Source organism: Sphingomonas arabinosi, assembly GCF_036663715.1.
GTDB lineage: Bacteria > Pseudomonadota > Alphaproteobacteria > Sphingomonadales > Sphingomonadaceae > Sphingomonas.
The window spans coordinates 508581-564741 of record NZ_JAXOJN010000001.1; the positions used below are offsets into that span (position 1 = coordinate 508581).

At 66.8% G+C, this 56161-nt stretch carries 58 protein-coding genes (2 of these 58 only partly in view); 27 read left to right on the plus strand and 31 right to left on the minus strand.

From position 1 onward, the window contains the following. On the minus strand, positions 1 to 483 hold the 5' portion of the coding sequence (locus U1708_RS02310; protein ID WP_332742304.1) for an EI24 domain-containing protein. It extends 207 nt beyond the left edge of the window; the window shows 483 of its 690 coding nt (coding positions 1-483); its start codon is at positions 481 to 483; its stop codon lies off the left edge, out of view. 562 nt (positions 484 to 1045) lie between these two features. On the opposite strand from U1708_RS02310, the gene U1708_RS02315 reads away from it, so the two are divergent. Then, a complete protein-coding gene (locus U1708_RS02315; RefSeq protein ID WP_332742306.1) occupies positions 1046 to 2044 on the plus strand; it encodes an adenosine kinase in 999 nt (332 codons plus the stop codon). A gap of 134 nt (positions 2045 to 2178) precedes the next feature. On the opposite strand, the gene U1708_RS02320 is transcribed toward U1708_RS02315, so the two are convergent. The 7 genes from U1708_RS02320 to hisB form a co-directional block, all read right to left on the minus strand. Further along, the gene (locus U1708_RS02320; RefSeq protein ID WP_332742308.1) at positions 2179 to 3732 is read right to left on the minus strand and encodes an amino acid permease; all 1554 of its coding nucleotides are present in this window, start codon (positions 3730 to 3732) and stop codon (positions 2179 to 2181) included. Between the two features lie 111 nt (positions 3733 to 3843). Beyond that, entirely contained in the window at positions 3844 to 4221 is a 378-nt protein-coding gene (locus tag U1708_RS02325) for an HIT domain-containing protein (RefSeq protein ID WP_332742310.1), read from the minus strand. Positions 4222 to 4364: 143 nt separating this feature from the next. Further along, entirely contained in the window at positions 4365 to 4685 is a 321-nt protein-coding gene (locus U1708_RS02330) for a phosphoribosyl-ATP diphosphatase (protein WP_332742312.1), read from the minus strand. Between the two features lie 212 nt (positions 4686 to 4897). Continuing rightward, a complete protein-coding gene (gene hisF, locus U1708_RS02335) occupies positions 4898 to 5686 on the minus strand; it encodes an imidazole glycerol phosphate synthase subunit HisF (protein ID WP_332742314.1) in 789 nt (262 codons plus the stop codon). 238 nt (positions 5687 to 5924) lie between these two features. After that, positions 5925 to 6662 (minus strand): 1-(5-phosphoribosyl)-5-[(5-phosphoribosylamino)methylideneamino]imidazole-4-carboxamide isomerase, encoded by a 738-nt coding sequence (hisA, locus tag U1708_RS02340; protein WP_332742316.1) that lies wholly within the window; start codon positions 6660 to 6662, stop codon positions 5925 to 5927. Beyond that, on the minus strand, positions 6659 to 7261 hold the full coding sequence (gene hisH / locus U1708_RS02345) for an imidazole glycerol phosphate synthase subunit HisH (protein ID WP_332742318.1): 603 nt from the start codon (positions 7259 to 7261) through the stop codon (positions 6659 to 6661). The genes hisA and hisH overlap by 4 nt, the downstream gene beginning before the upstream one ends. A 112-nt stretch (positions 7262 to 7373) precedes the next feature. Further along, entirely contained in the window at positions 7374 to 7961 is a 588-nt protein-coding gene (gene hisB, locus U1708_RS02350) for an imidazoleglycerol-phosphate dehydratase HisB (RefSeq protein ID WP_307086999.1), read from the minus strand. A 71-nt stretch (positions 7962 to 8032) separates the two neighbouring features. On the opposite strand from hisB, the gene U1708_RS02355 reads away from it, so the two are divergent. From U1708_RS02355 to gmk, 5 genes are all read left to right on the plus strand, one after another. Further along, entirely contained in the window at positions 8033 to 8518 is a 486-nt protein-coding gene (locus U1708_RS02355) for an SspB family protein (protein ID WP_307086998.1), read from the plus strand. A gap of 187 nt (positions 8519 to 8705) precedes the next feature. Further along, positions 8706 to 10112, plus strand: a complete 1407-nt coding sequence (gene fumC / locus U1708_RS02360) for a class II fumarate hydratase (protein ID WP_332742324.1) — start codon at positions 8706 to 8708, stop codon at positions 10110 to 10112. Between the two features lie 177 nt (positions 10113 to 10289). Beyond that, a complete protein-coding gene (locus U1708_RS02365; RefSeq protein WP_248522625.1) occupies positions 10290 to 10502 on the plus strand; it encodes a hypothetical protein in 213 nt (70 codons plus the stop codon). Beyond that, positions 10499 to 10699 carry a hypothetical protein gene (locus U1708_RS02370; protein WP_307086996.1) on the plus strand — a complete coding sequence of 67 codons (201 nt, stop codon included), beginning with the start codon at positions 10499 to 10501 and terminating at the stop codon, positions 10697 to 10699. Before U1708_RS02365 ends, U1708_RS02370 begins: the two co-directional genes overlap by 4 nt. 72 nt (positions 10700 to 10771) lie before the next feature. Next, positions 10772 to 11422: a guanylate kinase gene (gene gmk / locus U1708_RS02375; RefSeq protein ID WP_248522626.1), complete on the plus strand. Its 651-nt coding sequence runs from the start codon at positions 10772 to 10774 to the stop codon at positions 11420 to 11422. 116 nt (positions 11423 to 11538) lie between these two features. On the opposite strand, the gene U1708_RS02380 is transcribed toward gmk, so the two are convergent. From U1708_RS02380 to U1708_RS02390, 3 genes are read right to left on the minus strand one after another with little or no spacing between them, the layout of a single operon-like run. Next, the gene (locus U1708_RS02380; RefSeq protein ID WP_332742330.1) at positions 11539 to 12219 is read right to left on the minus strand and encodes an ATP12 family chaperone protein; all 681 of its coding nucleotides are present in this window, start codon (positions 12217 to 12219) and stop codon (positions 11539 to 11541) included. A gap of 13 nt (positions 12220 to 12232) precedes the next feature. Further along, complete coding sequence (locus U1708_RS02385; protein WP_332742332.1) at positions 12233 to 12448, minus strand: hypothetical protein; 216 nt, start codon at positions 12446 to 12448, stop codon at positions 12233 to 12235. Then, positions 12445 to 13104 carry an HAD-IA family hydrolase gene (locus tag U1708_RS02390; protein ID WP_332742334.1) on the minus strand — a complete coding sequence of 220 codons (660 nt, stop codon included), beginning with the start codon at positions 13102 to 13104 and terminating at the stop codon, positions 12445 to 12447. The genes U1708_RS02385 and U1708_RS02390 overlap by 4 nt, the downstream gene beginning before the upstream one ends. Before the next feature lie 113 nt (positions 13105 to 13217). Here U1708_RS02390 and U1708_RS02395 point away from each other — a divergent pair, with 113 nt between their 5' ends. After that, entirely contained in the window at positions 13218 to 13712 is a 495-nt protein-coding gene (locus U1708_RS02395; protein ID WP_332742336.1) for a DUF1440 domain-containing protein, read from the plus strand. 354 nt (positions 13713 to 14066) lie between these two features. On the opposite strand, the gene U1708_RS02400 is transcribed toward U1708_RS02395, so the two are convergent. From U1708_RS02400 to U1708_RS02410, 3 genes are all read right to left on the minus strand, one after another. Further along, complete coding sequence (locus U1708_RS02400) at positions 14067 to 15368, minus strand: RluA family pseudouridine synthase (protein ID WP_332742338.1); 1302 nt, start codon at positions 15366 to 15368, stop codon at positions 14067 to 14069. Continuing rightward, a complete protein-coding gene (crcB, locus tag U1708_RS02405) occupies positions 15365 to 15739 on the minus strand; it encodes a fluoride efflux transporter CrcB (RefSeq protein WP_332742340.1) in 375 nt (124 codons plus the stop codon). The genes U1708_RS02400 and crcB overlap by 4 nt, the downstream gene beginning before the upstream one ends. Before the next feature lie 244 nt (positions 15740 to 15983). Continuing rightward, on the minus strand, positions 15984 to 16214 hold the full coding sequence (locus tag U1708_RS02410) for a hypothetical protein (RefSeq protein WP_332742342.1): 231 nt from the start codon (positions 16212 to 16214) through the stop codon (positions 15984 to 15986). Between the two features lie 230 nt (positions 16215 to 16444). On the opposite strand from U1708_RS02410, the gene U1708_RS02415 reads away from it, so the two are divergent. Then, on the plus strand, positions 16445 to 16666 hold the full coding sequence (locus U1708_RS02415; protein ID WP_307086988.1) for a hypothetical protein: 222 nt from the start codon (positions 16445 to 16447) through the stop codon (positions 16664 to 16666). 55 nt (positions 16667 to 16721) lie between these two features. On the opposite strand, the gene U1708_RS02420 is transcribed toward U1708_RS02415, so the two are convergent. From U1708_RS02420 to U1708_RS02430, 3 genes are all read right to left on the minus strand, one after another. Then, the gene (locus U1708_RS02420) at positions 16722 to 17240 is read right to left on the minus strand and encodes a glycine zipper 2TM domain-containing protein (protein ID WP_332742345.1); all 519 of its coding nucleotides are present in this window, start codon (positions 17238 to 17240) and stop codon (positions 16722 to 16724) included. Between the two features lie 84 nt (positions 17241 to 17324). Then, the gene (locus tag U1708_RS02425) at positions 17325 to 17753 is read right to left on the minus strand and encodes an OsmC family protein (protein ID WP_056065668.1); all 429 of its coding nucleotides are present in this window, start codon (positions 17751 to 17753) and stop codon (positions 17325 to 17327) included. A gap of 94 nt (positions 17754 to 17847) precedes the next feature. Beyond that, on the minus strand, positions 17848 to 18153 hold the full coding sequence (locus U1708_RS02430) for a glycine zipper 2TM domain-containing protein (protein WP_131583811.1): 306 nt from the start codon (positions 18151 to 18153) through the stop codon (positions 17848 to 17850). 192 nt (positions 18154 to 18345) lie between these two features. Between U1708_RS02430 and U1708_RS02435 the strand changes: the two genes are divergently transcribed. Beyond that, on the plus strand, positions 18346 to 18984 hold the full coding sequence (locus tag U1708_RS02435; RefSeq protein WP_307086984.1) for a trimeric intracellular cation channel family protein: 639 nt from the start codon (positions 18346 to 18348) through the stop codon (positions 18982 to 18984). A gap of 746 nt (positions 18985 to 19730) precedes the next feature. Here the strand turns inward: U1708_RS02435 and U1708_RS02440 are convergent. Together U1708_RS02440 and sppA are read right to left on the minus strand one after the other, a co-directional pair. Next, the gene (locus U1708_RS02440; RefSeq protein ID WP_332742351.1) at positions 19731 to 20327 is read right to left on the minus strand and encodes a GNAT family N-acetyltransferase; all 597 of its coding nucleotides are present in this window, start codon (positions 20325 to 20327) and stop codon (positions 19731 to 19733) included. Continuing rightward, positions 20327 to 22279, minus strand: coding sequence for a signal peptide peptidase SppA (gene sppA, locus U1708_RS02445; RefSeq protein WP_332742353.1), 1953 nt, complete (start codon positions 22277 to 22279; stop codon positions 20327 to 20329). Before sppA ends, U1708_RS02440 begins: the two co-directional genes overlap by 1 nt. A gap of 492 nt (positions 22280 to 22771) precedes the next feature. Between sppA and groES the strand changes: the two genes are divergently transcribed. From groES to mdoH, 17 genes are all read left to right on the plus strand, one after another. Continuing rightward, the gene (groES, locus tag U1708_RS02450; protein WP_056052039.1) at positions 22772 to 23059 is read left to right on the plus strand and encodes a co-chaperone GroES; all 288 of its coding nucleotides are present in this window, start codon (positions 22772 to 22774) and stop codon (positions 23057 to 23059) included. Positions 23060 to 23156: 97 nt separating this feature from the next. Then, a complete protein-coding gene (groL, locus tag U1708_RS02455; RefSeq protein WP_056052034.1) occupies positions 23157 to 24800 on the plus strand; it encodes a chaperonin GroEL in 1644 nt (547 codons plus the stop codon). 198 nt (positions 24801 to 24998) lie between these two features. After that, complete coding sequence (locus U1708_RS02460) at positions 24999 to 25562, plus strand: Uma2 family endonuclease (RefSeq protein ID WP_332742359.1); 564 nt, start codon at positions 24999 to 25001, stop codon at positions 25560 to 25562. 199 nt (positions 25563 to 25761) lie between these two features. Then, positions 25762 to 26823: a sigma factor-like helix-turn-helix DNA-binding protein gene (locus U1708_RS02465; protein ID WP_332742361.1), complete on the plus strand. Its 1062-nt coding sequence runs from the start codon at positions 25762 to 25764 to the stop codon at positions 26821 to 26823. Between the two features lie 31 nt (positions 26824 to 26854). Then, positions 26855 to 27313, plus strand: coding sequence for a hypothetical protein (locus U1708_RS02470; protein WP_332742363.1), 459 nt, complete (start codon positions 26855 to 26857; stop codon positions 27311 to 27313). A 19-nt stretch (positions 27314 to 27332) separates the two neighbouring features. Beyond that, the gene (locus U1708_RS02475) at positions 27333 to 27734 is read left to right on the plus strand and encodes a transcriptional regulator (RefSeq protein WP_332742365.1); all 402 of its coding nucleotides are present in this window, start codon (positions 27333 to 27335) and stop codon (positions 27732 to 27734) included. A gap of 203 nt (positions 27735 to 27937) precedes the next feature. After that, complete coding sequence (locus U1708_RS02480) at positions 27938 to 29440, plus strand: FAD/NAD(P)-binding protein (RefSeq protein ID WP_332742610.1); 1503 nt, start codon at positions 27938 to 27940, stop codon at positions 29438 to 29440. 162 nt (positions 29441 to 29602) lie between these two features. Further along, a complete protein-coding gene (locus U1708_RS02485; protein ID WP_332742367.1) occupies positions 29603 to 30451 on the plus strand; it encodes a TorF family putative porin in 849 nt (282 codons plus the stop codon). A 122-nt stretch (positions 30452 to 30573) separates the two neighbouring features. Then, a complete protein-coding gene (gene kdpF, locus U1708_RS02490) occupies positions 30574 to 30663 on the plus strand; it encodes a K(+)-transporting ATPase subunit F (protein ID WP_055875324.1) in 90 nt (29 codons plus the stop codon). Positions 30664 to 30675: 12 nt separating this feature from the next. Further along, positions 30676 to 32379 carry a potassium-transporting ATPase subunit KdpA gene (gene kdpA, locus U1708_RS02495; protein WP_332742370.1) on the plus strand — a complete coding sequence of 568 codons (1704 nt, stop codon included), beginning with the start codon at positions 30676 to 30678 and terminating at the stop codon, positions 32377 to 32379. Positions 32380 to 32393: 14 nt separating this feature from the next. After that, complete coding sequence (kdpB, locus tag U1708_RS02500; RefSeq protein WP_332742372.1) at positions 32394 to 34424, plus strand: potassium-transporting ATPase subunit KdpB; 2031 nt, start codon at positions 32394 to 32396, stop codon at positions 34422 to 34424. A 304-nt stretch (positions 34425 to 34728) separates the two neighbouring features. Further along, positions 34729 to 35310, plus strand: a complete 582-nt coding sequence (gene kdpC, locus U1708_RS02505; RefSeq protein ID WP_332742375.1) for a potassium-transporting ATPase subunit KdpC — start codon at positions 34729 to 34731, stop codon at positions 35308 to 35310. Beyond that, positions 35307 to 37967 (plus strand): DUF4118 domain-containing protein, encoded by a 2661-nt coding sequence (locus U1708_RS02510; protein ID WP_332742377.1) that lies wholly within the window; start codon positions 35307 to 35309, stop codon positions 37965 to 37967. The genes kdpC and U1708_RS02510 overlap by 4 nt, the downstream gene beginning before the upstream one ends. Continuing rightward, positions 37964 to 38653, plus strand: a complete 690-nt coding sequence (locus tag U1708_RS02515) for a response regulator transcription factor (RefSeq protein ID WP_332742378.1) — start codon at positions 37964 to 37966, stop codon at positions 38651 to 38653. Before U1708_RS02510 ends, U1708_RS02515 begins: the two co-directional genes overlap by 4 nt. A 299-nt stretch (positions 38654 to 38952) precedes the next feature. Continuing rightward, positions 38953 to 39198 carry a hypothetical protein gene (locus tag U1708_RS02520; protein ID WP_332742379.1) on the plus strand — a complete coding sequence of 82 codons (246 nt, stop codon included), beginning with the start codon at positions 38953 to 38955 and terminating at the stop codon, positions 39196 to 39198. Positions 39199 to 39285: 87 nt separating this feature from the next. Further along, the gene (locus U1708_RS02525) at positions 39286 to 40779 is read left to right on the plus strand and encodes an OpgD/OpgG family glucan biosynthesis protein (protein ID WP_332742380.1); all 1494 of its coding nucleotides are present in this window, start codon (positions 39286 to 39288) and stop codon (positions 40777 to 40779) included. Beyond that, the gene (gene mdoH / locus U1708_RS02530; protein ID WP_332742381.1) at positions 40779 to 42587 is read left to right on the plus strand and encodes a glucans biosynthesis glucosyltransferase MdoH; all 1809 of its coding nucleotides are present in this window, start codon (positions 40779 to 40781) and stop codon (positions 42585 to 42587) included. The genes U1708_RS02525 and mdoH overlap by 1 nt, the downstream gene beginning before the upstream one ends. 137 nt (positions 42588 to 42724) lie before the next feature. Here the strand turns inward: mdoH and U1708_RS02535 are convergent, their stop codons facing one another. The 11 genes from U1708_RS02535 to U1708_RS02585 all read right to left on the minus strand — a co-directional run bounded on the left by U1708_RS02535 (position 42725) and on the right by U1708_RS02585 (position 54460). Further along, the gene (locus U1708_RS02535; RefSeq protein ID WP_332742383.1) at positions 42725 to 44080 is read right to left on the minus strand and encodes an MFS transporter; all 1356 of its coding nucleotides are present in this window, start codon (positions 44078 to 44080) and stop codon (positions 42725 to 42727) included. Further along, positions 44077 to 45519: an efflux transporter outer membrane subunit gene (locus U1708_RS02540; RefSeq protein WP_332742385.1), complete on the minus strand. Its 1443-nt coding sequence runs from the start codon at positions 45517 to 45519 to the stop codon at positions 44077 to 44079. Before U1708_RS02540 ends, U1708_RS02535 begins: the two co-directional genes overlap by 4 nt. Positions 45520 to 45623: 104 nt before the next feature. Beyond that, a complete protein-coding gene (locus U1708_RS02545) occupies positions 45624 to 46523 on the minus strand; it encodes an efflux RND transporter periplasmic adaptor subunit (RefSeq protein WP_332742387.1) in 900 nt (299 codons plus the stop codon). After that, positions 46520 to 46726, minus strand: coding sequence for a DUF1656 domain-containing protein (locus U1708_RS02550; protein WP_332742389.1), 207 nt, complete (start codon positions 46724 to 46726; stop codon positions 46520 to 46522). Before U1708_RS02550 ends, U1708_RS02545 begins: the two co-directional genes overlap by 4 nt. After that, positions 46723 to 48780 carry an FUSC family protein gene (locus tag U1708_RS02555; RefSeq protein ID WP_332742390.1) on the minus strand — a complete coding sequence of 686 codons (2058 nt, stop codon included), beginning with the start codon at positions 48778 to 48780 and terminating at the stop codon, positions 46723 to 46725. Before U1708_RS02555 ends, U1708_RS02550 begins: the two co-directional genes overlap by 4 nt. 10 nt (positions 48781 to 48790) lie before the next feature. Further along, positions 48791 to 49243: a MarR family winged helix-turn-helix transcriptional regulator gene (locus tag U1708_RS02560; RefSeq protein ID WP_332742391.1), complete on the minus strand. Its 453-nt coding sequence runs from the start codon at positions 49241 to 49243 to the stop codon at positions 48791 to 48793. A gap of 202 nt (positions 49244 to 49445) precedes the next feature. After that, positions 49446 to 50105: a dTMP kinase gene (locus U1708_RS02565; protein WP_332742393.1), complete on the minus strand. Its 660-nt coding sequence runs from the start codon at positions 50103 to 50105 to the stop codon at positions 49446 to 49448. Between the two features lie 19 nt (positions 50106 to 50124). Continuing rightward, positions 50125 to 52734 (minus strand): bifunctional lysylphosphatidylglycerol flippase/synthetase MprF, encoded by a 2610-nt coding sequence (mprF, locus tag U1708_RS02570; protein ID WP_332742395.1) that lies wholly within the window; start codon positions 52732 to 52734, stop codon positions 50125 to 50127. Next, on the minus strand, positions 52704 to 53105 hold the full coding sequence (locus U1708_RS02575; protein WP_332742397.1) for a DUF2147 domain-containing protein: 402 nt from the start codon (positions 53103 to 53105) through the stop codon (positions 52704 to 52706). Before U1708_RS02575 ends, mprF begins: the two co-directional genes overlap by 31 nt. Before the next feature lie 10 nt (positions 53106 to 53115). Beyond that, positions 53116 to 53829, minus strand: a complete 714-nt coding sequence (locus U1708_RS02580) for an AcvB/VirJ family lysyl-phosphatidylglycerol hydrolase (protein WP_332742399.1) — start codon at positions 53827 to 53829, stop codon at positions 53116 to 53118. A gap of 343 nt (positions 53830 to 54172) precedes the next feature. Continuing rightward, positions 54173 to 54460 carry a chorismate mutase gene (locus tag U1708_RS02585; protein ID WP_332742401.1) on the minus strand — a complete coding sequence of 96 codons (288 nt, stop codon included), beginning with the start codon at positions 54458 to 54460 and terminating at the stop codon, positions 54173 to 54175. 149 nt (positions 54461 to 54609) lie between these two features. Between U1708_RS02585 and U1708_RS02590 the strand changes: the two genes are divergently transcribed. Continuing rightward, positions 54610 to 55638 (plus strand): polyprenyl synthetase family protein, encoded by a 1029-nt coding sequence (locus U1708_RS02590; RefSeq protein ID WP_307086956.1) that lies wholly within the window; start codon positions 54610 to 54612, stop codon positions 55636 to 55638. A gap of 4 nt (positions 55639 to 55642) precedes the next feature. Here the strand turns inward: U1708_RS02590 and U1708_RS02595 are convergent, their stop codons facing one another. Continuing rightward, a protein-coding gene (locus tag U1708_RS02595; protein WP_332742404.1) for a lipopolysaccharide biosynthesis protein crosses the window boundary here: on the minus strand, positions 55643 to 56161 show its 3' portion. 999 nt of this gene lie beyond the right edge of the window; only the last 519 of its 1518 coding nucleotides appear in the window; the start codon falls outside the window, past its right edge; it ends in the stop codon at positions 55643 to 55645.

Consider the following 56161-nt stretch of genomic DNA (forward strand, 5'->3'; position numbering starts at 1 on the left):
ATCGCGCCCGAGCAGCCAGCCATTCACGACGAAGAACGCGGCCGCCGTGCCGACCCCGGTGACGAGCAGCGCGATGTAGACCGGCAGCATCACCAAATTGACGAGAACGACGCGACCCGCCGAGCGGAGCCCCATGGCGAGGCTGCGCGCGAAGGGCACGGGGCGGGCGGTGCGCAGGGCTTCGGGATAATGCCGCGCCTCGACCGCCGCGACCACCTCGTCGGCGAAGATCCCGACGACAGCGATCGCGACCGCGCGGAACAGCAGCCACAGTGCCAGGATCGTGACGAACAGCGCGAACGCCGCGGCAAGGCCCCCGGCGTGCCAGTCGAGCCACGCGGCCAACGCGGCTTGCGTGCCCCACCACGTGCCGGCGCCGAGCAGCGCGAAGACGAGCAGCGTGGTCAGCATCGACTTCGCGAACACGCGCAGAACGGGCGGGTCGGTGAGTTGGCCGAGCGAGAGGGCAAGGGCGCGGAGCATCGGCTCTGGATGGCGCCGCGTCGAGGGAAGGTCAACGCGGCTTCGCTTCGACGCGGATCTAGCTTTCCCGCATACCGCTCCTCCTCGGTTCCCCCGCGGACGCGGGGGCCCAGCTAAACCACAACCACCGCCCGATACCCTGGACCCCCGCGTTCGCGAGGGAACAGCAGGGGTGCTGCTGCAATGCGGGCATGGAGCGACCAATCGCATCGCCGTAACCGCCAGAACCGCCGTAACCGCCAGAACCGCCGTAACTGCGAGAACCGCTAGAACAGCCGCGACGGCTAGAACCGATTAGATCGCGGAAACCAGCAACCAAAAACCACCACCCCGGCGAAGGCCGGGGCCCAAATGGGGGACGCCAATGACGTAACGAGGAACTCCGTTACGACTACCTTTCCAATTGGGCCCCGGCCTCCGCCGGGGTGGTGCTTATCGGGATGGCATCCGCTCCGGCAGCTCCACAGGCCCCGCCTTCACACGTACCGTACCCCCCACACCAGTTGCACCAATCCCCCCCGCCATTTACGGCAAGGCTTTCCCGCATCCCCGGAGTTCCCTCTTGTCCAACCCAACTTACGACGTCGTCGCGATCGGCAATGCCATCGTCGACATCCTCAGCACCGCCGACGACGCGTTCATCGAAGAGATCGGCGTCGCCAAAGGCTCGATGCAGCTGATGTTCTCATCCGAGGACGCCGACGCGCTCTACGCCAAGATGGGCCCGGGCATGGAGATCTCCGGTGGCTCCGCCGCCAACACCGTCGCCGGCATCGCCGCGCTCGGCGGCAAATGCGGGTTCATCGGCCAGGTCGCCGACGACCAGCTCGGGCAGGTCTTCGCGCATGACGTCCGCAGCATCGGTATCGAGTTCGCCACCCCGGTCCGCGAAGGCGCCCCGACCACCGGCCGCTGCCTGATCTTCGTGACCCCTGACGGCCAGCGCACGATGAACACCTTCCTCGGCGCAGGGCAATTCCTCCCCGCCGCCGCGATCGACACCGCGATGATCGCCGACAGCGCGATTCTTTATCTCGAAGGCTATCTCTGGGATCCGGAAGAGCCGCGCGCCGCGATGCGCGCCGCGATCGATTGCGCACGCGGGGCAGGGCGCAAGGTCGCGTTCACGCTCAGCGACGTGTTCTGCATCTCGCGCCACGGCGGCGATTTCCGCCAGCTGCTCAGCGACGGCCTGATCGACATCCTCTTCGCCAACGAGAGCGAACTCGCCGCGCTCGCCGAGACGGACGACTTCGACGCCGCCGTCGCCAAGATTTCGGCCCAGGTCCCGACCCTGGTCGTCACTCGCGGCGAGCACGGCGCCTGCGCACTCCAGAACGGCAATCGCGCCGAAGTGAAGGCCGAGCCGATCGCCAAGGTCGTCGATACCACCGGCGCCGGCGACCTGTTCGCGGCGGGCTTCCTCCACGGCCAGGCGCAGGGCTACGACCTGCACGCATCGCTGAAGCTCGGCGCAGTCTGCGCGGCCGAGATCATCAGCCATGTCGGCGCCCGCCCGATGGTCGACATGAAGGCGCTCGCCGCCAAGCACATCGGCTGACCTAAGCTTGTGTCCCCGCGCAGGCGGGGACCCAGACTGGGCTCCCGCCTTCGCGGGAGAACAAGCTTTGGTGACGACGAGACACAAAAAAGGGCCGCGGGAGTTTCCTCCCGCGGCCCTTTCTGCGTCCAGTCTCAGTGCGAGCCCGGCGGTATCATATCGATGTCATCGCCACCATCCGTCATCCCACGACCGAGATAGCTCATGCGGCGACCGTAAAGGAAGTAGAGCACCAAGCCGGCGGCGCCCCATAGCGGTAGAACCAGCATCGCCGCGGATGGCAGGTTGAAGAACAGGAAGACGCAGCCAGCGATCGTTGCTGGGGCGACCAGCCAGATCGCAGGCGTTCGGAACGCCCGCTTCCGGTCGGGTTCGGTGCGCCGTAGGATCAGCACCGCGATCGCCACCATCATGAAGGCGTAAAGCGTACCGGCATTGGCGATGTCGGCCAGTTGCCCGACGGGGAGGAATGCCGCAGCGAGGGCCACCGCCGTACCGGTAATTGCGGTAACGATATGTGGCGTCTTGAAGCGCGGATGAACTCGGCTGAGCACTTCCGGCAGCAGTCCGTCACGGCTCATGACGAAGAAGATTCGCGTCTGGCCGAACATCAACACGAGGATGACCGAGGGTAGAGCCACGAAGGCGGCGATGCCCAACATGTTCCCGACCGTACTAAATCCGATCACGCGCAAGACATGCGCCAACGCCTCTTTCGAGCAGACCAGCGCCTCGCCATATTGCGGCAACGCGCACTGACGGGCGAGTTCCTCGGATCCGGCGGGGAAGGGGATGCCGTTCGGTCCCATGATCGGCTGGCCACCGATCGTGCCGATCGCACCCGCCGCGACGAGTATGTAGAAGACGGTGCAAAATAGTAACGAGGCGATCAGTCCGATCGGTACATTGCGCTGCGGGTTCTTGGTTTCCTCGGCTGCGGTCGAGACTGCGTCGAAGCCGACATAGGCGAAGAAAATCGTCGCTGCAGCGCCCACCGCGCCTACCCCTGTGCCGAACCCCCCGAACACACCCGCAGGCAGGAAGGGATTAAAGCGGGCAGTATCGACGACGGGCAGCGTAAGGATGATGAACGCGGTCAGCGCGGTCACCTTGATCGCGACCAGCACGGTGTTCAGCCGTGCGCTCTCGGTCGTGCCGACGATCAGCAAGGCCGTGATGCCCATCGCGATGACGATCGCGGGCAGATTGACGAATCCGCCTGGCGAGCCGCCCAGCGCGAGCGGACCGGCACCGAGCCATGTCGGCAGATGGATGCCGAGAAATTCTCGTAGCACCGTCCCCTGGAAATAGTCCGACCACGTCACCGCCACGGCGGAAGCAGCGACGGCATATTCGAGAACGAGGGCCCAGCCGACCGTCCACGCCAGCAATTCGCCCATGACCGCATAAGTATAGGTATAGGCAGAGCCGGCGACTGGGATCATCGACGCGATTTCTGCATAGCACAGCGCTGCTACGATGCAGATCGCGCCAGCGATGGCAAAGGCCAGCATCAAGCCGGGCCCGGCCTTTTGAGCGCCTGCGGCCGTCAGGGCGAAGATACCCGTGCCGATCACGCAGCCGATGCCGAACAGAGTAAGCTGGAACGCGCCCAGCGATCGGTGGAGCGATTTCTTCTCCGCCGTCGCCAGGATGGCGTCCAGTGATTTCACGCGACCAAAAATCAATTCGGTACCCCCCGGGGATTACAGGGGCCCGGTCAGAAGGCCCCCTTGCTCAATCCCGCGAGCCTAATGGCAATTTTATTACGTGCAATGCTTTAGTGGCCGAAAGCTGCCCTATCGCGTCAGCATCGGACCCAGAGGACGCCCGCCGAAGACATGAACGTGCAGATGCGGCACCTCCTGATGCCCGTCCTGGCCGATGTTAGCGAGCAGGCGATAGCCTGGCTCGACCAGCCCGGCGGCCCGCGCCACAGCACCGACCGCGCGGATGAACCCGGCGATCTCGGCATCGGGCGCCCGCGCGGAGAAGTCGTCCCACGAGACGTACGCGCCCTTGGGGATCACGAGCAGATGCGTCGGCGCCTGCGGATTGATGTCGTGAAACGCGATCGCGACATCGTCTTCGTACACCCGCTTCGACGGGATCTCGCCGCGCAGGATCTTTGCGAAGATGTTCTGGTCGTCATAGGGCTGGGTGGCGTCGATCGGCATCTAGCAGGGCTCCTTTTCCCGAGCATACTCAATTTCGTCATCCCCGCGAAGGCGGGGAGCCATATCCTCGAACGCCGGTGATCCTGTCGCACGGCCAGCCATTATGGGTTCCCGCCTGCGCGGGAATGACAAGACTGGTCGGGTCAGCCGGTCCGCCCAGCCTTCTCGACCAGTCCGCCGACACCCTCGCGCCGTTGCAGTTCAGCCCGCACGTCGTCCAAGCTCAACCCCGCATCCGCCAGCAGCACAGCGAGATGAAACATCAGATCCGCCGCTTCCGGTACGATGCTCGCCTCGTCGCCCGAGCATGCCGCGATCACCGTCTCGACGGCTTCCTCGCCGAGCTTCTGCGCGATCTTCGGGCGGCCCTTGGCGAACAGGCTCGCAGTATAGGAAGTGTCGGCGGGCGCATCGCGACGCGCGCGGATGGTCGCCTCGAGGCGGTCGAATACGGGGTCTGCCATATCGGACTTGCTGGCGTAGCAGCGCAGGCGGGTCAATCCTTCTCGGGCAGTTTGGTCCGGGCAAACCGCTTCCGCAACGCCCGCCGCACCAGCCACACGCCGACCGCGGCAAACCCGAAGAGCGCGATGTCCGACAGTTCCGCCCGGTCCGTGGATGAACGATGCCGCTATGCCCCGACTGCACCGCGAGTAGCGGCAGGGCGATCATCGGATCAGGCCGGCTGGTATCGTTCAGGGCGATCCGGCGAACGAACCGGGATCCCCGCCGCCGCCAGCGCGGCATGCGCGTCGCCGATCGACGCCTGCCCGAAATGGAAGATCGACGCGGCCAGCACTGCGCTCGCATGCCCGTCACGAATGCCCGCCACCAGATCGTCGAGCCCGCCGACCCCGCCACTCGCGACGACCGGCACGCTTACACGGTCGGAAATCGCCCGGATCAGGTCGAGGTCATAGCCACTGCGCGTCCCGTCGCGGTCCATCGAGGTGACGAGCAGTTCGCCCGCGCCGAGTTCGGCAAGCTTCAGGGCATGTGCGATCGCATCGATCCCGGTCGCGCGCCGGCCGCCATGCGTGAAGACTTCCCAGCCTTCCCCGGACCGCCGCGCATCGACACTCGCGACGCAGCACTGGCTGCCGAACCGTTCTGCGATATCCGCGACCAGTTCCGGCCGCTCGACTGCCGCCGAATTGACCGCCACCTTGTCCGCCCCCGCCAGCAACAGCGCCCGCGCATCATCTGCCGTCCGGACCCCGCCGCCAACCGTCAACGGCATGAAACACACCGCCGCCGTCCGTCGCACCACGTCGAGGATCGTACCCCGACCCTCATGGCTCGCACCGATATCGAGGAAGCACAGCTCGTCCGCCCCGGCCGCATCATACGCCCGCGCCTGCTCGACCGGATCGCCGGCGTCGCGCAGTTCGACGAAGTTCACGCCCTTCACCACGCGCCCATCGGCGACGTCGAGACACGGAATGACGCGCGCACGAACCGTCATGCGCCGAGCCGAAGAAATGGTTCACGCGGAGACGCGGAGACGCGGAGACGCGGCAAAGCCGCTAAGAATTTTTCGCGCAGAGGCGCAGAGGACGCAGAGAAGAAGGCGGGAACTCGGGCGGGCAGGACTCCGTCGCCAGTGAGGAAACAATGAATGCTGCCGCGCACTGCCTCCGCGCTCCCTACGCCTCTGCGCGAAGAGCTCTCGCTTCCTCCGCGTCTCCGCGTCTCCGCGTGAATCATCCTGCTGCCTTCGCTACACTCAACGCCGCCGCCAGATCGAGCCGGCCGTCATACAACGCCCGCCCGGTGATCACGCCCTCGACGCCATCCCGCACATGCAAAGCCAGCACGTGGATCTCGGCAATCCCCTTCACGCCACCGCTGGCAATAACAGGAATATCCACCGACCGCGCCAGATCGACCGTAGCGTCGACGTTGCACCCCTTCAGCATCCCGTCACGCCCGACATCGGTGAACAACAAAGACGCCACCCCAGCATCCTCGAACCGCCGCGCGAGATCGACGGCAGTCGTGGTGGACACGTCCGCCCAGCCCTTGGTAGCGACCATGCCGTCCTTAGCGTCAACCGCGACCACGATCCCGCCCGGAAAATCCTTGGCCACGCCGCGCACGAATTCCGGATCCTCCAGCGCCGCCGTCCCGATCACCACGCGAGACACGCCCAGGTCGAACCAACCCTCGACACTAGCCCGCGTCCGGATTCCACCGCCAAGCTGCACATGCCCCGGAAACTGCGAAACGATCGCCCGCACCGCGTCGCCATTGACCGAAGCCCCCGCAAACGCGCCGTCGAGATCGACCACGTGCAGATGCTCCGCGCCCGCGTCCGCGAACAGCATCGCCTGCGCCGCCGGATCGTCGCCATAGACGGTCGCCCGGTCCATATCGCCCTCGGCAAGCCGTACGACCTGCCCCGCCTTGAGGTCGATCGCGGGAAAGATAATGAGGCTCACGGCCGCCACTCCAGAAATCGTTCGAGCAAGGCCAGGCCGTAGCGCTGGCTCTTCTCAGGATGAAACTGCACGCCGATCATGGTCTCGCGACCGATCGCCGCGGTGACCGCGCCGGCATGCTCGGTCGTCGCGAGCACGTCCGAGCCCTCGAACGCGAAACTGTGCAGGAAATACGCCTCGCCCGGCTCGATCAACGGATGCGGCGTGGTTGGGACGACGTCGTTCCACCCCATGTGCGGCACCTTGGCTTCCATGGTCCCCGGCTCCAGCCGTCGCACGCGTCCGGGCACCCATCCGAGTCCGGCATGCATCCCCATCTCTTCACCCGCATCGGCCATCAACTGCATGCCGACGCAGATCCCGAGAAACGGCGTAGCCTCGTCCCGCACGCGTCTGTTGAGCGCCTCGACCATTCCCGGCACCGCCCGCAACGCCGCAGCACACGCGCCATAAGCCCCAACTCCCGGCAGCACGATGCGCTCGGCCTTGGCGACCACGTCAGCGTCCGAAGTCACGACCAGATCGACACATCCGGCCGTCCGCAGCGCGTTCTCGACCGAGTGGAGGTTCCCCGCGCCGTAATCGATGAGGGCTAACATAACCCCCCTCCCTGGAAGGGAGGGGTAGGGGGTGGGTCGGCCAGTTGGCAGGTGATGAGCGTCCCTAGCGGCCGACCCACCCCCGGCCCCTCCCTTCCAGGGAGGGGGGAAGTCACAACATCCCCTTGGTCGACGGAATCGCGTCCGCCTTCCGCGGATCGATCTCGATCGCAGTCCGAAGCGCCCGCGCGACACCCTTGAACGCCGCCTCGGCAATATGGTGGTTGTTGCTACCGTACAGCGTCTCGACGTGCAGCGTGATCCCCGCCGCCTGCGCAAAGCTGTGGAAGAAATGCTCGAACATCTCCGTGTCCATGCCGCCCAAGCGCGTCTGCGAGAACAGATCCTTCCACACCAGCCAAGGCCGCCCGGAAATATCCAGCGCCACCCGCGTGAGAGTCTCGTCCATCGGCGACAGCGCATCGCCGTACCGCGTGATGCCGCGCTTGTCGCCGAGCGCCTGCGCGAACGCCTGCCCGATCGCGATGCCGGTATCCTCGACGGTATGATGCTCGTCGATATGCAGGTCACCCTTGGTCCGCACGCGAAGATCGATCAGCGAATGACGCGAGAGTTGCTCGAGCATGTGATCGAAGAAGCCGACCCCGGTCTCGACGTCGTACACGCCGGTCCCATCGAGGTTCACGGTGACGTCGATCGCCGTCTCGGCGGTGGAGCGGGTAATCGTGGCGGTGCGCATGCCACCTCCCATAACGTGCGCCACGACGCATGCAATCTTGACCGCCAATCGAATGACGCTACCCAAGGGAAATGACCGATGGACTGCCCGATAGCCTGATTCCCTACGACGAGATCGTACAAGAAGCCCTGCGTGCCGTGGTCGGCCGCGTGCTTGGCTCCGTTGCGGACGCCGGCGGGCTTCCCGGCGAGCATCATTTCTACATCACCTTCAAGACGCAGGCGCCCGGCGTCGACATCCCGAAACGCCTGATCGAGCGTTTCCCGGACGAGATGACGATCGTCATGCAGAACCGCTATTGGGACCTCATCGTCGATGACGAGCGCTTCTCGATCGGGCTGTCGTTCAACCAGGTGCCTTCGAAGCTGGTCATTCCCTATTCGGCGATCACCGCGTTCCAGGATCCCGCGGTAAGCTTCGAACTCCGCTTCCAGGCGCAGGACGGTGCGGACGACGCACTTGGCGACCACGACGAAGCGGAAAACGACGGCCCGACCGCAGTCCCGATCGAAGATGGCTCGAACGTCGTAGCCGTGGATTTCAAACGGAAGAAGTGACCCAAACTCCCTCGCCCCTACGGGGAGAGGGAAGGAGCCCGCCGTACTTGCGGTGGGAAGGGAGAGGGGCGTTGGGACACGCGTCCTAAGCCCCAAAGCCCCTCACCCTTCCGTCGCCTGCGGCTCCTCCCTCCCTCTCCCCGAAGGGGCGAGGGATCCCGAGCACGCTACGGAAGGTTGATCCCGCATGACCCAAACCCGCACAGAAACCACCCGCACAGAAACCGACACGATCGGCCCGATCGAAGTCCCCGCCGACGCCTATTGGGGCGCCCAAACCGAACGCTCGATCGAAAACTTCCCCTTCGGCACCCGCGAACGCATGCCGATCGAGATCGTCCATGCGCTAGCCCTCGTCAAACAAGCTGCCGCCCGCGTAAACCGCTCGCACGGCCTCGACGAGAAAATCGCCGCCGCGATCGACTCCGCCGCACAGGAAGTCATCGACGGCAAGCTCGACGACCAGTTCCCCCTCGTCATCTGGCAGACCGGCAGCGGCACGCAGTCGAACATGAACGCGAACGAGGTCATCGCCGGTCGCGCCAACGAGGTCCTCACCGGCACTCGCGGCGGCAAGTCCCCGGTCCATCCCAACGACCACGTCAACATGAGCCAGTCGTCCAACGACAGCTTCCCGACCGCGCTCCACATCGCCGCCGCGATCGCCACCACCCACCGTCTCATCCCCGCGCTCGACAAGCTCCACGCCGCGCTCGACGCGAAGGCCAACGCCTGGGACGACATCGTCAAAATCGGCCGCACGCACCTGCAGGACGCGACGCCGCTGACGCTCGGGCAGGAATTCTCCGGCTACGCGAACCAGCTCTACCGCTGCCGTCACCGCATCGAGCCCGCGATCAGCCACGGCATGGTCATTCTCGCGCAGGGCGGCACAGCAGTCGGCACCGGCCTCAACGCCCCCACCGGCTTCGGCGACGCAATCGCGCACGAACTCGCCGAAATTACCGGCCTGCCATTCGTCAGTGCACGCAACAAGTTCGAGGCGCTGGCGTCGAATGACCCGCTCGTGCATCTTTCGGGCACGCTCAACACGCTGGCGGTCGCGCTGACCAAGATCGCCAACGACATCCGCTTGCTCGGCTCAGGCCCGCGCTGCGGCTTCGGCGAGATCGACCTCCCCGCGAACGAGCCCGGCAGCTCGATCATGCCGGGGAAAGTGAACCCCACCCAGTGCGAGATGCTGACGATGGTCGCCGGCCAGGTGATGGGCAACCACGTCGCGGTGACGGTCGGCGGGATGCAGGGCCATCTGGAACTGAACGTGTTCAAGCCGCTGATCGGCGCCAACGTGCTCCGCTCGATCGACTTGCTCGCCACCGCGATGGAAGGGTTCGCGGAGCGCTGCGTCGACGGCATCGAACCGAACCGGGGCCGCATCGCCGAACTGCTCGACCGCTCGCTGATGCTGGTCACCGCGCTCGCCCCGGAGATCGGCTACGACGCGGCCGCGAAGATCGCCAAATATGCGCACGCCGAAGGCCTGACGCTGAAGGAAGCCGGCCTCGCCCTCGGTCTGGTCGACGCGGAAACCTTCGACAGAGTCGTAAAACCCGAATCGATGCTCGGCCGCTAACGCGCGTGCGTACGTCCCAAATCCGTTCGTGCTGAGCGAAGTCGAAGCATCCCTGCTTAGGACACACCCTTCGACTTCGCTCAGGGCGAACGGAAGGTCAAGGGGTAGCCGCGCCACTCAGTCGGGAACCCAAACGCCCGTCGCGCGCTAACCCGCCACACGAGCAGGAGAAATTACGTGGGCGCAACGACCATAGGCGCGCTGATCGGCGCAGGCATCGACTCGCTCAGCGGCGACGACGGCAACGCAGACGGCGCGATCATCGGTGCGATCACCGCCAACGTACTCAAGATCGTCGTGCCCATGGCCGTGACCTACGCGATCGGCTGGGCGGTGCTGCGCGGTGCAGCGGAACTCAAGGACCAGGTTTTCGGAGAGGTGAAATCATGATCGGACGTATTATCAGCGCATTGGTTGGCCGCGAAATGGGCCGTCGCGACGGTTCGGGCGGCACCTCGGGTGCGGTCAAGGGCGTGGTCGCAATGAGCGTACTTCGTCGCATGGGTCCGCTCGGCATGGTTCTCGGCGGCGGCTACGCAGCCAAGAAGGCCTATGACCGTAACAAGGCGCGCAAGGCAGGCTATTAATCCGCCTTCGTAATACCTCGCGCGGACTGCGCATGGGTTGACGCCCATGCGCAGTCCGCGGCAAGGGCGCGCATGCCCCACACACTTCCGTCCGACCCACATGGTTTCCGTCGCCGCGGTGTCCTGTTCGTCCTGTCCTCACCGTCCGGTGCCGGCAAGTCGACCATCGCGCGCAGATTGCTCGCGGACGAGCACGAGTTGGAGATGTCGGTCTCGGTCACGACCCGGTCGATGCGACCCGGCGAAGTCGACGGCAAGGACTACCATTTCACCGACCTCGAGGGCTTTCGCGACATGGTCGCGAAGGACGAGTTCCTCGAATGGGCGCACGTCTTCAACCACCGCTACGGTACGCCGCGCGCGCAGGTCGAGGAGATGCTGGCCGCCGGCAAGGACGTCCTGTTCGACATCGACTGGCAGGGCGCGCAACAGCTGTTTCAGATCGCCGGCGGCGACGTCGTCCGCGTCTTCATCTTCCCGCCCTCGATGGAAGAACTCCACCGCAGGCTCACCAGCCGCGGCACCGACTCGACCGAAGTAATCGAAGCTCGTATGTCGCGCGCGGCCAACGAAGTCAGCCACTGGGACGGCTATGATTACGTGCTGGTCAACGACGACGTCGACAGCTGCATCCGCGGCGTGAAGACGATCCTGGCCGCCGAACGCCTCAAACGCTCGCGCCAGACCGGCCTCATTGGTTTCATCCGCAGACTGACCCGCTGATCTTCCCCCCCTCCCTGAAAGGGAGGGGCCGGGGGTGGGTCGGCTGCTTGGGGATCGGTGGTTCAGCCAACAGGCCAACCCACCCCCAACCCCTCCCTTTCAGGGAGGGGGGCAAGTCAGAGCAGCTCTAGAAACTTCACCCCGAACCCGAACTCGACCCGCTTCAACTCGCGCAGCTGAGTCGCCTGCCAGTCCTCACCCCACATCTCGACCGACCAGTCCTCGTCGATCCCCGACGCAGCCCAGGCCGCGTCCGCATCGATCTCGCCCTCGATCAGCGCCAGCCCGATCACCAGCGACCCAGTCAGCGTCACCACCGGCGACAACCCCGCCAGCCGGAAATCGTCATACGCCGCGACCGCCTCGTGCAGCCGCGCGACCGTCGCCGCCGGCTGCGCGACATGCATCACGCCCGCCGTCACCGCGAACGTCACGTCGTAGCGCCCCCGCGCCCACGCCAGCAGCGGATCCCACGCCGCCGCCTGCCGCTCGACCAGCAAAGGCGGGCCGTCGGCGCGGTAACACAGCAGGTCGCTCTCGCCATACGCCGCCAGCCGCGCGGCAAACTGCGCAGGGTCGTTCGCGATCGGATCCGTCGCCGCGTTCGCCAAGCCCGTCAGCGGCATCGTCCGCGGATCGATCGTCTCCCCAACCGCGCGCCACTCCTCCGCCACCGCCTCGGCCAGCGCATCGCTCGGCAGCGCCAACGGTCGCCGCCCGGGCGTCCGCACCGGCTTGCCGTCGAGCGTCACCACCCGGTCGGCATCGATCGCCACGTCTTTCCAGAACCGCTTCATGCGCCCATTCCATTCATTCAGGCGTCCGCCAGCGATGTGCCAGGCTGCGCGGGACCAGTCCGATCATCAGCAGCGCCGAAAATACGATCGCTATCCCTAAGATTTTCGGTGCAAAGTCGTGCGCGCGCGCCACCAAAATCAGCCCGAGCAATGCCCCCGCCACGCCGGCCAGTCGTATCCCGACGAGCATCATCCAGCGCCGCTGCGCCAATTTGTCGGCTTCGGTCATGGACGCGCCACCATGCGCAGCAAGTCCGGCACCGCGGTCGCGACGACATCCGCACCCGCGTCGGAAAGTTCGTGCACGTCGTGATACCCCCAAGCGACTCCGACCGCCCGCACTCGCGCCGCCCGCCCCATCGCCATGTCGAAGCTCGTATCGCCAATCATCGCGGTCGTCTCCGCGCTCGCGCCAGCCTCCGCGATCGCCGCCAGCAACATCGCCGGATCGGGCTTCGACGGATGCCGGTCCGCGGTCTGCAACGTCACGAACCGATCGGTGATCCCGTGCGCGGCAAGGATATGCGCGAGCCCGCGATCCGACTTCCCCGTCGCCACGCCGAGCGCCCAACCGTCGTCGGCCAGCGTCTCGATCACCTCGCCGATTCCCTCGAACAACGGCTCGTCCGCCAGTTCGCCACTCGCCCGCATCGCATGGAACGCGCCCTTGTAGTCGCTGGCGAGCGACCGGTGCAGCGCGTCGTCCGCCTCCGGCAACAGAACCTGCATCGCCTCGACGAGGCTGAGCCCGACGATCCGCCGAATGGCCGCGCGCGGCGGTGGGATCAGCCCGGCGCCCTCGAACGCCCGTTCGCACGCGACGCAGATATTCGCCTGGCTGTCGACGAGCGTCCCGTCGCAATCGAACACGGCAAGACGGGTCATGAGATTTTCCAACGCATCCCCGCCCCGTAGATCACGCGTGCACGTGAGGGAACGCCAAACCGGAACGCGCGCGCCGGCAAACGGTTCGTGCTGGATACCTCTGGAGACTGACGATGACGGACGCACCGACCGACACCCCGAACATCTGGGCCGCCGCTGCTGCCGGCCTGGTCGCCGGCCTCGCCGCGTCGTTGGCCATGGACCTGTTCCAGGCCGGCATCGCCGCGCTGTCCTCGTCGGAAAGCGATGCGGAACCCGCGACGCAGAAGGCGGCGGACAAGGTGTCGCAGGTCGTGGTCGGGCATGAGATCCCCGACGATCGCAAGCCGCTTGCCGGACAGGTCGTACATTACGCGCTCGGCGCAGGGCTGGGGGTCGCCTACGCGGTGGCGGCGGAATACCGGCCGGCGGTGACGGCGGGGTTCGGGACGGCGTTCGCGGCGGTGACGACGGCGGTGCTCGACGAGACGGCGGTTCCGGCGGCAGGGCTCGGCGATGCGCCGTGGAAGACGTCACCAACCACGCATCTGTATAGCGCGACGTCGCACATCGTGTTCGGAACGGTGACCGAGGGTGTGCGTCGGTTGCTGCTGGGCTGGCTGAAGTAAGGCGCGATCTACACTATTTTCCCGCGCAGGTGGGGGCCCAGGAATCAAGCAGCGCTACGATCGTGGCCCTGGACCCCCGCCTTCGCGGGGGAACGGTAGAGAGCTTAGATCACCCATCCCCCCCAAACGCCACCCCGGCGAAGGCCGGGGCCCAGTTGGAAAGGTGGCAATAACGGAGCGCCGCCCTCCGTTAGCAACGTCTCCCAACTGGGCCCCGGCCTCCGCCGGGGCGGTGCATGCGTTTAAACCCTTACCTTACCCATCGTCGCTCTCCCTCTCCCCCCGGGGGAGAGGGAAGGGGCCCGCGGCGACTCGGCCGTGGGAAGGGTGAGGGCACGCGTCACCCGATAAGCGTCACCGAGTCCCAGGACCACTCCGAGGCCCAGGCTTCCCAGCCCCACCCGGACGACCCCGCCCAGCCGGCTTAGCCCCCTCGACCCGAGGCCCACTCCGAGGCGCCCCGAACTTCGACCCAGCCCCAGTCCGAGGTCCGCCCGTCTTAGGCGCCCCCGGCTTGGCAGCCACCTTCTTGTCCTCGACGACCCCGCGCCCACGCCGCTCCCCACGACGCTCCTTCCGAACAGACTTCGCATGCGCCTTGGCCCGCGCCTTCACCTGCTCGCGCGTCGGTGCCGTCTTCTCATCCAGCACCAGCGCGTCGCCCAGCGACTCCTCGAAGCCCAATTGCTTCAGGCTCTCCTCGAAATGCGTAGGCAACCCAGCCGTCACGTCGATCGACCCGCCATCCGGATGATCCACCTTGATCCGGCGCGCATGCAGATGCATTTTCCGCGAGATTCCGCCGGTCAGGAACGCCGCAGCGCCGCCATACTTGCCGTCGCCGACGATCGGATGCCCGATCGCCGCCATATGCACGCGCAACTGGTGAGTCCGCCCCGTAAACGGCTGCAACTCGACCCACGCCGCGCGGTTGCCGGCCCGCTCGATCACGCGGTACCGCGTCCGCGCCGGCGCGCCCTCGGCCTCGTCGATGTGCATCTTCTCGCCGCCGGTGCCCGGCTGTTTCGCGATCGGCAGCTCGATCATGCCGTCCTCGATCGACGGCACGTCGACCACCAGCGCCCAATAGACTTTCCGCGCGGTCCGCCCCGAAAACGCCTTCGCAAAGAACGCCGCCGCGCGCGACGTGCGCGCCACCAGCAGCGCACCCGACGTATCCTTGTCGAGCCGGTGGACCAGCTTCGGCCGACCCTCATTGTCATACTGGAGCGCATCGAGCAGCCCGTCGACATGCTGCGTCGTCTTGGTCCCGCCCTGCGTCGCGAGGCCCGGCGGCTTGTTCAGCACGAACGCCTGGAAATCCTTGTGGATGACCATGGACTGCGCGAGTTCTGTCTCTTCGTCCGACAGGATCACGCGTTCGCGGACGCGCTTGGGCTTGTCCGGGTGGGCGGTGGCCTTGTCGGCCTCGGCGGGCGGCACGCGCAGCATTTGGCCCGCCGCGATCCGGTCGCCCGGGGTCGCGCGCGCGCCGTCGACGCGCAGCTGCCCGGTGCGCGCCCACATCGCCACCGTCGTGTAGCTCGTATCGGGCAGATGCCGCTTGAACCACCGGTCGAGCCGGATGCCGTCATCGTCGAACCCGACGTTGAACTCGCGGAAACCCATATCGCTATCGCTTTTGCCCGCAGTCATGCGACGGCCCTTACTGCGGAGAGACCCGCGAACAACGCGGCGACCGAACCGATCACCGACACCAAAACATACCCGAGCGCGACGCCGAATGCGCCTCGCTCGATCATCGTGACGACCTCCAGCGAGAACGCCGAAAAGGTCGTGAATCCCCCAAGCACGCCGACCGCAAGCAGCAGGCGCCAGTGCTCCGACGCGCTGTTCCGCGCCAGCACGCCGACGAGCAGGCCCATCAGCAACCCGCCGACGATGTTCACCGCCAGCGTCCCGAACGGATAGTCCGGCCCGAGCAGCGCGGTCATCGCGCTACCCGCCAGATAGCGCGCGCCGGAACCGACCGCGCCACCGACCATGACGTAGAGAAGGGGAAGCATCCCCGCGCCCTAGCGTGAATCGGGGAAAACGGAAAGGTGCGGTTGGGGAGGGGTATGCGGCCCCTGCAGAACAAGGTTAGGGGAGGGGAACGCTACACCAATTCACCACCACCCCGGCGAAGGCCGGGGCCCAATTGGAAAGGTCGCAGTAACGAAGGACCGCGCTCCGTTAGCGACGTTCCCCAATTGGGCCCCGGCCTTCGCCGGGGTGGTGCATTTCAAAGCGATGGAGGAGGGGGCGAACTCACCCTTCAGCGTTGGAAACCAAATCCACATCGCTCCCACCACCGGCCCGCGCCGTCACATACACCACATAAGCGTCGTTCCCCCGAACCCCGCCCATCGTAGGATCGCGCGCCGCGGCGTTGGTAAGCTCCGCATCCAGGCTGTTCAGGTCCTGCTGGTCGGTGGAAGGCCGGTCGCACGCGGCGAGCGCAAGCAGAAGAAGCAAGGCGGAGCGCGCGGGAAAAGTCATCACCCGTATCCTATGCAAGCCCGACGGTGAAGAAAGCCCTTTCCACGCACCCCCAATCCTCCCCCGACAGGGGGAGATGGCTGGCACTTGCCAGACGGAAGGGGAGGTAAGGGAAACGCCGGTTCCGTGTCCTCCTCCCTTCGTCACCTTCCTCAGGCAAGGGGAATCGTAAGACTCTGCCACACACCCGAAGACTTGTCCCAACCCCTGCAACTCGCCATGTTCACGCCATGCTGAACATCGCCTCGATCCTCATCGGCCTCGTCACTTTGGTGCTCGGCCTCGTCGCCTTCATTCCGCTGCTCGGCTGGATGAACTGGCTCGTCATTCCGATCGGCATCGTCGGTGCAGCCGTCGGCGCGCTCTCGTCGAGCAACGGCGGCCGCAATCTCAACATCGTCCTGATCATCATCTTCGCGATCCGCCTGAGCCTCGGCGGCGGTATAATCTGACGGAAGGTGGGCTCGGCGTTTCCACCGGGCGCACCCACCTCAAGCTAACGGTCGCTCAACGGCAGCGGACGTTGCCACGGTCGATCGACGATCCGAGCAATGCCCCACCGCTGCCGCCGATCAGCGTCCCAAGCAGGCTGGAACCGCCGCTCGAGATCAAATTGCCGAGCACGCCGCCCGCCAGGCCGCCGATGATCAACCCGGTCGTCCCGTCGCTGCGCCGGCAATAATAGCGCCCGTTACTCCCGCGATAGATCCGGTCGTTCCGACCCAGGCGTCGTTCCTGGTAATAGCGGCCGTCACGGTAATAGCGGTCGGCGAAATAGCCCCGCTGGCCGCGCTCGTACCGATTATAGTCATAGCCGCGATACTGCTGCCAATTCCCGTTGCGGCCCCCAGCGCCGACACCGTCGCGGCGGATGTCGCGAATATCCCCGCGTCGATCCTGCCGCGCGTCGCGTACCTCGTCACGGTATTCGCGGCGAGCATCGCGCACAGTCGACTGCGCGGTCGCCGGGATCGTCCCGAACGCGCTAGCGGCCAAGGCTGCCGAAAGGATGGCGATACGCGGCATGGCGTCTCTCCCGGTACTGTAGGTAAAGGTCGGCCGACCGCATGCTACGTCGCATTCGGCCGACCGACAGGTCGTCAGGCGCTTTTATGCGGCCAGATTGTGCTCCAGCGTGATCTCGGCGTTGAGCACCTTCGACACCGGGCAGTTCGCCTTGGCATCCGCGGCGATCGCCTCGAACTCTTCCTTCGAGATGCCGTCGACCTTCGCGTTCAGCGTCAGCGCCGACTTGGTGATCTTGAACCCGTCGCCATCCTTGTCGAGCGTCACCTTGGCCGACGTCTCCAGCGTGCCCGCCTCATAACCCTTGCCGGCCAGCGCGAAGCTCAGCGCCATCGTGAAGCACGACGCATGCGCCGCCGCGATCAGTTCCTCGGGGTTGGTGCCGGGCTCGTTCTCGAACCGCGTGTTGAAGCCGTAGGGGCTGTCGGACAGCACGCCCGACTGGGTCGAGACATGACCCTTGCCGCTCTTGCCAAGGCCTTCATACTTTGCCGAACCGCTGCGTGTGGTCATCGTTTTGATCCTTTTGGACGAGAAAAAAGGCGCCGCGGTTTCCCACGGCGCCCTTCCTGAACGCGCAACTACCGAAATAGCGGCGCAATTTCTTTTAGCGGCAACGACGGTTGTTGTTGCTCGTGCCCTTGTCGATCGCGCGACCGGCGAGACCGCCGAGTACGGCGCCGCCCAGCGTGCCGACCGTGCGGTCGCCGCGGGTGTCGACCGTGCGACCGAGCAGTGCACCGCCGACGCCGCCGATGATCGTACCGGTCGTACCGTTGCTCTTCTTGCAATAGACCCGACCGTCACGACCACGCCATTCGCGACGATCACGCGCGTCCGCGGCCGAAACCGGGATCAGGACGGTCGGCAGGACCATCGCGCTGCAGCCGAGTGCCAGGATGAACTTACGCATGATTAAACTCCCAAGTGATTTGATCTGATGGTGTAACGAGCCTTGTATACGGCCGGTTGCATGAACGAAAAACAACACTTCGTTCATGCTGGCGTTCATGTTCGCTACCGCGTCGAATGCTACCATAGGGCAAAGCAAGGTCATTCGGCGGTCGCGCTTTACGCTGGATAGCCGGCCGGTTACGCCGCCCTGATGTTGCCCGTCCCGCTCCCCGTCGAGATCCTGCCCGTCGCGGCACCCTGGTTCGACCTCGCCGGCCTCGCGGTGTTCGCCGCCTCGGGTGCGCTCGCGGCGGCAAAACGCGGTCAGACCTTCGTCACGCTCGTGTTCTTCGGGCTGATCACCGGAGTCGGCGGCGGCACGGTCCGCGACCTGCTGATCGGCGCACCGGTGTTCTGGGTCCACGACGCCCGCGCCGCCACCGTATGCCTGGGCATGGCGCTGCTGATCTGGGTAACCCCCGAGCGATGGTGGAAGGGCGAGGCACTCGGCTGGTTCGACGCGGTCGGGCTCGCGGCGTACGCGGTGTACGGCGCTGCCAAGGCTTTGGGCTACGGCGTGCCCCCGGTGCCGGCCGCGCTGATGGGCGTGATGACCGCCTGCGTCGGCGGCATCATCCGCGACGTGCTGGCGGGCGAGCCGTCGATCCTGATGCGGCCGGAACTGTACGTGACCGCTGCGGCACTGGCGGCGGCGAGTTACGTCGGGCTGGTGTTGCTGGGGGTCCCGCTGGCGTGGGCAGCGGTGATCGCCGCGAGCGCCGGGTTCACGCTGCGCGCGGCGGCGATCCGTTTCCATCTCGCGCTGCCGGCGTATGGCGGCCGGCGCTAACTCACGCAGCTTGTTACTCTATCACTTGTTTCTCCGCGAAAGCGGGGACCCAGCCTGGGCTCCCGCCTTCGCGGGAGAACAAGGAGGAGAGGGCCGGCGTGCGGACTGAAGCCGACGGCTCTCCCGCGCCAATTTGCTTCCGAACCACCATCTAGCCTAGCAACCACCACCCCACCTCCCAAGCACCACCCCGGCTCCCAACCACTACCCCGGCGAAGGCCGGGGCCCAATTGGGTGACGTCGCCAACGACGGACCGCGCTCCGCCACTGCAACCTAGCCAATTGGGCCCCGGCCTCCGCCGGGGTGGAATATGTGCTTATGCCGGGGCTCAGGCGATCACCGGCTGCGGCCGCGATCGCACGACGAACAGTGATAAGACGCTAAGGCACCCAACACCCCAAACCGCCCCCCTCCCTGAAAGGGAGGGGCTGGGGGTGGGTAGGCCCGCTCATGTCCCCACTGCCGAGACACAAGGAAACCAACCCACCCCCAACCCCTCCCTTCCAGGGAGGGGCGAAGAAGACGACGCCCTACTCTTCAACAAGGGACTGCGCCTCGGGGAGGAACTGCGCGTCGGGGAGGAATTGCGCCTCGAGGAGGAACTGCTCAGGCAGGCAGTCAGGTAGAAACCGCTACGTCAGGCACCGCGCGCTCCCAAGATCCTGTCGCATCCCCGCGACCAAGAACCAGTCCACCAACGACACAAACCATATCACCCGCGCCAAACCAAACACCGACCCAGCCACTACCCCCGAACAACCCCAACATCCGCAAACCGCCGCGGCTCGACCGGCGGCACCGCAGGTTCGTTCAGCTCGCACTGCCAATGCCCCACGTCGATCCACTGCCCGTTCTTGTACCCGACCTCGCGGTACACCCCCGCGCGGCGAAACCCGACCGCCTCATGTAGTTTGATCGACGAGTCGTTCGGCAGCGCGATCGCCCCGATCGCCTGCGTAAACCCTTGAGCCCGCAGCGTATCGATCAGCGCCTCGTACAACAGCCGCCCCGCACCCTGTCGCTGCGCCGCGTCCGCGACATACACCGTGGTCTCGCACGCGAACCGGTACGCCTCGCGCTTGTGGAACGCCGAGGCATAGGCATAGGCCAGGACGCCACCCTCGGTTCCGATCGTCGCGACCAGCCAGGGATACAGCCCGTCCGACGCCGCCATCCGCGCCCGCATCTGCCGCGCATCCGGCGCCTCGGTCTCGAACGACACCGTCCCGACCAGCACGTGCGGCGCATAGATCGCCGCGATCGACGCGGCATCCTCGGGCCGCGCGGCTCGGATGACGATCCCGCCCCCGTTGCCCAACGTTGCCCGAGACGCGGGAACCATCAGAACCCGATCCGCGCCAGCAACAGGTCGAGCAGCTTCGCATCGCCGATGCCCGCCATTGTCGGCCCCATCCCGCCACACTCCAGGCACCGCGCCTGGATCGAACCCGAAGTCGCCAGCCGCTTCATGTCACCCACCGCCCGCGCGAGCATCTGGCGCCGGTCCGCCGCGACGTGCGCGAACGCGTCGCCGCCGGTCGCTCCATCTGCGGCATCATCCTCGTCGCCACCGAAATCCTGTGCGATCGTCGCGAGGAAGCCCGGCTTTTTCTCCAGATACTCCGCGTGTACCTTCGCCGGATCGAGCTTGGCACGCTTGGCCGCCTCATCGATCGCGTCCTTGAGCGTCCCGAACCGGTCGACCAGCCCGATCTGACGCGCGGTGCCGCCATCCCAGACGCGGCCCTGGCCGATCGCGTCGACCCGCGCCGGCGTCATCTTCCGCGAGGCGGCGACGCGCGAGACGAACTGGCGATAGCCGTTCTCGATCCCCGCCTGCGCGATCGCATCGAACATCGGCGTGGTGCCGCCGACGATATCGGGCTGCCCCGACAGCGGCGTGGTCTTCACGCCGTCGCTGGTCACGCCGATCTTGGCGAGCGCATTCTCGAAGGTCGGGATCACGCCGAAGATGCCGATCGAGCCGGTGATCGTGCCGGGCTCGGCGAAGATCACGTCGGCCGGCGTCGACACCCAGTATCCGCCGCTCGCTGCCAAGCCGCCCATCGACACGACGATCGGCAGCTTCTGCCGCTTGGCCTCCAGGATCGCGAGCCGGATCTGCTCCGACGCCAACACCGAGCCGCCCGGAGAATCGACGCGCACGACCAGCGCCTTCAGCGTCTTCTTGGCGAGCCCGTCGAGCACCGCCTTCTCGATCGTCTTGCCCGCCGCCTTGCCGGGGCCGCTCTCGCCATCGACGATCTCGCCGGCGATCGTCAGCACGCCAATCGAGTCGCCAGCGGTCGGCAGGGGGTTGGCCTTCACCCAGGCGTCGTATTTGATCGTCGTGAAATTGCCTGCCGGCTTGGAATCGTCGCTGCCGGCATATTCGGCCACGCGGCGCCCGAACGCGGTCCGGTCGCCGAGCTTGTCGACGATACCCGCGCGCAAATTCGCTTCGGCGATGTTGCCGTTCGACGCGAGAATCACCTTGTCGGGCGCGTTCATGAACTGCGCGATCTGCGCCTTGGGCCGTGCCTTCGCGACGGCCTCGCGCCACTGCGCGAACAACGTACCGTACAGCGCGGTGCTGGCCGCCTTGGCGTCCTCACTCTGGTCCGTCCGCGTGTAGGGCTCGACGAACGACTTGTAGCGGCCGACGCGGTAGACGTGTGCGTTCACGCCGAGCTTGTCGATCAAGCCCTTGTAATAAAGCTGGTTTCCGCCCGGTCCCATGAAGATCGTACCGCCTAGCGGGTTGACCCAGACCTCGCTCGCATTGGCCGCGAGACGGTAGCCGCTATCGGTGTACGCGGTCGCATAGGCGAGCACCGGCTTGCCGCTCGCGCGCACCCGCGCCAGCGCATCACCGACTTCGCCCAGCGCCGCGGGATACGCGCCGCCGAAGCTGTCGAGATCGAGCACCACCACCTTCACGCGCGCATCGGTCCGCGCGGTATCGATCGAGCGGACCACGTCGCGCAGGCGAAACTGCCGCGTCCGGCTCTGCCCCGACAGCGCGGCGAACGCGGCCTGTTCTTCCGGCTGCTCGACGATCGAGCCATTGAGGTCGAGCACCAGCGCACCGTCCTTGATCGCCGTGGTGCTCTGCCGCGCGTTCAGCGCCGCGAAGATCAGCCCGAAGAACAACAGCATCGCGATCAGGACGAGCGCATCCTTGATCGCGACAAGGAACTTCCAAACACCCCGCACCAGCCGCCATTTCTTCCGCGGCGGCCGGGCTGGATCAACATAGGAGGGGGCATAGGACGGCGCAGCGGTATCGGTCATGACACGAGAGCTAGAGCATGCGCGGACAGAGGTAAATGCCCTGTATTACCGTGCCAACACAGACAGCGTTCGAGCCCGAACATTTGTGTCAGGACGCAACAGGGTCCCCCTTCCGCTTGCGGGAGGGGTCAGGGGAGGGGCGTCCCACGAATGTCTCGCCCGGAACTGCCCTCCCCCAACCCCTCCCGCAAGCGGAAGGTGAGCAGAAGGCAAGGTCCACTTGGCTTCGTGTTCTCCTGCGAACGCATGAGCCCAGGATACCAAGCGCCGCCCTCCGTTACCCTGAACTCCTGCGTGCGCAGGAGAACGGCAGTGCGGTCCGTAGCGTCGCCACCACCCCTCAGCCACGACGCCCGAAACCCAAGCTCGCCCGAAAAAATTTCACCCGCGGAACCTTTGACATGAGCTTGGTGCAGGCACATATGCCGTCCGTTGGCACTCGATAACCTCGAGTGCCAGAAATCTGTCACAATCCAAAAGGACATGGACCCCATGAACTTTCGTCCGTTGCATGATCGCGTGCTGGTGAAGCGCCTCGAAGCCGAAGAGAAGACGGCTGGCGGCATCATCATCCCCGACACCGCCAAGGAAAAGCCGCAGGAAGGCGAAGTCGTCGCCATCGGCACCGGCACCCGCGCCGAGAACGGCACGATCACCCCGCTCGACGTCAAGACCGGCGACAAGATCCTGTTCGGCAAATGGTCGGGCACCGAGGTCAAGGTCGACGGCGAAGACCTTCTGATCATGAAGGAATCTGACATTCTCGGGATCGTCGGCTAACCCCGATCGACCTCAGGATCATCGGTTTTCAGACCTGATCTTGGCCTAACCCGGCCTAACCTTCTTTTTCTATATCTCATCTGAAAGGGCAGCTGACATGGCTTCCAAGGACGTGAAATTCGGTCGTGACGCGCGTGAGCGCATCCTCCGCGGCGTCGACATCCTCGCCGACGCGGTCAAGGTGACCTTGGGCCCCAAGGGCCGCAACGTCGTCATCGACAAGAGCTTCGGCGCACCGCGCATCACCAAGGACGGCGTCACCGTCGCCAAGGAGATCGAGCTCAAGGACAAGTTCGAGAACATGGGTGCGCAGATGCTGCGCGAAGTGGCCTCGAAGACCAACGACATCGCCGGCGACGGCACGACCACCGCGACGGTCCTCGCTCAGGCGATCGTCCGTGAGGGCATGAAGTCGGTCGCAGCGGGCATGAACCCGATGGACCTGAAGCGCGGCATCGATCTTGCCGTCATCAAGGTCGTCGAGGACGTCAAGGCACGTTCGAAGCCGGTTTCGGGTTCGAAGGAAGTGGCGCAGGTCGGCATCATCTCGGCCAATGGCGACCGTGAAGTCGGCGAGAAGATCGCCGAAGCCATGGAGAAGGTCGGCAAGGAAGGCGTCATCACCGTCGAGGAAGCGAAGGGTCTCGAATTCGAGCTCGACGTCGTCGAGGGCATGCAGTTCGACCGCGGCTATCTGTCGCCGTACTTCATCACCAACCCCGAGAAGATGACCGTCGAGCTTCAGGATCCCTACATCCTGATCCACGAGAAGAAGCTGTCGAACCTGCAGGCGATGCTCCCGATCCTGGAAGCCGTCGTTCAGTCGGGTCGTCCGCTCCTGATCATCGCCGAGGACATCGAGGGTGAGGCTCTCGCCACGCTTGTCGTCAACAAGCTGCGCGGCGGCCTGAAGGTCGCAGCGGTCAAGGCACCGGGCTTCGGCGATCGTCGCAAGGCGATGCTCGAGGACATCGCGATCCTGACCAAGGGCGAGATGATCTCGGAAGACCTCGGCATCAAGCTCGAGACCGTCACGCTCGGCATGCTCGGCACCGCCAAGCGCGTCACGATCGACAAGGACAACACCGTCATCGTCGACGGTGCCGGCGATCACGACACGATTAAGGGCCGCACCGAAGCGATCCGCCAGCAGATCGAGAACACGACCAGCGACTACGACAAGGAGAAGCTCCAGGAGCGTCTCGCCAAGCTTGCCGGCGGCGTTGCCGTGATCAAGGTCGGTGGTTCTTCGGAAGTCGAAGTCAAGGAGCGCAAGGACCGCGTCGACGACGCCCTTCACGCAACCCGTGCAGCCGTCGAAGAAGGCATCGTCCCCGGCGGCGGTACGGCTCTGCTGTACGCAACCAAGGCGCTTGACGGCCTCGAGGGTGCGAACGACGACCAGACGCGCGGTATCGATATCGTGCGCAAGTCGCTGACGGCTCTGGTTCGCCAGATCGCGCAGAACGCAGGTCATGACGGTGCGGTGGTTTCGGGCAAGCTGCTCGACGGCAACGACTCGAACATCGGCTTCAACGCTGCGACCGACACCTACGAGAACCTGGTGGAAGCCGGTGTGATCGATCCGACCAAGGTCGTCCGCACCGCGCTGCAGAACGCAGCATCGGTCGCAGGCCTACTGATCACGACCGAAGCGGCTGTGAGCGAAATGGCCGAAGACAAGCCCGCCATGCCCATGGGCGGCGGCGGCATGGGCGGCATGGGCGGCATGGACTTCTGATTTCGGACGGGGCCAGCGAGAGCTGGTCCCGACACGAAATCAGAACGGCCGGCGGGCTGGCGGCGCAAGCCACCAGTCCCGTCCGACGACAAGGGCCGGCTTTGCCGGTCCTCCGTTCCGAACAAACGACCAAAGCAAAGGGCCGGGGAGCAATCCCCGGCCCTTTGTTTGTCCGTAGACAAGTGGTAAAACCCACCCATGCGGCACGATCCCCTCTACAAGAAGATCACGGTCGACGAGTTCCTCGCAATCGACTTCGGCACGGACCGCAAGTTCGAACTGGTCGACGGCGTCATTCGCATGATGACGGGCGGCACCCCTGCGCACTCGCGCGTGGCAAGCAACATTCTCGCATTCCTCCACGGAAAGCTCCGCGGCACCGGCTGCCGAGCCTATAATTCGGACATGGGCGTGTGCGTCAACGACACCGATCTGCGTTACCCAGACGTCAGCGTATTCTGCGGCAATCCCGCGACTCGTGAGCGCGAAGAGCAACGTGCCTTCACCGATCCCAAGGTGATCTTCGAAGTCCTGTCCGGCTCGACCGCAAAGATCGACCAGGGCAGCAAGCTGGCGGAATACCGCGAACTCGCATCCATCGACACGATCGTCTTCGCCGACCCCGAGAACGAACTCACCCGCGTCGTCCAGCGTCTCGGCCCAACCACGTGGCGCGACGACATGTTCGCCCAGCCGCACGACGTGGCCCTGCCGTCGCTAAACCTGACGATTCCCCATGCCGAGATCTTCGCCCGCGACTAGCATCGCTACTTGGCTGCCGCTTCCCGTCCATACAGACCGGGTCTCGTGTCCACTGGCATCGATCATCTCAACGCAGATACGAGGCTCACCCCCTCTCCCGACCACCAGAACCTCCCTCCAATTCAACGGTTTGTAATTCTGTTTCCTTGATCGCCACGCGAAGGGTGCAACCGTCATAGGTTCACGCTACCATCACGGCATGACCGCAGGACGCATCGATCAGTTGACCGAAGCCCAACGCGCCTGTCTCCGGCTCGTACTGACGCATCACAACTCCAAGGAAATCGCACTGATCGTCGGCGTGTCGCCGTCGGCGATCGACAAGCGGATCGAGCGTGCGATCCAGATCCTCGGCGTCGGCACGCGGTTCGAGGCTGCGCGCCGGCTGCAGGACCATGAGCGTGGCGGGACCGAGCATCAGCGTAGCGGGACCGAGTATGCCACGCCGGTCCGCGATCGCCCGTCATCCGACCCTCGCGCCGCTGCCCACACGCGCGTCGCTACCGACCCTGCGTCGCCCTTCGAACAGGCGTCGACATACGAACGGCTACCATCCGAACCACTCGACATTCCCTTCCCTCGCTTAACGTCTGCAAGCAGTGCTCAGATCGAGCCGTGGGGGTTTGTTCGCCGCTTCCTCGGACTATCCGGTGGCAGCGGATCGGCGGGGGTGGCGCGCAATCGGTTTTCGCTCGGCGACAGAATATTTCGACTGCTCGCACTCATGGGATTGATCGCCGTCACGTCGATGGCGGTCGTCAACATGGCGATGACGTTGACCACGCTGTTACGATCGAACCGAGACCAGAGCGCTCCCGTACACGGCACCGCAACGTCGGTGCCTAGGGGAGGACTTTCGATGTTGAGGGAACGACGCCGCGCTGCCGACAGGGTAGCCAATGACTTTCTCGAGGCAGAGGCCGCGGTCGACAAGGCCGCGATGCTCACCGCTTCCTGCATGGCGACGCTGATGCAACAGCGCGTCGCGGCGAACCTGCCGCTCGGCACCGGTGCCGCCGCGTTGCAGATGGTATCGCAGGCATCGTTCGAGATGGTCGCCGTCCGTCAGCGTTTCATCGAAGCGCACCGAGCCCTGGTCGATGTCCGTACCGAGATCGGCCTCGGCCAGTTCTATGGCTATGGCGACACCGCGGAATGCCCGCCGAACGAGGGCGCGATACGCATCGCTACCGGCTTCGACGCCCCCGTCCATCTGGCCCCGATCCACCTGGCCCCGGTCCATCTGGCTGCGGCCGCCTGAACGACCGGCTACGGTCCTGCGGAGGTAAGAGTTGGATCGGGTCTGGGTGTTCTACGCGATACAGTTGACTGCATCCGGCTATGCGCTCCTGCGGGGCGGAGCGCCGGAGCGGTTGACGGGCCTGGCCCTGGTGCTGGCGGCGCTCTCCACCAGCGTTATCCAGCGCGACATCCCGGTGCTGTTCGCCGGGATGGAGGTCGGGGTGATGATCGTCGACCTGATCCTGCTCGTCGTGATGATCGTGATCACGTTGCATGCCGATCGCTTCTGGCCAGCCTGGGTCACCGCGCTCCACGCGTTGGGGACGGGGGCCCATCTGGCCAAGGCGATCAGCCCCGACGTCATCCGCCTCGTCTACGCCGTCCTCTCTGCCGTCTGGAGCTATCCCATCGTCCTGCTTCTCGTGATCGGGACGGTCAGGCATTCGCGACGGATCCAGGCCAGGGGCTGGGATCTCGACTGGAGTCGCCAGGACCAAACTATCCGATAAGCGAATTCGGAAGACGTTTATGACTTACGCACTTGCCGTAACGCCGATCAACATCGCCAAGCGCACGACGCCGTTCGCCGTACCGGACACAATTCTGGTCGATATGGCGCGGCGGCTGTACGAACTCCGCAAGGTCCGCGATGCGATGCTCGGGGACGCGCTGTTTTCGGAGCCTGCCTGGGATATCCTGCTCGACCTGTTCATTTCGGAACACGAGCAACGCCGGCTGAGCGTCTCGGCGGTCTGCATCGGCGCGCGCGCGCCATCGGCCACCGCGCTACGCTATCTGACGATGTTGCAGGACGCCGACCTGGTCGAACGCATCCGCGACGCGCGGGACGGCCGCCGTTCGCACGTTCAGCTGACCGCGCTCGGTCGACTGCGCATGACGAACCTGCTGGGACGCTTGATCGAGGCGTAGCCGGCCGGGAAAACGCGAAGGCGTCTGCGAGCATGTCCGGTGCGCGATCGGGGTGCCATCCGACACGTGGTCATACAATTAGTCCCAACCGTACCGGTATGACCGGGCATAGTGCGACGATCGGGACGCGGTGATGTCGCACGGGGTAGGCTAGTTGCTGCCGATCAGGCATGGCATCCGCGTCTAACGAGGTAAGCGAGCAGATGGACGACCGAGCGACGATGCCGCGGATTGCGGGGCCCGAGGATCATGTCGTCGTCGTCGGGGGCGGGTTCTCCGGTGCGTTGTTCGCGGTCAATCTGATCCGGCACGAGGGGCCGCGCGTGACGCTGATCGAGCGGCGTGACCGGCAGCTCGCACGGGGCGTTGCCTATAGTGCGGCGCATCCGGATCACCTGCTCAACGTCCGCGCCGGGAACATGAGTGCGCTCCCGGACGATCCCGATCATTTCGTTCGCTGGCTGGAGGCACGCGGCAAGGGCGACCGCAAGACCTTCGTCCCGCGTACGACGTACGGCGCATATCTGCGCGAACTGCTCGATAGGGCGATCGCGGAGTCGAACGGGCGGCTGGTTCATGTCGAGGGAGAGGTCTGTGCGATCGATCCGATGACCGGCAACGGCAACGGCAACGGCAACGGCAACGGCAACGGCGACGGCAACGGCAACGGCAACGGCGACGGCAAGGGCAACGGCAACGGCGACGGCGACGGCGACGGCGACGGCGACGGCGTCACGCTAACGATGGCTGACGGGCGGAAAATCACCGCCGACACCGCCGTGCTCGCGCTCGGCAATCTGCCACCACACACGCCGCCGGGCTTGAAGCCGGAGGCCTTGCCCGCGGGTGTGTATTGTGCGGACCCGTGGGCGGCCGATCTCGCCGAAGGTCTGGGCGGCGGCGACACGGTGGTGCTGGTCGGAACAGGGCTGACCGCGATCGACGCAGCGCTGTTGCTCGATGCGCAGGGATTTGCAGGCCACATCCTCGCCACCTCGCGCCGTGGACTGTCGCCGCGCCGCCATGTCGACGGCGCCCCCGCGCACCGCGGCGTGTCGGACAAGCCGCAGGGCGGGCTGACCGACCTCGTCCGTCATGTCCGTGCGCGGACCGAAGACGGTGGCTGGCGGGCGGCGGTGGACGAACTTCGTCCCGTTACGCAGATGCTGTGGGCGGCAGCGTCGCAAGACCTGCGCGGCCGTTTCCTCCGTCACCTGCGCCCCTATTGGGACGTTCACCGTCACCGCCTCGCGCCTGCCGTCGCCGACCGCGTCGAGGCGCTTGTCTCGACCGGTCGACTGACCTTTGCAGCGGGCAAGATCGTCTCCGCCGAGACCGACGGGCCGCACGCAAAGCTGACCTGGCGACCACGCGGCGAGACCGCCACCGTCGTCACGCACGCCGCGCGGATCGTGAACTGCACCGGGCCGCAGGGCGATCTGTTGCGATCGGAGGAGCCGCTCGTAAAGCACCTGCTGGCTACGGGCGCGATCCGGCCCGATCCGCTGCGGCTCGGTGTCGACGTTGACGCGCAGTCGCGGGCGATCCGCGCCGACGGCACGCCCGACGACCGGATCCACTGCATCGGTCCGATGACCCGCGGCGGGCTGTGGGAAGTCGTCGCGGTACCCGATATTCGCGTCCAGAGCTGGGACCTCGCCCGCCGCCTGTCCAACGCACAATGGGTCGGCGGCGAGGGTTTGTAATCGCGGCGGCGAAAGAGGGCCGCGCCACTTAATAATTCCGACAATACTACGCGAAACATATGCTCCGGCCCGGCAATCGATCTCGAATTGCTACGTCGCCGGAGCCTAATTGCCAGTCCTCGCGAACCGCCATCCTTTCGGCGGCGCGCGCATGGGGACCATATGCACATTCTTCGTTTCGCCGCCGCCGCCGGTATCCTGACCGGCCTCGCCACGCCCGCGTTCGCGCAGGATACCGCGCCGCCGTCTCCCGTCACCGTCTCCGGTTCGGTGACGCTCGCGACCGACTACCGCCTGCGCGGCGTGTCGCAGTCGGACAAGAACGGCGCAATCCAGGGCGGGCTGACGATCGCGCACCAGAGCGGCGTGTATGTCGGCGCCTGGGGATCGAACCTGTCGGGCTGGGGCACGTTCGGCGGCTCGAACATGGAGCTCGACCTGATCGGCGGCTACAAGCACAAGCTCGCGGACAACGCGACGCTCGACGTCGGGCTGACCTGGTACATGTATCCGGGCGGCGCCTCAAAGACTGATTACGCCGAGCCCTATGTGAAGCTCAGCGGCACGACCGGCCCGGCGACGCTGACCGTGAGCGCGTTCTATGCGCCGAAGCAGCAGGCACTCGGCAAATGGTATCGCACCGGCGCCGATGCGGCCGCGGGCGTCTACACCAATCCCGGCGCCAAGACCGACAATCTCTACCTCACCGGCGACGGCGCGTTCGCGATTGCCGGCACGCCACTGACTGCCAAGGCGCATATCGGCCATAGCTGGGGCAATGACGGCCTCGGCCCCAACGCGACCAGCGTGACGCCGACCGGCGAGTACTGGGACTGGTCGCTCGGTGCGGACGCCACGTATCGAAACCTGACGTTCAACGTCAGCTATGTCGACACCGACATCACGCGTCGCAGTGCAGCGTATCTCCAGCCGAGCTTCTCCCGCGGCCAGGACGGTACCGGATCGATCGCCGACGGCACCGTGGTTGCCTCGCTTACCGCCGCCTTCTGACGAGGAACGACCGATGCAGGATCTACTCTGGATAGCGATCATGGTCGGGCTGGTGGCGGCGACGCTCGCTTATGTCCGCCTGTGCGACAACGCATGAAAACCTCGGGCGTGAGGACGCAATCATGACCCTCGACCTCTGGCTCGCCGCGATCGTCGCGCTCGGGCTGCTGTTTTATCTCGTGGCGGTGCTGATCCGTCCCGAACGTTTTTAGGAGCGCGCTCCCATGACATTCCAGGGATGGATCCTGATCCTCGGCTTCGTCGGCATATTGCTGGCGCTGACCAAACCCGTCGGCATGTGGCTGTTCGCGCTGTACGAAGGCCGCCGCACGCCGATCCACGCCGTCCTCGGCCCGGTCGAAACGGGTTTCTACAAGCTCGCCGGGATCGACCCGAACCAAGAGCAGGGCTGGCGTCGCTATGCGCTGCACATGCTCCTGTTTAACGCGACGTTGATGGCGCTCACGTACGCGGTGTTGCGCCTGCAGGGCGTGCTGCCGGGTAACCCGCAAGGCCTCGCTGGCCTCGCGCCGCACCTCGCGTTCAACACCGCGATCAGCTTCACCACCAACACCAACTGGCAGAGCTATGGTGGCGAATCCACCATGTCGAACTTTGCCCAAATGTTCGGCCTGACGATCCACAATTTCCTGTCGGCCGCCACCGGCATCGCGTTGGCGTTCGCGCTGTTCCGCGGCTTTGCGCGGCGATCCGCCACGACGATCGGCAATTTCTGGGCGGATGCGACGCGCGTCACATTGTACCTGCTGCTGCCGATTTCGATCGTCTACGCGCTGTTCCTGATCGTCAGTGGCGTGCCGCAGACGCTCGCGGGTGTCGTCGACATCCAGACGCTGGAGGGCGCGAAGCAGTCGTTGCTGCTCGGCCCGGTGGCGAGCCAGGAGGCGATCAAGATGCTCGGCACCAATGGTGGCGGCTTCTTCAACGCGAACTCGGCGCATCCGTTCGAAAACCCGACCGCGCTGACCAACCTGATCCAGATGCTCTCTATCTTCGTCATCGGTTTCGGGCTGACCTGGACGTTCGGCAAGGCGGTCGGCAACACCCGGCAAGGCTGGGCGATCCTCTCGGCGATGGTCATCCTGTTCCTCGCCGGCGTCACCGTCACCTATTGGCAGGAAGCCGCGGGCAATCCGATCCTCCACCAGATCGGCGTCGCGGGCGGGAACATGGAGGGCAAGGAGGTCCGCTTCGGGATCGCCGCATCCGCGCTGTTCTCGGTCGTCACGACGGCGGCATCGTGTGGTGCAGTCAACGCGATGCACGACAGCTACACCGCGCTGGGCGGCATGATCCCGCTGCTCAACATCCAGCTCGGCGAGGTCGTCATCGGCGGCGTCGGCGCAGGCATCTACGGCTTCCTGCTGTTCGCCATCTTGGCCGTGTTCGTGGCAGGCCTGATGGTCGGCCGCACGCCCGAATATGTCGGCAAGAAGATCGAGAGCCGCGAAGTGAAGCTGGCGGTGCTGGCGATCGCCATCCTGCCGCTCGTCATCCTCGGCTTCACCGCGCTCAGCGCAGTGCTGCCGGCCGGGCTCGCAGGACCGCTCAACAAGGGGCCGCATGGGTTCACCGAGATCCTCTACGCCTTCACCAGCGGGGTCGGGAACAACGGCTCGGCGTTCGCGGGTCTCACCGCCGCGACGCCCTATTATGACGGGTTGCTGGGGGTCGCGATGTGGCTCGGGCGCTTCTTCATCATCGTGCCGATGCTCGCCATCGCCGGGTCGCTCGCGGCCAAGAAGCACACGCCGGAAAGCACGGGCTCGTTCCCGACGACGGGTGCGCTGTGGGTCGGCCTGCTGGTCGGGATCATCCTGATCGTCGGCGGCCTGACCTTCCTGCCGAGCCTCGCGCTCGGTCCCATCGCCGATCATCTCGCGATGATCAGCGGCAAAACCTTCTGACGGGACAAGCCAAAATGGCACGCACCCCTACCAAGTCGCTGTTTACGGCCGACTTGATCATCCCGGCGATCGGCGACGCTTTCCGGAAACTCGACCCCCGGCAGTTGATCCGCAACCCGGTGATGTTCGTCACTGCGGTGGTCGCCACGCTGTTGACGATCCTCGTCAATTTCGGCGGCGACGGGCTGTCGGTCGGCTTCAAGATCCAACTGGTGATCTGGCTGTGGCTGACGGTGCTGTTCGGCACCTTCGCCGAAGCGCTCGCCGAAGGTCGCGGCAAGGCGCAGGCCGCGTCGTTGCGCGCGACCAAGGCCGAACTCACCGCCCGCCGCATGAAGGTGGATCAAGTCGAGTCCGTCCCCGCGAGCATGCTTCGCTCGGGCGACATCGTGCTGGTGACGATGGGCGACCTGATCCCGGCGGACGGCGAAGTCGTCTGGGGCGTCGCCTCGGTCAACGAAGCCGCGATCACCGGCGAGAGCGCACCGGTGATCCGCGAGGCGGGCGGCGATCGCTCCGCCGTCACCGCGGGCACGCGCGTCATCTCCGACGAGATCCGCGTGAAGATCACCGCCAACCCCGGCGAAGGCTTTCTCGACCGCATGATCGCCCTGGTCGAGGGCGCCGAGCGGCAAAAGACGCCGAACGAGATCGCGCTGACGCTGCTGCTCGTCGGCCTGACGATCATCTTCCTGATCGCAGTCGGGACGATCCCCGGGTTCGCCAGCTATGCGGGTGGCCGCGTGCCGGTCGCGATCCTGGCGGCTCTGTTGATCACGCTGATCCCGACCACGATCGCGGCGCTGCTGTCGGCGATCGGGATTGCGGGAATGGACCGTCTGGTGCGCTTCAACGTGCTGGCGAAGTCTGGCCGTGCGGTCGAGGCGGCGGGCGATATCGACGTCCTGCTGCTCGACAAGACCGGCACGATCACGATCGGCGATCGTCAGGCGAGCGAGTTCCGCTCGGTCGGTGGCACGCGTGACGAGGAGCTTGCCGAGGCGGCATTGCTGGCGAGCCTCGCCGACGAAACGCCCGAGGGCCGCTCGATCGTCGTGCTGGCCCGCGAGAAGTTCGGCGTGACGACGAGTGCGTTGCCGGGCGATGCGGAAGTCATCCCGTTCACGGCTCAGACTCGCATCTCGGGCGTGAAGGTCAATGGCTCGCTGATCCAGAAGGGCGCCGTCGACTCGATCCTGAAGGCCAATCCGGGAGCAGGGGCGACCGCCGCCGCGACCGAACTGCGCCGCATCACCGACGAGATCGCCCGCGCCGGCGGCACGCCGCTGGCGGTGGCCCGCGATGGCCGCTTGCTCGGCGCGATCTTCCTCAAGGACGTCGTCAAGGCGGGCATCCGCGAGCGTTTCGGCGAACTGCGGGCGATGGGCATCCGCACGGTGATGATCACCGGCGACAACCCGCTCACCGCTGCCGCGATCGCTGCCGAGGCTGGCGTGGATGACTTCCTCGCGCAGGCGACGCCGGAGGACAAGCTCGACCTGATCCGCAAGGAACAGCAGGGCGGTAGGCTGGTCGCGATGTGCGGCGACGGCACCAACGACGCACCGGCTCTGGCGCAGGCCGACGTCGGCGTGGCGATGAACACCGGCACGCAGGCAGCGCGCGAGGCGGGCAACATGGTCGACCTCGACAGCGATCCGACCAAGTTGATCGAGATCGTGGGGCTCGGGAAGCAGTTGCTGATGACGCGCGGTGCATTGACGACCTTCTCGGTGGCGAACGACGTGGCCAAGTATTTCGCGATCATCCCGGCGATGTTCGTTGCGCTCTATCCGGGATTGGGCGTGCTCAACGTGATGCGGCTGGGCTCGCCCGAAAGTGCGATCCTGTCGGCGATCATCTTCAACGCGATCATCATCCCGATGCTGGTGCCGCTCGCGCTAAGGGGCGTCGCGTACAAGCCGATGGCGGCGGGGCCGCTGCTCGCGCGAAATCTCGCGGTGTACGGCCTGGGCGGCCTCATCGCGCCGTTCGTGGGGATCAAGCTGATCGACCTTCTGGTCGGCGCGCTGGGGCTGGCATGATGATCCAGACCAGTCCGTCGGGTGCAAATGCACCCTCGCACCGCGAACCACCACCCCGCGAGCAACCACCCCGCGAGCCACCACCCCGGCGAAGGCCGGGGCCCAAGTGGAAAGGTCGAGGTAACGAAGCGCAACTCGAGTGGGCGACGTCACCCAATTGGACCCCGGCCTTCGCCGGGGAGGTGCCAGGTGGGAACGCGCACGATGCAACCTCCACCAACCTCACCCCAAAAAATTGTTCACCCGCAAAGGCGGGTGCCCAGACCCTGTCCCCACCTACGCACGGACACATGGAGACGACAGAATGACCTCCGATTTCACCTCCGCCCTCCGCCCAGCATTCGTCATGACGATCCTGTTCGCGCTCCTGCTCGGGATCGTCTACCCCCTCGCCATGACCGGCATCGGACAAGCCATCTTCCCAACCCAGGCGAACGGCAGCCTCGTCATGGCCAACGGCAAGGCGATCGGTTCGACCGTCGTCGGCCAGGCCTTCACCACCGATCGCTATTTTCAGACGCGCCCCTCCGCCGCCGGCAAGGGCTATGACGGCCTAGCCTCCTCCGGCTCCAACCTCGGCCCGACCAGCCAGGCACTCGTCGATCGCACCAAGGCCGACGTCGCCAAGCGCCGCGCGGAAGGCGTGACCGGGCCGCTCCCCGCCGATCTCGCCACCGCATCGGGTTCCGGCCTCGACCCCGATCTGTCGCCAGCCTCGGCCTATGCTCAAGTCGCGCGTGTCGCGCGTACCCGCGGTCTGGCCGCAGACCGTGTCCGTGCGCTGGTAACCGCCAACGTCGATGGCCCGCTGCTGGGCATCCTCGGCGAGCCGCGTGTCAACGTCCTCGCCTTGAACCGCGCGCTGGACGCGACGGGCGCACGTTGAACGACGACGGACGACCATCACCCAAAGCCCTCTTGCGGCAGGCGTCGCAGGAGGGTCGCGGCCGTTTGAAGATCTTCCTCGGCGCCGCCCCCGGTGTCGGGAAAACCTACGAGATGCTCTCCGAAGGCGCCGAACGCCGTCGCGCCGGCGTCGATATCGTCATTGGCGTGGTCGAGACGCACGGCCGCGTCGAAACCGAAGCGCTCACGCGGGGCCACGAGATCATCCCGCGCAAGGCGATCCCCTACGAAGGCCGCACGCTCGACGAGATGGACCTCGACGCGATCCTCGAACGCGCCCCCACGCTCGTCCTCGTCGACGAACTCGCCCACACGAATGCGCCCGGCAGCCGCCACCCCAAACGTTACCAGGACGTCGAGGAACTGCTCGCCGCGGGCATCGACGTCTATTCGACGATCAACATCCAGCACATCGAGAGCCTCAACGACGTCGTCGCCTCGTTCACCCGCGTCCGCGTCCGCGAGACCGTCCCCGACAGCATCGTCGAGGCCGCCGAGATCGAAGTCGTCGACATCCCGCCCGACGAACTGATCGAGCGGTTGAAGGCGGGAAAAGTGTACCTCCCGCAAGAGGCCACCCGCGCCCTCTCGCATTTCTTCTCCAAGTCGAACCTCTCGGCGTTACGCGAACTCGCGCTCCGCCGCGCCGCGCAAGCCGTCGATGCGCAGATGCTCGAACACGTTCGCGCGCTTGGCGTCGGCGGCACCTGGGCGGGCGGCGAGCGGATCGTCGTCGCGATCAGCGAGCTGCCCGGCGCATTGGGCCTCGTCCGCGCCACCAAGCGGATCGCCGACGCGATGCACGCGCCGTGGACCGCGGTGTATATCGAGACGCCGCGCGCGCAGACCTTCGGCGAGCCCGAACACCGGCAGCTTGCCGCGGTCTTCAACCTCGCGACGCAGCTTGGCGGCGATGTCGCCACCGTCCCCGCGACGTCGGTGGTCGACGGCCTGAAGACCTTCACCGCCGAGGCGCGCGCGACGCAGCTGGTGGTCGGCAAGTCGACCCGCTCGCGCTGGTTCGAACTCCGCCACGGCTCCGTCGTCGACCAGATGGTCCGCGAGACGCCGGGGATCGCCGTCCACGTCCTGCCGATGGAGGCGGGCACCGTCACCCGGAGCAAGCGCGCGCACAGCGGCGGCTGGGGCAGCAAGGCGGGCTATGCCTGGACGACAATGATGGTGGCCAGCGTCACCGGCATCGCGAGCGCGCTGTTCCACATCCTCAACCTCGGCAACGTCGCGCTGCTGTATCTGCTTCCGGTGATGGCCGCGGCGAGCCTGTTCGGCCTGCGCACCGGACTGTTCGCGGGGATCGCCTCGTCGATCGCATACAACTTCTTCTTCCTGCCGCCGACCGGCACGCTGACGATCAACAATCCCGAGAACGTGATCTCGATCCTAGTCCTGCTCGGCATCGCCTTCGTCACTAGCCAGCTCACGTCGCGGGTCCGCGCACAGGCCGATATCGCCGCCGCCAGCGCTCGCACCAACGCCTCGCTCGCCGGGTTTTTGCGCCAACTGACCTCGCTCAACGAGCCGGTCGCACTGGCGCGCGCGATCTGCGAGGAAATCGGCCGGTTGTTCGGCGTGCGCGCGGTGATCCTCGTCGCGGAGGATACCGGTCTCGCGGTGCAGGCGGCGAACGGCGCGGATTACCGGCTCGAGACGATGGAGATGGCGGCCGCGCAATGGGCCTATGACAGCGGCGTGCCGGCGGGTCGCGGGTCGGGCACGCTGGCGGCGTCGGAGTGGTTCTTCCAGCCATTGCGCTCGGGCGAGCGGACGCTGGCAGTGCTCGGGCTCGCGCGTGAGGCGGGTGGCGATCCGGTACGGTCGGACCAGTTGCCGCTGTTGATGAGCTTGGTCGATCAGGCATCGCTTGTGCTTGAGCGCGCGCGGCTCGAGGTCGAGATGCGCGACGTCGATGCGGTGCGCGAACGCGATCGGTTGCGGCAGGCGTTGCTGTCGTCGGTCAGCCACGACCTGCGCACGCCGCTGACGTCGGTGATGGCGGCTGCCGCCGAGCTGCACCGCGGCGTCACGCCCGAGCTGATTGCGACGATCGAGAGCGAGGCGGCGCGACTGAACCGGTTCGTCGGCAATCTGCTCGACATGGCGCGGGTCGAGGCGGGGGCGCTCCGGTTGCGGTTGGAGCCGACCGACCTGACCGACGCCGTTGCGGGCGCGGTGCACGACACAAAGCGGGTGCTTGAAGGTCATGCGATCGAGCTCGATGTGGCGCCGAACCTGCCTTTGGTCCGCGTCGATCCGCAATTGCTCCACCACTGCCTGCTCAACCTGCTCGACAATGCCGGGCGCTATGCCGATCCCGGCACGCCGATCATCGTGCGTGCCGAGCACCGCTTCGGGATGCTCCGGCTGTCGGTGATCGATCAGGGGCCAGGCTTGCCGCCCGGCCGCGAGAACGAGGTGTTCGAGACGTTCCGCCGCCTCGAAGGCTCCGACCGTGCGATCGGCGGCACCGGCCTCGGACTTGCGATCGTCAAGGCCTTCGCCGAAGCAATGGAAATGACCGTTGAAGTCACCAACCCCCAAAACCCAACCGGCGCGCAGTTCAGCCTGTGCTTCCCCGTGGCCCTGCTCGTCCGCGACACCGATGGAGCGAATCTATGAGCGTGCAGACGGTCCTGATCGTCGACGACGAACTGCACATCCGGCGGTTGTTGAAGAACACGCTGGAGCGCGCGGGCTACGGCGTCGAGGAGGCGGTCGACGCGCGCGAGGCTTTGCGGATCGCGGCGAGCCGGCCGTTGACTGCGGTGCTGCTCGACCTGGGATTGCCCGATCGCGATGGGTTGGAGCTGGTACCGTTGCTGAAGAAGCTCGGCGATCCGATCATCCTCGTCGTCTCCGCGCGCGAGGCGACCGACCAGAAGGTGGCGGCGCTCGATCTGGGGGCCGAAGATTATGTGACGAAGCCGTTCGATACCGAGGAGTTGCTTGCACGGTTGCGGGTGGCGTTGCGGGGGCGCGGCGAGGCGACATCGCGGCCGACGGTATTGCGCGCGTACGGGGTGGAGATCGATTTCGAGCACCGCCTCGTCCGCCGCGGGAACGAGGAAGTGCATCTGACGCGCAAGGAGTTCGACGTACTGTCAGCGCTGGCGGCGCATCCTGGGCGGGTCGTTACGCACCAGCGGATTCTCGAGGCGGCGTGGCCGACCGATCATGACCGCCGGATCGAATATCTCCGCATCGTGGTGCGGAACCTGCGGCAGAAGCTGGAGGGGGCGGGGGGCGTTGGCACGGTGATCGCGAACGAGCTCGGGATCGGATACCGGCTGCTGGTCGACGCCTGAACGTCTCCATAGGCAGAAAGCTTGTTTTCCCGCGAAGGCGGGGATCCAGACTGGGCTCCCGCCTTCGAGGGAGAACAAGGAAACGGGCGGTCCGCTCGTTATCCTGCGCAACTAGCCGTCACGCTAACCAACCCAACCGTCACCTCAGCGAAAGCTGGTCTCCCTTCAACAGGTCGCCCCTGCCGCGCGAGGTCCCGGCTTTCGCCGGGATGACGGGGTTGCGCACTACGCCAACACTATGGCTCCCCAGCAAAATCGATCTCGAACGCTTATGAGGCAAGCGATAGCTCAAACGTCGCATGACCGACTCTCGCCGCCTCCGCACCGACCTCAGCCTCCGCGCGAGCGGCGTCCGGGCGCTGACGATCGCCGCCACTCCGATCCACACGCTCGTCCGCCTCCACCCACAAACAGGCGCACTCGCATTCCTGCTCGCCACGATCGGCTTCCTCTGCGCGAGTGGCGGCGCGATGCTGGTGATCGTCGGCCACCATATCCACGACCGTGTTCAGGTCAGCGCTCGCTGGCAGCGCGCGGCGAGGTAGGCCGCGCCGGGGGCGGGACCTGTCGACGCGCGCGCGCGATGTCCTTATGCTACCGCGTTGCAGCATGATGACGAGGGAGCGCTCTGCATGATCGGTCGACGCGAAGTAATGACCGCGCTGGGTTTGTTGGGTGTCCTCCCGCAGGCCGCCGCGGCGATGCGTGCAGCGCCTGGCAAGGCCGAGCCGTTCTCCTGGGAGGCGCTCCAGCAGCGCGCCGCGACGCTCGCCGCCAAGCCGTATCAGGCCCCCGTCAAGGTCGCTGCCGCCGCCGCGATCGATTACGACAAGGTCGGCAGCATTCGCTTCCGCGCCGACAAGACGCTGGCGGGCGGCATCCGCCTGTTTCCGCTCGGCCGCTATGCGCCGATGCCGGTCGCGATCAACGTCGTCGAGAACGGGCAGGCACGCCGCATCGCGTTCTCGCGCGACCTGTTCGAGGCCGAAGAGGGCCATGCCGCCGCGCTCGGCATCGCCGGCTTCCGCGCGATGGCGCCGGGCGGGACCAGCGACTGGATGGCATTCCAGGGCGCCTCCTATTTCCGCACCGCCGGCTCGCAGGACCAATACGGCCTGTCTGCGCGCGGGCTCGCGATCAACACCGGGCTCCCCGGCCGCGAGGAGTTTCCCGACTTCACCGAATTCTGGATCGAGCGGACCGGCGCCGACGCGTACACGATCTACGCGCTGATGGACGGCGCCAGCGTCACCGGCGCTTACCGCTTCCAGTCGCGCCACGTCGCGGGTGCGGGCGTCGAGCAGCAGGTCTCGTCCGTCCTGAACGTCCGCCGCGACATCGAACGGCTCGGCGTCGCGCCCGCGACCAGCATGTTCTGGTACGGCGAAGGCAATCGCGCGGCTGCGGTCGACTGGCGCCCCGAGATCCACGATTCGGACGGCCTCGCGCTGCTGACCGGCGCGGGCGAGCGTATCTGGCGGCCGCTCAACAACCCGCCGCACGATACGCTGGACAGCTTCGCGGATCAGGCGCCGAAGGGCTTCGGGCTGATCCAGCGCGACCGGAATTTCGATCACTACCAGGACGATGGCGCGTTCTACGATCGCCGCCCGAACCTGTGGGTCCAGCCGCAGGGTGACTGGGGCAAGGGCGCGGTGATGCTCTATGCGTTTCCGACCAACAGCGAGACGGTGGATAACGTCGTCTCGTTCTGGACGCCCGCTGCACCGGCCAAGGCAGGGCAGCGGTTGCAGTTCGATTACACGCTGTCGTGGAAATCGAGCGACCCGACCGCCATCGCCGCGACCGCGCATGTCGTCGATTGCTGGCAGGGTGTCGCCGGCCGACCGGGCGCGGAACCGGTCAAGGGCGCGCGAAAGCTCGTGGTCGATTTCATCGGCGACGGTCTTGCCGGGCTCGACCGGCAGAGCGGCGTGACCGCGAAGATCGACGTCGTCCGCGGGAAAGTGCTCGCCAACGCGGCGTATCCGGTGGTCGGCCAGAAAAACCGCTGGCGCGTGACCGTCGACGTCGCGCCGGATGCGCAGGGCCCGGCCGACGTCAGGTTGTTCCTCACGCGCGGCGGTCGCGCACTCAGCGAAACCGTGCTGACGCCGATCTTCTGATGCCCGACCTTCCCGCCATGATGCCGGGCGAGTCGCCGATCGAGATGCTCCCGCAGCGTTTCGACGGGCCGCCGCCGCCCTGGTCCGCGCCCGAGCCCGGGCCGGGCATGGTCGTCTCGAACGACGATATGCTCGCGCGCCGGATCATCCTCATCCTGATGACGGGGCTGCTCGCCACCGCGGCATCGTCCGCGGTGCAGGAATCGCTGCTCGCCGACGGGCTGAGCCTGTGGGACGCGGTGTTGCTGGCGCTGTTCTTCCCGTTGTTCGCGTGGATCGCGTTCGGCTTCATGAACGCGGCGATCGGCTTCGTCCTGCTGATGACCGGCGGCCATCCGGGGTTTGTGCCCACACCGCGCCAGTCCGAACCGCTCGAAGGGCGCACCGCGATCCTGATGCCGGTTCATAACGAAGACATCGACGCCGTGTTCGAGCGGATCGCGTGGATGGCGCGCGCGATCGCGGCTGGCGGCGTCGCCGACCGGTTCGATATCTTCATCCTGAGCGACTCGGGCGAAGCGGCGGAGGCGGCCGAGGTCGCGGCGTGGCAGAGGCTCGTGCCGACGCTCGACTGCGCGCTCTATTATCGGCGCCGGACCGTGAACGTCGGCCGCAAGCCGGGCAACGTGGCCGAGTGGATCCGGCGGTTCGGCGGCGGTTATCGCTACATGCTGATGCTCGACGCGGACAGTTTGATGGGCGGTAACACGATCATCGGCATGGCGCAGGTGCTCGAACGGCGGCCGGCGGTGGCGCTGCTTCAGACCGTGCCCGCGGTGATCAACGGCGTGACGTTCTTCCAGCGCTGGATGCAGTTCGCCAGTCGGTTGTACGGCCCGATCTCGACCGCGGGACTCGTCTGGTGGTCGGGTTCGGAGGCGACGTTCTGGGGCCATAACGCGCTGATCCGGATCGAGGCGTTCGCGGCGAGTTGCGGTCTGCCCGACCTTCCCGGACGCGCGCCGTTCGGCGGCGTCATCATGAGCCACGACATGGTCGAGGCGGCGCTACTCCGCAGGCGCGGCTGGCGCGTGCACATGCTGATGACCGAGGAGACGTTCGAGGAATATCCGCCGACGCTGATCGACGCGGCGGTGCGCGATCGGCGCTGGGCGCAGGGCAATATCCAGCATCTGAGTCTGCTGACCTCGTCGGGGTTCCACTGGGTCAGCCGGCTGCAATTGCTGATGGGCGCGTCGGCGTTCATCACCTCGCCGGTGTGGCTGCTGATGATCGCGACGAGCGTGGTGCAGGCGCTGATCGGCGAGCGCAACATCGTCGAGGCGCAGACTTCGCTACAGGTGCTGGTGGTCACGCTGCTGCTGCTGTTCGGGCCGAAGCTGCTGAGCGTGATCTGGGCGATCTCGAACGCGGAGCGGCGCGCGGGGTTTGGCGGGCGACGCGGGATCATGCGGTCGGTGCTGGTCGACGTGCCGTTCTCGATGCTGTCCGCGCCGGTGATCGCGCTGACGCAGACGATGGATCTCGCCGGGATATTGATGGGGCGCAAGTCTGGCTGGGCGCCGCAGAACCGCGACGCGCATGAGTTGTCGCTGGCGGACGTGATGCCGCGCTATCGCTGGCATGTCGGGGTGGGGGTTGCGCTGTTGCTGGTCACGCCGTTCGCACCGATCACCGCGGCGTGGCTTGCGCCGGTGACGCTGGGGCTGTTGCTTAGTCCTTTCCTGACGATGCTGACGGCGAGCGAGAAGGCGGGGCGGTGGGCGGAGTCGCATGGGATGTTCGTTGAGCCAGGCGAGCATGTGTCCGTCCTCTCGCGGCCTTCGCTGCCGGCACCGCAGGTCTGATACCTACTGCTTCCCCCCTCCCTGGAAGGGAGGGGCCGGGGGTGGGTCGGCTTTCGCATAGTTGGACGGGCAGTGGCACAAGCCGGCCGACCCACCCCCAACCCCTCCCTTTCAGGGAGGGGGAATGTTGCGTCTTGCTACCCCCGGTGCCCGCTCAGGTCCGCCCCGGCATCGACCGCGAAACGTCGGTTCCAGATAGTCGCCGACGCCGACACTGCGGTCACCACCAGGAACGCCAGCGTGAAGTTCGCTAGCGCCGGCCGGGTCGCGCCGGTCCCCAGCATCCCGACATGCAGCGACGCCGCCCCTACGCAGATCCCTAGCGACAGCATCGGCCAGTCGGGGCGGAACAGGCCGGCGACCGCATAGCCGGAGCTCGCGCAAAGGCCGCCGACGATCAGGCTGTTGCGGAAGCCGAAGTGGCGCAGCACGCGCGGTGCGAGGCTCTTCATCATCAGCGAGCCGATCGCGCCCGCGATCGTGATCGCGCCGCTCGCCGCTGCGGTCATGCCGAAGCCCAGTTGGAGCATCATCGGCAAGAGAAACGGCTGCGCGCCCTGCGTGATGCGCGTCAGCGATCCTCCGATCACCGACAGGCGGAACGTCGGGATTCGCATCAGCGACAGGTCGAGGATCGGGTCACTGCGATGCTTGGCATGGTGGATGTAGGCGACGCCTGCGACCAGCCCGACCGCGATCAGCACGACGGCCCGCGCGAGTTCGCCGGTGCGGCTCGTCATTTCGAACCCGAACAGCAGGCAGCTGAGCGACACGCCCGACAGGATGAAGCCGGGGACGTCGAAACGCGCCGGTTTGTCCTCGCGGACCTCGCCGATGTAGCGCGTCACCAGCACCACCCCGAGCAGCCCGATCGGTACGTTGAGGTAGAAGATCCAGCGCCAGTCGAGATAGGTGACGATCGCGCCGCCGACCGGTGGGCCCAGGATCGGGCCGATCAGCGCGGGCATGATCAGCCACGACATCGCCTGGACCATGTCCTCCTTGGCGACGCTGCGGAGCAGTACGAGGCGGCCGATCGGGATCATCATCGCGCCGCCGAGCCCTTGCAGGAAGCGGGCAAACATCATGAACGGCAGGCTCGTCGCCTGGCCGCACAGTATCGATCCGCCGACGAAGGTCAGGATCGCCGCGCGGAAGATCGTGCGCGAGCCGAACCGGTCCGCGAGGCGACCGCTCGCCGGGATGAAGATCGCCAGCGCCAGCAGATACGAGGTCAGCGCCGAGCTCATGCTGGTCGGCGGCACGCCGAAATCGCGCGCCATCGTCGGCAACGCGGTCGCGAGCACGGTCGAGTCCATCTGCTCCATGAACAGCGCGCAGGCGATGATCAGCGCGGTGACGCGGTAGTTGCTCGGGGTGTGCGGCAGCGCATCCGGGTCCTTCGCCACCCGCGCGATGGTATCGGCGGCGGGCATGATGCCGTCGCGGATTTCGCTGTTGATCGACGCCAGCCCGCGGCGACGCAGCCTCAACTCTGCCAACCCCCGCCGAGCGCCTTGAAGACGTCGACCTGGCGGTCGACCAGCAACGCATCGGACGCGGCGAGGTTGGCCTGCGCGGTTGTCAGCGCGGCCTGTGCGGTCAGCAGCGAGAGGAAATCGGTGCGGCCGAACCGGTAGAGCGTGCCGGCCTGATCTGCGGCGCGCGCGGCGCTGGACTGCGCACGGCGGAGCGCGGCGTTGCGATCGCCTTCGCGGGCATAGGCGGACAGTGCGGTCTCGGTCTGGCGGAGCGCTTCCAACGTGGTCGAGTCGAACTGGGCGAGCGCCTGGTCGGCGGCTGCGCCGGCCTGGGCGATCTGCGCGCGGACGACCGGGCGGTTGGGGAAGCTCCAGCTGATCAACGGCCCGAGCCCGAGATGGAATGCGTTGCCCGAGCCGAGCGACGACACCGGCCCGGTGAACCCGGCCGACCCGCCGAGGCTGACTTGTGGGTAGAGGTTGGCGGTCGCGACGCCGATCCGCGCGGTCGCGGCGGCGAGCGAGCGCTCGGCGCCGCGGATGTCGGGGCGGCGGCGGATCAGCGCGCTGCCGTCGCCGATCGGTAGCGGGCGGGTGAGCGCGGGTGGCTTTGCGCAGGTGGCGACGTCCTTCGGGTAATCGGCGGGCGCGCGGCCCATCAGCGTGGCGAGTCTGTAGAGCGCGGCAGTGCGCGTCGCGACCTGCGACGGGATCAGCGCCTCGCTCTGGTCGACCGCGGTTCTTGCGCGCGTCACGTCGAACGCGGTGCCGCGGCCGCCGCGTTGCAGGCGCTGCGTGACGTCGAGCGTCTGGCGTTGCAGCGTGAGGATCCGGGTGTTGGCGGCGAGCACCATGTTGGCGGTGCAGGCGGCGGCATAGCTGCGCGCGGTTTCCGCGGCGACGGTGACGCGGACATTGTCGCGCGCGGCGGCGACGGCCTCCGCGTCGCCTTGGGCCGCCCCGATCCCGCGGCGGATGCGGCCGGAGAGGTCGAGCGGATAGGCCAGCGTGATGCCGAGGTTGTAGTCGAGCGTACCGGGGAGGTTGCCGCCGGTCGTGTAGGGCCGGTCGAGCGAGGTGCCGCCGCCGAGCACGGTCGACAGCGTGCGACCGGCGGCGACTTCGGCGACCACCGCATCGGCACGGCGGAGGTTGGCATCGGCGGCGCGCAGGTCGGTGTTGGCGGTGAGCGCTTCGGTAACGAAGCCGTCGAGGCGGGGGTCGCCGTAGAGCTGCCACCAGTGATCGGGGAGCGGGGTGTCGACGAACGCCGTCTCATTGCCGCTGTCGAAATTGCCTTGCGCGGAGGGGATGTTGACGGCGGCGCGGTCGGGGAGGGCGTAGTTCGGACCGGCGGTCGTGCAGGCCGCGAGGGCGAGGGCGCAGGCAGCCGCAACTGCCCCCCTCCCTGAAAGGGAGGGACTGGGGGTGGGTAGGCCGGCTCGTGGCACAACGGTTCGAACGTGCGGAACCCGACCCACCCCCGGCCCCTCCCTTCCAGGGAGGGGGGAAGAGGGCGCGCTGCTGAGCGAAGCGTGGCGGGTATGTGCGCGCATCATGCTGTCGTCCCCGGCGTGACCCGCGGTTCGACCGTCACCGTCGCGGTGCGGCCGACGATCAGTTGCACCCCCTTCGGCACCTGGGTCAGCTTCACCCGCACCGGGATGCGCTGCGCGAGGCGTACCCAGTTGAAGGTCGGGTTCACGTTTGGCAGCAGGTTGGTGGTATTCGTCCGCTCGCTGTCGTTGATCCCCGCGGCGATGCTGTCGACGCGACCGTGCAGCGCCTGCGGTTCGCCCATCAGGTGGACGATCACTGGGTCGCCGAGATGAATGCTGCCGAGCTTAGTTTCCTCGAAATAGCCCTCGACGCGCAGCGAGTCGGTGTCGACTAGCGCCATCGCCTGTGCGCCTGTCGCGATGTAGTCGCCGGGGTGGAGATCGAGGTTGGTGACGATCCCGTGTACCGTCGCGCGTACCGTCGTGCGGGCGAGGTTGAGCGCGGCGGTCGAGCGTGCGCTCTGTGCTTGCGCCAGCGCTGCCGATGCCGTCGCGACACGCGCGACGTTCTGCTCGTGCGTCTCCTTCGCCACCAGATCGCCGAGCGCGAGATCGCGCTGCGCTTCGCGGCGTGCCTGCAACAGCGTCGCACGGGCGCTCGCGATCGAGGCGTCCGACTGCGCCAGCGTCAGTTCGAAGCGCGGGCGATCGACCACGAACAGCACGTCGCCGGGCTTCACCGCCTGGTTGTCGTGCACCGCGACCCGCGTGACGAGGCCAGCGACGTCGGGCGTCACGCGGACGATGTCGGCGCGGATATGCCCGTCGCGCGTCCACGGATCGGTCTCGTACCGCTTCCACAGCCACAGCGCGACCAGCAGCGCGAGCGCGACGATCACGATCGTGACGGCGGAGCGGCCAAGGGGGGCGAGCAGCGATTTGAGTCGGGTATTCATGCGGAAGGTCCGGTCAGCAGGGCGAGCAGCCCGAGGATGAGGATGAACAGCGCGAGGTCGACGAGCGGCCGATACGTCACCGCCCGATAGACGCCGGCGAAGGCGAGCAGTCGTGTGGCGATGCCGGTGAGGATGACGGCAGCCACCGCGAGCAGCAGGAGGCTCGGCAGGTAGACGCCGCCGATCGAGATTTCGCCGGTCATGCCGCCACTCCGTACGTTGGTGCCAGATAAGGCGGCGCCGACGCGAACAGGTTGCGACGCAGCGAGGTCAGCGCGAGCATGCTGGTGCGGTGACGGTCTGGCGTGCTGGTTGCGAACCCGGTCATCGCGGTGTCGATCCCGGCGAGCAGGTCGGGCTCGGGCGGCGCCGGCTCGTTGGGGCGCAGCGCGCGGTAATGCGCGCCGATCCCCTTGAGAACCGGCGTGATCAGCGCGGCTTCGTTCGGTGTGCCGTCGAGCCGCAACTGGCGCAATTCGCCGACCGCGACCCCGACACGCAGGTCGGTCAGCGCGTCCAGCAACGGTTTGCCGGGGTCCTCGCCCTGCAATGCGAGCCGCGGCGCGAGCAGCCCGATCCGGTCGAGCATCCGGGCGATCCAGCCGGCGGCGTCGGGCCGGCCGGGCGAATCGCTGCGGGTCGCCAGTTCGCGCCAGCCCGCGCGGATCAGCCGCCGCGCGCTGGTGTCCGCGCCGATCGTCTGGAACAGGCCGACCGTGACGACCGCGAACAGCGTGCCGATCAGCTGCGAGATGCCGCCGTTGAGGAACGCGTCGAAGCCGCCGCCGAAGCGGTCGTTTAGCCCGACCGTATTCAACCCGCCGAGCAGCGCGCCGAGCGTCACGAGCAAGGTCGAGGGCCGCGCGAGGAACATGCCCCCGATCAGCATCGGGGGGGCGAGGACGGCGGCCAGCGTCACGAAATCGGTCACCCGCGGCAGGATCGCGAAGGCGTAGACCGCGGACACGACCAACCCCAGGATGGTCCCGTAGAAGAACGCCTTGATCGCCGGGGCGGGGTTGTCGCTGTTGCCGAACAGCGCGCAACACACGCCGGCGATCAGCACCGCGCCTGCGCCGTCCGACCAGCCGGTGCCGATCCAGAAGGCGCAGCCCAGCAGGATCGTCATGATCGTGCCGGCGGCGGCGCGTAGTGCAATCCCGCGGTCGCGGTGTAGCGGGCGCTTGGCGGTGCGCGCGAGCAGGCGGGCGACCGCGGGCGTGACGGGCGTGCGCGACGGCGAGCGCATCTGATCGCGCAGGTCGCGAGCGTTGCGGTGCGCGTCGACCAGTTCGCCGAGGCGGGCGAGCAGGCTCAACCGCAACGCATCGCGCCAGATCAGCGTATCGTCGACCGGCGGCTCTAGCGCGCGCGCGCGGGCGATCAGCGCGTCGGCGGTCGCGGCGCGCTCGGTGGCGGGTGGCGGATCGCGCAGCCACTCGCGGACGTCCTCGATCAGCGCGAGCGCCTCGGGGCGGGGGGCGTCGGCGCCGCGCTTCAGCTCGACGATCCGGTCGTCGACCGCGCTCGCGAGCGGCAGCAGCATCGACAGTTCGGCCTGCAACGCGCGCAACGTCCGGACGCGCGGCAGCAGGCGCGCGGTGTCGAACGGCAGATGGATGGAAAGCTGATGCAGCTCGTTGATATCGAGCGCGAGGCGGCGGCGGTCGCGATCGAGCTGGGCGTCGGATTCGCCGGCGAGCGAATCGCGCGACCAGCGCTCGGCATCCGCTAGGATCGCGTCGATCCGGCCGAGCAGCGCGGCGGTCACGGTCTGCGGAAACACGAGCCCGTGGATCAGGCTGCCGCAGAGGATCCCGATCGTGATCTCCTGCACGCGCAGCGCGGCGGTGGTGAACACCGCGCCGGGGGTCGCGACCGAGGGGAAGCCGATGATGCTGGCGGTATAGCCGGCGAGCAGGAAGACGTAGGCGCGCGGTGTCCGGTCGAGCAGCGAGATATAGAGGCACAGGCCTAGCCACAGCGCGAGGCCGAGCGACAGGAGTTCGGGCGCGTTGACGAGGTTGGGGACGAGTACGACCGCGGCGATCGCGCCGAGCACCGTGCCCGCGACACGGAACACCGCCTTCGACAGCACCGCGCCGGCCAGCGGTTGGGCGACGATATAGGACGTCGTCACCGCCCAATAGGGGCGCGTCAGGCCGATCCTGAGCGCGATGTAGTAGGCGAGGAACGCGGCGATCAGGCATTTGACCGAGAAGAGCGCTTCCTTCGCGCCGAACCGGGCGAGGATCATCGGGTCGGGCTCATCGCGCGCGATCCGCCATGAACCGCGCGCCGAGTTGCTCCGCCACGCGCAGGGCGGTGGCGAGGTCGTCGTCGGTGACGCCTTCGAGCATTTCGTGGCGCAGGGTGGTGAACTTCGCCTCGATCGTGGTGACGAGCGTGCGGCCGCGATCGGTCAGGCGGATCCGGCTGACACGCGCATCGGCCGGATCGCGGCGGCGCTCGACGAGGCCGGCGGCGGTCATCTGGTCGATCGAGCGGACGAGCGAGGCCTGCGTCACGTCGAGCTGGGTGGCGAGATCGGTCTGGCGCACGTCGTCGCCGAGCCGGCCGACCTGGACCAGCGCCCATCCCGACGATGCGGACACGCACATGTCGCTGAGCGCCCGATCCGCCGCCTGGCGCCACAGTCGGGCGAGCGGCAGCAGGGTGCGGGCGTATGAGGATTCGAGAGTGGCACGGGAGGAAGTCATTAGCGTGCTAAGTAATGGCGTTTACTTATGCTGCAATGCGGAATCCGTAGATGACAAAAAAGTTAAAAAGGCGCGCGCCCGCCTACGTCATCCTGACGAAAGTCAGGACCCAGAGCAAAGCAGGGCCGCGTTCCATTACCCTGGGTCCTGACTTTCGTCAGGATGACGGGGGGCGGCGGAGCGACTGATCGGACGGCGCGGCTCAGTCGAGCAGCGCGACGATCTCCTCGGCTATCTCGGCGGGCGCCCGCGACGCGGCGTCCTTCACGGTCGAAACGGTCGCCCACCGTCCGAGCAACCCAGCCTTCGCCATCGCGGTGTAGTTGGTCCTGACCCGGTCCTGCAGCCCGGTATCCGCCTCGTACGCGTCGAACGCATCGTCGGTGTAGGACCGCTTACGCTTCTTCAGGATCAGCCCGCGCGCGATCTCGGCCGGCGTGTCCAGATAGACCGACAGGTCGGGCTTGGGTAGCGCGAACGACCCCGTCTCCAGGTCGGCGATCCACGCCATCATCGCGTCCGCCTCGTCCGCCGGGACCTGCGCCGCCTGATACGCCATGTTCGAGGCGATGTAGCGATCGAACACCACCACGTCGTTCGCCGCCATCGTCGCCAGCAGGTGATCGCGCGACTCCATCCGGTCGAGCGCGTACAGCACCGCCGCCGCTTTCGGCGACGTGCCGCGCGGGAGCGTCCCTGCCAGCATCGCGCCGAGCGCCCAGCCGCCGACCGTCTCGGTATAGCGCGGAAACGACACGACGTCGGCGGTGCGACCGGCGACGCGCAACTGCTCGACGACCAATGCCGAGGCGGTGGCCTTGCCCGCGCCGTCGGCGCCTTCGATTGCCAGGAGGAAGCTCATGGGGGAGCCCTAGCAAGCCTTACCGGCTCACCAAAGCCTGCAAATCGATCAGCCCGTGCAGCAGCGAGGTGCCGCCCGGCGAGGCGATGTAGCGCGGCGTCCAGTTCGGGCGGAACTTCTCCTTGTAAGCGCGCAGGCCGGCGAACCCGTAGAACCGCTCGCCATGACGGAACAGGAACGCAGCGACCTTCGACCAGGCCGGCGACAGCCGCCGTGCTTCGATCCCCGACAGCGGCGCCATGCCGAGCGAGAAATTGCGATAGCAGTGTTCGTGGCCCCACAGCATCAGCCGCGTGAACAGGAAGTCCATGCCACCCTGCGGCATCGACTCGGCGTGGCGCATCAGGTCGACCGACAGCTCCTGCTTGTTCGGCGTGCCCCAGACATTGGCGAAGGCGACGATCCGCCCTTCGATCCGCACCACCGCGCAGTCGAACTTCGCCATATACCCCGGCTCGAACCGGCCGACGCTGAACCGCTTCTCGGCGTGGTTCTTGTCGGTCAGCCACCAGTCGGAGATCGCGTGCAATTCGGGCATGATCGCGGGCATCTCGGCGGCGGGCACGACCGCGAACTCGGCGCCGGCCCGCTCGGCGACGCGGCTCGCCTTGCGCACGCTGCGCATGTCCGGCGTGTCGAGCGTGAACCCTTCCAGCTCGACGGTCGCCTCTTCGCCGTATTTGACGAGCTTCAACCCCATCTCGATCGCGATCGGCACGATCCTGAGGCCGATCTGGTACAGCAGCAGCCGGCCCTGCGCGGCGTCGGCGCGGGCGCGGACCGCCCAGAGGAGTTCGGACCACGCCTCCGCGGGGCCGACCGGATCGCCGATCACGATCCAGCTCGCGCCCTTCACCTGGTACATCAGGAACGCGTCGCCGCTGTCCGACACCAGGAACCGCTTGTCGCCGGTGAAGGCGAGCATCGCATCGGTGCGGTCGGCATGCGCGAGCGCCGCCTCGGCGACGTCGCGCGGCAGTTCGTCATGGATCATCGGCACGGGCACGGCCGCGAACAGCCGCCAGATCGCCGCGCCGATCAGCAACAGCCCGACCGCCAGGCTGGTGCGCAGGAAGCGCGAGGCGTTCGCGTCGGTCTCGAACCGCCACCACAGGTCGCTCGAATAGCCGACATGGCGATAGGCGAAGAAGCCGATCAGCAAAGACAGGCCGATCGCGGCGCCGACGCCGACCAGCCATTCGGGCGACAGCGGCTCCGCGGTCAGCCGCGTCCGGCGATAGAAGGCCGCCCGTGTCCATTGCAGCGCGGCGGCGGTGAGCACGAGCACGGTCGCCTCCTCGTAATCGAGGCCCTTGGCGATCGACAGCAGCGTCCCCGTGACCAGCAGCAGCCGCGCCGCCCAGAACGCGCCGTCGAGCCGCCGGTACAGCCCGAGCGCGACGAACAGCAGCATCACGCCGACGAGGCTCGCCGCGACATGCGCCATCTCGCTGATCGGCAGCGGCAGGACGCTCGCCAGCACGTCCATCCGGCCCGGCGCGGCGGGCAGCGCGCCCGAGACGAGCAGCATCGCGCCGCACAGGAAGACCAGCACGCCCAGCAGTAACGGCGCCAGCGGCAGCGCGATCGCCAGTGGATCGGTGCCGCGACGCTCCTGTCCGGCGGTGCGGTCGCGACGGCGCCATTGCCGGCCCTCGTGGAACGCGAGCAATACCGCCGCCAGGATCAGCGGCGCGACGTAATAGATGATGCGATAGGCGAGCAGCGCGGCGAGGATGGTCGCGTTGTTCTGTGGCATGGTCGCGATGATCACCGCCTCAAACACGCCGAGCCCGCCCGGCACATGGCTGATCAGCGCGACCACGATCGCCACCGCATAGCCGAGGAACAGCACCGGATAGAGGTCTGGCGAGGCACCCGGCAACAGCACGAACAGCGCCGCGCTCGCCGCGGCGAGGTCGACCGTCGAGACCAGCACGAGCGCCAGCGCCTGCCGCGCATCGGGCAAGGGCAGTCGCCAGCCGAACAGTCCGATCGCCCCGCCGCGGCGATACCGCAGGACGATCGCCAGCATCGCCAGCGGGATCGCGATGCCGATCGACCGCTCCAGCAGCGGCGGCATGGTCCAGCGGACGATCGGCAACATGCCCGGATGCAGCGCCATGGACAGGCAGGCGACGGTGATCACGCCCGCCCAGAACGTCACGCCGGCGATCAGGACGACGCGCGCGACGGCGGCTTCGTCGAGGCCAGCGCGACTGTAGACCCGGTAGCGCGCCGAGCCGCCGGTCAGCATAGCGAGGCCGAGATTGTGGCTGATCGTGTAGCTGGTGAACGAGGCGATCGCCGCGGTGTGCCACGGCAGCGGGTGGCCGATCACCCGGAGCGCGATCGTGTCGTAGAAGGTGAGCGCGATGTAGCTGACGATCGTCAGCGCGATCGACGCGGACAATTCGGGCCAGCCGAGTGCCGCGAACGCCGCGCGGACCTCGGACAGGCGGATCTCCGCGGTGAGCTTGTGGATCGCCGCGAAGCCGAGCACCGCGACCACCAGCACCGCGAGCGCGATCAGCGTGCCGCGGCGATGCGCGATCCAGTCGCGGATTCGGGCCCAGTCGCGGATCCGGGTCACGCGCGTCAACCGCGTCGCCACGTCTGCGTCTTGCACAGGAAGCCGCCGATCAGGCACCCCTTCACGTCGATCGTGTCCGCGTCGACCAGCGTCAGCGTCGATCCGAAGGTGCGGCCCATGTCGGGTACGAAGATCTGCCCGGACCATCGGTTGCGACCGTTCGGACGGTATTCGCGGAGCAACGCCGTGCCGATCAGCTTCGGGGTGCCGCCATCGCGCGCGTCGGCTTGCGCCTCGTCGTCGGCGCGGACGACCCAGCCGCAGAGTTTGCTGCCGCCGGTCTTGTCGGGGCAGGCGCCGGTCTTCACCGCCACGCTGTTCTTCGGATTATGCCAGACGCCTTCCACCGCGGAAGCGGGAGCGGGGCTGCCCGCGGCCATCGCGAGCGCCATCAGTGCAGCAACCATCGGTCGATCCTCAATCCGCGAATACGAACCGCGATAGCACGTCGTAGAGTGCATCGGCGTCGCGGTGAAGCGGGTGTCCGCCGGGCAGGGCGACCCGCCGTGCATTGGCCTGGGTCAGCAACGGACACAGACTCTCGGTCTCCTCGACGCCCTGCACGCACAGCAGCGGCGCCCAGTCGAGGCGGCGGGCGGTCGGCACCGCATCGGTGGTCGGCGTCCAGTAATCAAACACTTCGCTCGGCGACGCGCGGAACTGGACGGTGTTCTCGGGCACGATCAGCGCGACCTTGGCGATCTTCGCGCGCAATTGGGGGGCGAGGTCGACCAACCCGACGTGCAGCATGTCCGCGCCGAACGACTGGCCGATCAGCACGACCCGGTCGGTCTGCCCGAACCGCAGCGCCCGCTGTTCGGCGCGGGCGATCAGCATCGTGATGTCCGCCGGCGTGCGCGTTTTTCGCAAGTAGGTGAGCGTGTTGACCGCAACCACCGGCACGCCGTCCGCCGCGAGCCGCCGCGCGATCTGCGGTGCCATGCCGATCTTGTAGCCGAGATCGCCGGTCAGCAGCACCGCGGCGAACGGGCGGCGGGGCTTTGCCGGCGACGTGATGGCGGGGACGTCGGTGAACAGCTGGCCACCGAAATAGCCGAGCCAGCCCATGAAACCGGTCGCGGCGATTGCGAGCACGGCAAAAGCGAGCAACGATCGTCGAAACCACGTCATTCGCAACCGATTGCACGCCTTTGAATGATCGACAAATGGAGCAAGGGTGACGTTTTCGTCATTCTGCTGCTCCCCTCCCTGAAAGGGAGGGGCTTGGGGGTGGGTCGGCCAGCTCATGGCAGGGCGGTCTGATATGCGGAAACCGACCCACCCCCGACCCCTCCCTTCCAGGGAGGGGAGAAGACCCAGTGAAGGGACGAGGAACCGTCTTTGCCTCCTTAGCTCCCCTCCTTGGAAGGGAGGGGCTAGGGGTGGGTGGGCCAGCTTGTGTCGTAGTGGTCCGATATGTGGAAGCCAACTTACCCCCGAACCTCCCCTCTCAGGCAGGGAAGAGAATCGCCCCTCAGGCGGGATCGTGCGCCAGCCGCTCGTGGTGGCGGATCACCTCGTCGATGATGAAGCGCAGGAATTTCTCCGAGAACTCGGGGTCGAGCTGTGCCTCCGCCGCCAGATGCCGCAATCGGGCGATCTGGCGTTCCTCGCGGCCGGGATCGGCGGCCGGCAGCCCGTGTGTTGCCTTGTGCCGGCCGACCGCCTGGGTCACCTTGAAGCGCTCGGCGAGCATGTGGATCAGCGCCGCATCGATATTGTCGATACTTTGGCGGTATCCGGTCAACAGGTCGTCAGCCACCTACCTACCCTTTCCTTGGTTCGGGGCGCCTTTTGCGGGGCCGCGGCCGGATCGGCAAGGTGTCGCACGGCAGACTGGGGCGAGCCGGGGCACGCTGAGGGTCGGCAAGGGTTGCTTTGCAGGGGCATAGGCGGCAGAGGCTCGGGCAGATGAGCGCTACCGTCCACCGCCTCGACACCCTTCGTCCCAATCCCGAGTCACAGCCCTCGCTGGACCCGATGGTCAAGCTCGTCACCGGCGATATGGACCAGGTCAACGCGGTGATCCGCGGCCGGATGCAGTCCGAGATACCGCTGATCCCCGAACTGGCCGGTCACCTGATCGCAGGCGGCGGCAAGCGGATGCGGCCGATGCTGACGCTCGCGAGCGCGCAACTGATCGATTACAGCGGTACGCAGCACCACCTGCTCGCCGCCGCGGTCGAATTCATCCACACCGCGACTTTGCTCCACGACGACGTCGTCGACGGCTCGGACCTGCGCCGGGGCAAGCGGACCGCCAACATCATCTGGGGCAACCCGGCAAGCGTGCTGGTCGGTGATTTCCTGTTCAGCCGCAGCTTCGAACTGATGGTCGAGGCGGGCAGCCTCAAGGCGCTGAAGATCCTGTCCTCGACCAGCGCCGTGATCGCCGAGGGCGAGGTGAACCAGCTCACCGCCGCGCGCCGCGTCGATCTCGGCGAGGAGCGCTATCTCGACATCATCGGCGCGAAGACTGCCGCGCTGTTCGCCGCGGCCTGCCGGATTTCGGCTGTCGTCGCCGAGCGTCCCGAAGCCGAGGAGGCCGCGCTCGACGCCTATGGCCGCAACCTCGGCATCGCGTTCCAGCTGGTCGACGATGCGATCGACTATGTCTCGGACGCGGACACGATGGGCAAGGACGCGGGTGACGACTTCCGCGAGGGGAAAATGACGCTCCCGGTGATCCTGGCGTATGCGCGCGGCTCGGCCGAGGATCGCGCATTCTGGAAGGATGCGGTCGAAGGTCGCCGCGACAGCGACGCCGACCTGCAACACGCGGTCCGCCTGATCCGCTCGACCCGTGCGATCGACGACACCTTCGCGAGGGCCCGCCATTACGGCCAGCGCGCGATCGACTCGATCGGTGGCTTTGCCAATGGCGACGCCAAGGACGCGATGGTCGAGGCGGTCGAGTTCGCGGTAGCGCGCGCTTACTGAGGACCTAGAGGACCGGCGATCCGGTCTGCGGTAGCGCGGGTTCGACGGCTTCCGGCTTCTTGCCGAACAGCGCGCGGTCCGCGGGACCGAACGCGTATTTCCACAGGATGTAGAGATAGGTCGCGGCGATCGCGGGTTCGCCGATCGCGAGCTCGACCCATTCGTAGCGCTTGGGCAATGCGGTGAACGCGCCGCCGACGATGATCGCGGCGCCGGCTGCCCAGACCAACGGCCAGCGCCACGGCGAGACCCTTGCACCGAGCAGATGGCCGAGCAGCTTCGCCTTGATGATCGAGGTCACGCCCACCGACAGCATCAGTGCGATCGCCGGGCCTGCTGCCTGGTAATTGACCGGATAGCCCAGCGCGCGGATCGTGAAGATCAGCGCGAAACTGAGCCCGACCTGGAAGGCGAGCATTGCCGCGGAAATCATCAGGTTACGGTGGCGGGCGATGTATACGAGCGCGGATTCGCTCACCGCGCCGGTCGAGGCGAGCACTTCGGCGGTCAGCAGGAACGCGAG

What these genes read in the sequence shown, in the direction of transcription:
- U1708_RS02325 (WP_332742310.1), bottom strand. Translation starts at nt 4,221, where the DNA reads ATGCCGATCGACGCCACCCAGCCCTATGACGACCAGAACATCTTCGCA.
- U1708_RS02330 (WP_332742312.1), bottom strand. Translation starts at nt 4,685, where the DNA reads ATGGCAGACCCCGTATTCGACCGCCTCGAGGCGACCATCCGCGCGCGT.
- hisF (WP_332742314.1), bottom strand. Translation starts at nt 5,686, where the DNA reads ATGACGGTTCGTGCGCGCGTCATTCCGTGTCTCGACGTCGCCGATGGG.
- hisH (WP_332742318.1), bottom strand. Translation starts at nt 7,261, where the DNA reads ATGTTAGCCCTCATCGATTACGGCGCGGGGAACCTCCACTCGGTCGAG.
- hisB (WP_307086999.1), bottom strand. Translation starts at nt 7,961, where the DNA reads ATGCGCACCGCCACGATTACCCGCTCCACCGCCGAGACGGCGATCGAC.
- U1708_RS02355 (WP_307086998.1), top strand. Translation starts at nt 8,033, where the DNA reads ATGACCGATGGACTGCCCGATAGCCTGATTCCCTACGACGAGATCGTA.
- fumC (WP_332742324.1), top strand. Translation starts at nt 8,706, where the DNA reads ATGACCCAAACCCGCACAGAAACCACCCGCACAGAAACCGACACGATC.
- U1708_RS02370 (WP_307086996.1), top strand. Translation starts at nt 10,499, where the DNA reads ATGATCGGACGTATTATCAGCGCATTGGTTGGCCGCGAAATGGGCCGT.
- gmk (WP_248522626.1), top strand. Translation starts at nt 10,772, where the DNA reads ATGCCCCACACACTTCCGTCCGACCCACATGGTTTCCGTCGCCGCGGT.
- U1708_RS02380 (WP_332742330.1), bottom strand. Translation starts at nt 12,219, where the DNA reads ATGAAGCGGTTCTGGAAAGACGTGGCGATCGATGCCGACCGGGTGGTG.
- U1708_RS02385 (WP_332742332.1), bottom strand. Translation starts at nt 12,448, where the DNA reads ATGACCGAAGCCGACAAATTGGCGCAGCGGCGCTGGATGATGCTCGTC.
- U1708_RS02390 (WP_332742334.1), bottom strand. Translation starts at nt 13,104, where the DNA reads ATGACCCGTCTTGCCGTGTTCGATTGCGACGGGACGCTCGTCGACAGC.
- U1708_RS02395 (WP_332742336.1), top strand. Translation starts at nt 13,218, where the DNA reads ATGACGGACGCACCGACCGACACCCCGAACATCTGGGCCGCCGCTGCT.
- U1708_RS02400 (WP_332742338.1), bottom strand. Translation starts at nt 15,368, where the DNA reads ATGACTGCGGGCAAAAGCGATAGCGATATGGGTTTCCGCGAGTTCAAC.
- crcB (WP_332742340.1), bottom strand. Translation starts at nt 15,739, where the DNA reads ATGCTTCCCCTTCTCTACGTCATGGTCGGTGGCGCGGTCGGTTCCGGC.
- U1708_RS02410 (WP_332742342.1), bottom strand. Translation starts at nt 16,214, where the DNA reads ATGACTTTTCCCGCGCGCTCCGCCTTGCTTCTTCTGCTTGCGCTCGCC.
- U1708_RS02415 (WP_307086988.1), top strand. Translation starts at nt 16,445, where the DNA reads ATGCTGAACATCGCCTCGATCCTCATCGGCCTCGTCACTTTGGTGCTC.
- U1708_RS02420 (WP_332742345.1), bottom strand. Translation starts at nt 17,240, where the DNA reads ATGCCGCGTATCGCCATCCTTTCGGCAGCCTTGGCCGCTAGCGCGTTC.
- U1708_RS02425 (WP_056065668.1), bottom strand. Translation starts at nt 17,753, where the DNA reads ATGACCACACGCAGCGGTTCGGCAAAGTATGAAGGCCTTGGCAAGAGC.
- U1708_RS02430 (WP_131583811.1), bottom strand. Translation starts at nt 18,153, where the DNA reads ATGCGTAAGTTCATCCTGGCACTCGGCTGCAGCGCGATGGTCCTGCCG.
- U1708_RS02435 (WP_307086984.1), top strand. Translation starts at nt 18,346, where the DNA reads ATGTTGCCCGTCCCGCTCCCCGTCGAGATCCTGCCCGTCGCGGCACCC.
- U1708_RS02440 (WP_332742351.1), bottom strand. Translation starts at nt 20,327, where the DNA reads ATGGTTCCCGCGTCTCGGGCAACGTTGGGCAACGGGGGCGGGATCGTC.
- sppA (WP_332742353.1), bottom strand. Translation starts at nt 22,279, where the DNA reads ATGACCGATACCGCTGCGCCGTCCTATGCCCCCTCCTATGTTGATCCA.
- groES (WP_056052039.1), top strand. Translation starts at nt 22,772, where the DNA reads ATGAACTTTCGTCCGTTGCATGATCGCGTGCTGGTGAAGCGCCTCGAA.
- groL (WP_056052034.1), top strand. Translation starts at nt 23,157, where the DNA reads ATGGCTTCCAAGGACGTGAAATTCGGTCGTGACGCGCGTGAGCGCATC.
- U1708_RS02460 (WP_332742359.1), top strand. Translation starts at nt 24,999, where the DNA reads ATGCGGCACGATCCCCTCTACAAGAAGATCACGGTCGACGAGTTCCTC.
- U1708_RS02465 (WP_332742361.1), top strand. Translation starts at nt 25,762, where the DNA reads ATGACCGCAGGACGCATCGATCAGTTGACCGAAGCCCAACGCGCCTGT.
- U1708_RS02475 (WP_332742365.1), top strand. Translation starts at nt 27,333, where the DNA reads ATGACTTACGCACTTGCCGTAACGCCGATCAACATCGCCAAGCGCACG.
- U1708_RS02480 (WP_332742610.1), top strand. Translation starts at nt 27,938, where the DNA reads ATGGACGACCGAGCGACGATGCCGCGGATTGCGGGGCCCGAGGATCAT.
- U1708_RS02485 (WP_332742367.1), top strand. Translation starts at nt 29,603, where the DNA reads ATGCACATTCTTCGTTTCGCCGCCGCCGCCGGTATCCTGACCGGCCTC.
- kdpF (WP_055875324.1), top strand. Translation starts at nt 30,574, where the DNA reads ATGACCCTCGACCTCTGGCTCGCCGCGATCGTCGCGCTCGGGCTGCTG.
- kdpA (WP_332742370.1), top strand. Translation starts at nt 30,676, where the DNA reads ATGACATTCCAGGGATGGATCCTGATCCTCGGCTTCGTCGGCATATTG.
- kdpB (WP_332742372.1), top strand. Translation starts at nt 32,394, where the DNA reads ATGGCACGCACCCCTACCAAGTCGCTGTTTACGGCCGACTTGATCATC.
- kdpC (WP_332742375.1), top strand. Translation starts at nt 34,729, where the DNA reads ATGACCTCCGATTTCACCTCCGCCCTCCGCCCAGCATTCGTCATGACG.
- U1708_RS02515 (WP_332742378.1), top strand. Translation starts at nt 37,964, where the DNA reads ATGAGCGTGCAGACGGTCCTGATCGTCGACGACGAACTGCACATCCGG.
- U1708_RS02520 (WP_332742379.1), top strand. Translation starts at nt 38,953, where the DNA reads ATGACCGACTCTCGCCGCCTCCGCACCGACCTCAGCCTCCGCGCGAGC.
- U1708_RS02525 (WP_332742380.1), top strand. Translation starts at nt 39,286, where the DNA reads ATGATCGGTCGACGCGAAGTAATGACCGCGCTGGGTTTGTTGGGTGTC.
- mdoH (WP_332742381.1), top strand. Translation starts at nt 40,779, where the DNA reads ATGCCCGACCTTCCCGCCATGATGCCGGGCGAGTCGCCGATCGAGATG.
- U1708_RS02545 (WP_332742387.1), bottom strand. Translation starts at nt 46,523, where the DNA reads ATGAATACCCGACTCAAATCGCTGCTCGCCCCCCTTGGCCGCTCCGCC.
- U1708_RS02550 (WP_332742389.1), bottom strand. Translation starts at nt 46,726, where the DNA reads ATGACCGGCGAAATCTCGATCGGCGGCGTCTACCTGCCGAGCCTCCTG.
- U1708_RS02555 (WP_332742390.1), bottom strand. Translation starts at nt 48,780, where the DNA reads ATGATCCTCGCCCGGTTCGGCGCGAAGGAAGCGCTCTTCTCGGTCAAA.
- U1708_RS02560 (WP_332742391.1), bottom strand. Translation starts at nt 49,243, where the DNA reads ATGACTTCCTCCCGTGCCACTCTCGAATCCTCATACGCCCGCACCCTG.
- U1708_RS02565 (WP_332742393.1), bottom strand. Translation starts at nt 50,105, where the DNA reads ATGAGCTTCCTCCTGGCAATCGAAGGCGCCGACGGCGCGGGCAAGGCC.
- U1708_RS02575 (WP_332742397.1), bottom strand. Translation starts at nt 53,105, where the DNA reads ATGGTTGCTGCACTGATGGCGCTCGCGATGGCCGCGGGCAGCCCCGCT.
- U1708_RS02580 (WP_332742399.1), bottom strand. Translation starts at nt 53,829, where the DNA reads ATGACGTGGTTTCGACGATCGTTGCTCGCTTTTGCCGTGCTCGCAATC.
- U1708_RS02590 (WP_307086956.1), top strand. Translation starts at nt 54,610, where the DNA reads ATGAGCGCTACCGTCCACCGCCTCGACACCCTTCGTCCCAATCCCGAG.